This window comes from Bacteroides sp. DH3716P (assembly GCF_025914115.1).
GTDB lineage: Bacteria > Bacteroidota > Bacteroidia > Bacteroidales > Bacteroidaceae > Bacteroides > Bacteroides ovatus.
Genome location: NZ_CP083673.1, coordinates 4250414 through 4308084 on the forward strand (window position 1 = coordinate 4250414; position 57671 = coordinate 4308084).

33 protein-coding genes and 1 pseudogene (1 of these 34 cut by a window edge) are annotated in these 57671 nt (G+C 42.9%); 20 read left to right on the forward strand and 14 right to left on the reverse strand.

The genetic code is table 11. The features are described from left to right. Nucleotides 1-374 precede the first annotated feature (374 nt). The 8 genes from KQP79_RS15975 to KQP79_RS16010 all read left to right on the forward strand — a co-directional run bounded on the left by KQP79_RS15975 (nucleotide 375) and on the right by KQP79_RS16010 (nucleotide 17434). Nucleotides 375-1403 (forward strand): Fic family protein, encoded by a 1029-nt coding sequence (locus tag KQP79_RS15975; RefSeq protein WP_004317407.1) that lies wholly within the window; start codon nucleotides 375-377, stop codon nucleotides 1401-1403. Nucleotides 1404-1589: 186 nt separating this feature from the next. Continuing rightward, entirely contained in the window at nucleotides 1590-3239 is a 1650-nt protein-coding gene (locus KQP79_RS15980; RefSeq protein ID WP_004298604.1) for a DUF6377 domain-containing protein, read from the forward strand. A gap of 212 nt (nucleotides 3240-3451) precedes the next feature. Next, nucleotides 3452-6451 carry a SusC/RagA family TonB-linked outer membrane protein gene (locus KQP79_RS15985; RefSeq protein WP_138343600.1) on the forward strand — a complete coding sequence of 1000 codons (3000 nt, stop codon included), beginning with the start codon at nucleotides 3452-3454 and terminating at the stop codon, nucleotides 6449-6451. Between the two features lie 42 nt (nucleotides 6452-6493). Beyond that, nucleotides 6494-7957, forward strand: a complete 1464-nt coding sequence (locus KQP79_RS15990) for a RagB/SusD family nutrient uptake outer membrane protein (protein ID WP_373167075.1) — start codon at nucleotides 6494-6496, stop codon at nucleotides 7955-7957. A gap of 36 nt (nucleotides 7958-7993) precedes the next feature. Next, nucleotides 7994-9508: a SusF/SusE family outer membrane protein gene (locus KQP79_RS15995; RefSeq protein WP_138343625.1), complete on the forward strand. Its 1515-nt coding sequence runs from the start codon at nucleotides 7994-7996 to the stop codon at nucleotides 9506-9508. Between the two features lie 14 nt (nucleotides 9509-9522). Next, nucleotides 9523-11301, forward strand: a complete 1779-nt coding sequence (locus KQP79_RS16000; RefSeq protein WP_087318734.1) for a glycoside hydrolase family 66 protein — start codon at nucleotides 9523-9525, stop codon at nucleotides 11299-11301. Nucleotides 11302-11337: 36 nt separating this feature from the next. After that, nucleotides 11338-13842, forward strand: coding sequence for a glycoside hydrolase family 31 protein (locus KQP79_RS16005; protein WP_138343627.1), 2505 nt, complete (start codon nucleotides 11338-11340; stop codon nucleotides 13840-13842). Between the two features lie 1021 nt (nucleotides 13843-14863). Continuing rightward, nucleotides 14864-17434, forward strand: a complete 2571-nt coding sequence (locus KQP79_RS16010; RefSeq protein ID WP_171036019.1) for a beta-mannosidase — start codon at nucleotides 14864-14866, stop codon at nucleotides 17432-17434. A gap of 10 nt (nucleotides 17435-17444) precedes the next feature. Here the strand turns inward: KQP79_RS16010 and KQP79_RS16015 are convergent, their stop codons facing one another. Continuing rightward, complete coding sequence (locus KQP79_RS16015; RefSeq protein WP_004317421.1) at nucleotides 17445-18311, reverse strand: AraC family transcriptional regulator; 867 nt, start codon at nucleotides 18309-18311, stop codon at nucleotides 17445-17447. Nucleotides 18312-18469: 158 nt separating this feature from the next. On the opposite strand from KQP79_RS16015, the gene KQP79_RS16020 reads away from it, so the two are divergent. The 11 genes from KQP79_RS16020 to cysK all read left to right on the forward strand — a co-directional run bounded on the left by KQP79_RS16020 (nucleotide 18470) and on the right by cysK (nucleotide 33699). Further along, on the forward strand, nucleotides 18470-20047 hold the full coding sequence (locus KQP79_RS16020; RefSeq protein ID WP_022199450.1) for a sodium:solute symporter: 1578 nt from the start codon (nucleotides 18470-18472) through the stop codon (nucleotides 20045-20047). A 14-nt stretch (nucleotides 20048-20061) separates the two neighbouring features. Next, on the forward strand, nucleotides 20062-21087 hold the full coding sequence (locus KQP79_RS16025; RefSeq protein WP_008018960.1) for a glycosidase: 1026 nt from the start codon (nucleotides 20062-20064) through the stop codon (nucleotides 21085-21087). Nucleotides 21088-21311: 224 nt separating this feature from the next. Continuing rightward, complete coding sequence (locus tag KQP79_RS16030) at nucleotides 21312-24440, forward strand: SusC/RagA family TonB-linked outer membrane protein (RefSeq protein ID WP_138343629.1); 3129 nt, start codon at nucleotides 21312-21314, stop codon at nucleotides 24438-24440. A 10-nt stretch (nucleotides 24441-24450) separates the two neighbouring features. Next, the gene (locus tag KQP79_RS16035) at nucleotides 24451-25989 is read left to right on the forward strand and encodes a RagB/SusD family nutrient uptake outer membrane protein (RefSeq protein ID WP_004317432.1); all 1539 of its coding nucleotides are present in this window, start codon (nucleotides 24451-24453) and stop codon (nucleotides 25987-25989) included. A gap of 16 nt (nucleotides 25990-26005) precedes the next feature. Next, the gene (locus tag KQP79_RS16040; RefSeq protein ID WP_009040322.1) at nucleotides 26006-26983 is read left to right on the forward strand and encodes a hypothetical protein; all 978 of its coding nucleotides are present in this window, start codon (nucleotides 26006-26008) and stop codon (nucleotides 26981-26983) included. A gap of 17 nt (nucleotides 26984-27000) precedes the next feature. After that, nucleotides 27001-28464 carry a hypothetical protein gene (locus KQP79_RS16045; RefSeq protein ID WP_138343606.1) on the forward strand — a complete coding sequence of 488 codons (1464 nt, stop codon included), beginning with the start codon at nucleotides 27001-27003 and terminating at the stop codon, nucleotides 28462-28464. 10 nt (nucleotides 28465-28474) lie between these two features. Further along, on the forward strand, nucleotides 28475-29959 hold the full coding sequence (locus KQP79_RS16050) for a hypothetical protein (protein WP_120079773.1): 1485 nt from the start codon (nucleotides 28475-28477) through the stop codon (nucleotides 29957-29959). Nucleotides 29960-29972: 13 nt separating this feature from the next. Further along, nucleotides 29973-31157, forward strand: coding sequence for a glycoside hydrolase family 26 protein (locus tag KQP79_RS16055; protein ID WP_009040325.1), 1185 nt, complete (start codon nucleotides 29973-29975; stop codon nucleotides 31155-31157). 301 nt (nucleotides 31158-31458) lie between these two features. After that, nucleotides 31459-32259, forward strand: coding sequence for an alpha/beta hydrolase (locus KQP79_RS16060; RefSeq protein ID WP_138343608.1), 801 nt, complete (start codon nucleotides 31459-31461; stop codon nucleotides 32257-32259). Between the two features lie 29 nt (nucleotides 32260-32288). Continuing rightward, nucleotides 32289-32630, forward strand: coding sequence for a cupin domain-containing protein (locus KQP79_RS16065; protein ID WP_138343610.1), 342 nt, complete (start codon nucleotides 32289-32291; stop codon nucleotides 32628-32630). Between the two features lie 121 nt (nucleotides 32631-32751). Beyond that, on the forward strand, nucleotides 32752-33699 hold the full coding sequence (cysK, locus tag KQP79_RS16070; RefSeq protein ID WP_138343612.1) for a cysteine synthase A: 948 nt from the start codon (nucleotides 32752-32754) through the stop codon (nucleotides 33697-33699). Between the two features lie 243 nt (nucleotides 33700-33942). Here cysK and KQP79_RS16075 read toward each other — a convergent pair whose 3' ends face one another. From KQP79_RS16075 to KQP79_RS16110, 8 genes and pseudogenes are all read right to left on the reverse strand, one after another. Beyond that, nucleotides 33943-36237, reverse strand: a complete 2295-nt coding sequence (locus tag KQP79_RS16075; RefSeq protein ID WP_138343613.1) for a glycoside hydrolase family 3 N-terminal domain-containing protein — start codon at nucleotides 36235-36237, stop codon at nucleotides 33943-33945. Nucleotides 36238-36349: 112 nt separating this feature from the next. After that, nucleotides 36350-37612, reverse strand: coding sequence for a hypothetical protein (locus tag KQP79_RS16080; RefSeq protein ID WP_138343615.1), 1263 nt, complete (start codon nucleotides 37610-37612; stop codon nucleotides 36350-36352). A 20-nt stretch (nucleotides 37613-37632) separates the two neighbouring features. After that, nucleotides 37633-39309: a SusD/RagB family nutrient-binding outer membrane lipoprotein gene (locus tag KQP79_RS16085; protein ID WP_004317453.1), complete on the reverse strand. Its 1677-nt coding sequence runs from the start codon at nucleotides 39307-39309 to the stop codon at nucleotides 37633-37635. An 11-nt stretch (nucleotides 39310-39320) separates the two neighbouring features. Next, the gene (locus KQP79_RS16090) at nucleotides 39321-42509 is read right to left on the reverse strand and encodes a SusC/RagA family TonB-linked outer membrane protein (protein WP_138343617.1); all 3189 of its coding nucleotides are present in this window, start codon (nucleotides 42507-42509) and stop codon (nucleotides 39321-39323) included. 20 nt (nucleotides 42510-42529) lie between these two features. Further along, nucleotides 42530-43345: a family 16 glycosylhydrolase gene (locus KQP79_RS16095; RefSeq protein ID WP_044135378.1), complete on the reverse strand. Its 816-nt coding sequence runs from the start codon at nucleotides 43343-43345 to the stop codon at nucleotides 42530-42532. A 736-nt stretch (nucleotides 43346-44081) separates the two neighbouring features. Beyond that, nucleotides 44082-48053 carry a hybrid sensor histidine kinase/response regulator transcription factor gene (locus KQP79_RS16100; protein WP_138343619.1) on the reverse strand — a complete coding sequence of 1324 codons (3972 nt, stop codon included), beginning with the start codon at nucleotides 48051-48053 and terminating at the stop codon, nucleotides 44082-44084. Nucleotides 48054-48149: 96 nt separating this feature from the next. Then, nucleotides 48150-48284: pseudogene (locus tag KQP79_RS16105) on the reverse strand (helix-turn-helix transcriptional regulator); the annotation flags it as partial. Between the two features lie 227 nt (nucleotides 48285-48511). Beyond that, a complete protein-coding gene (locus KQP79_RS16110) occupies nucleotides 48512-50914 on the reverse strand; it encodes a glycoside hydrolase family 3 N-terminal domain-containing protein (RefSeq protein WP_074704303.1) in 2403 nt (800 codons plus the stop codon). A 410-nt stretch (nucleotides 50915-51324) separates the two neighbouring features. Between KQP79_RS16110 and KQP79_RS16115 the strand changes: the two genes are divergently transcribed. Further along, complete coding sequence (locus KQP79_RS16115; RefSeq protein ID WP_256331113.1) at nucleotides 51325-51447, forward strand: hypothetical protein; 123 nt, start codon at nucleotides 51325-51327, stop codon at nucleotides 51445-51447. Nucleotides 51448-51567: 120 nt separating this feature from the next. Here KQP79_RS16115 and KQP79_RS16120 read toward each other — a convergent pair whose 3' ends face one another. The 5 genes from KQP79_RS16120 to KQP79_RS16140 form a co-directional block, all read right to left on the reverse strand. Further along, complete coding sequence (locus KQP79_RS16120) at nucleotides 51568-52047, reverse strand: pyridoxamine 5'-phosphate oxidase family protein (RefSeq protein ID WP_008023449.1); 480 nt, start codon at nucleotides 52045-52047, stop codon at nucleotides 51568-51570. A gap of 190 nt (nucleotides 52048-52237) precedes the next feature. Further along, a complete protein-coding gene (rnr, locus tag KQP79_RS16125; protein WP_008023447.1) occupies nucleotides 52238-54394 on the reverse strand; it encodes a ribonuclease R in 2157 nt (718 codons plus the stop codon). Between the two features lie 350 nt (nucleotides 54395-54744). After that, nucleotides 54745-55893 (reverse strand): FISUMP domain-containing protein, encoded by a 1149-nt coding sequence (locus KQP79_RS16130; RefSeq protein ID WP_004317012.1) that lies wholly within the window; start codon nucleotides 55891-55893, stop codon nucleotides 54745-54747. 36 nt (nucleotides 55894-55929) lie between these two features. Next, complete coding sequence (locus KQP79_RS16135) at nucleotides 55930-57063, reverse strand: fibrobacter succinogenes major paralogous domain-containing protein (protein WP_008023443.1); 1134 nt, start codon at nucleotides 57061-57063, stop codon at nucleotides 55930-55932. Nucleotides 57064-57066: 3 nt separating this feature from the next. Then, on the reverse strand, nucleotides 57067-57671 hold the 3' portion of the coding sequence (locus tag KQP79_RS16140) for a BACON domain-containing protein (protein WP_138343621.1). Its footprint extends 436 nt past the window's final position; only the last 605 of its 1041 coding nucleotides appear in the window; the start codon falls outside the window, past its right edge; it ends in the stop codon at nucleotides 57067-57069.

Sequence of the window (57671 nt, forward strand, 5' to 3'; positions counted from 1 at the left end):
CAATCATCTTTTTCAGATTTACCACAACGTTTCCAGAATACTCCATTATTTTATTCAAAACCGTACAGAGAATGAGCCAAACCCGTACGTAAATGAACTATTTCACCACAGAGGACAGTCAGAAGATCCATACTGAACAGATGAGATTATCTGAAATCCAGAATAAAGAATTACAGGATAAAATTGCTGTGATAAATAAGAATTCTGAAGAATAGATCAAAGCAATGCAGAAACAATATGAGACTACTAACAGGTAGCTGAAGATTTTCATATCGGCTCAAAAGAGTCCTATACACTGTAATTATTGGCTCATTTTGAGCCGATATATTAATAATATTATGTATTTTTGAGCCGATATAATCAATTAAATAGCAATGGAAGAAGAAATTCAACAATATCTTCGTTTTCATCCTCTATCTTCTAGGTCAGAATTAATGGAGGGAGTGAATACTAAAGTAAGTGTCGCCACATTCAAGCGTTTATTAGCTGCCATGATTTCCGCTGGAAGTATTGAAGTCATAGGGCAAGGACCTGCCACCTGTTATAAACTAACACCACAAACGTTTGTTACAAGTTATTTCGACTTAGAATCATACTTTCGGAAAGAAGTTGATGAGCGTGAAATTCAACAAGCTTTCAATTTCAGCCTTATTCCTGATATATTGCCTAATGTTGACCCTTTCACGATGGATGAACGGAAACATTTAACGGCTCTTCAAGAAACGTTTAGAAGAAATGTATTAGAAATGACAGACGGAGAGTACCGGAAAGAAATGGAAAGGTTAGGTGTGGATCTTAGTTGGAAGTCTTCTCAAATTGAAGGGAACACATATAATCTTCTTGAAACGGAAAGACTTTTGCTGGAAAAAGAAGAAGCAAAAGGTAAAACTAAAGAAGAAGCCATTATGCTACTAAATCACAAGGAAGCTCTTGATTTTATTTTAGATAATCCTGATTATCTTCAGTATTTATCAATAAGAAAGATTGAAGACATTCATAGTATCCTTATTAAAGAACTGGGAGTTGAGCGTCATATTCGTTCTCGGCGTGTTGGTATTACGGGTACGAATTATCGTCCACTTGATAATGAATATCAAATAAGAGAAGCTATGGAAGACACTTGTCAATTAATCAATAATAAGGAGAGTATCTTTGATAAAGCTTTCCTAGCTTTAGTTCTGTTATCTTATATTCAGCCATTTGCTGATGGTAATAAACGTACTGCCCGTATAACAAGTAATGCAATACTTATAGCCAACGGTTATTGTCCTTTATCATTTCGTTCAGTTGATTCTATCGACTATAAGAAAGCTATGTTAGTTTTCTATGAACAAAATAATATATATCCATTTAAGAAAATATTTATAGAACAGTTTGAATTTGCTGTGAATACATACTTTTGAATTTATCTGTATATTGATGGTTGTTCCAACGATGACATTATTATAAATATAATAATTATGTTCATAATAAATTTGTAATGCTTCCTGTTTTAATAAACATTGGTTTTCCGTCTGCAATAATTTTCTCCTGAAAGCCGGAAGTTTCTGAAAGACTTTTATCTTTGCAACTATAATACATACGGCACTATGAAAAAAGTGATTCTGATTTTTGTGACAATCGTCCTTTCCGGTCTGCTTTATGCAAAAGATAATAAGAGTACCGATGCGTTACTTCGTGAGATTGATGGTATCATTAAAAATCGTCAGACTTATGGAGCGGAAAAGGAGGCGCGTATCGCTGACCTGAAGAAATTGTTGGCGGAGGCTACTTCCGATGAACAACGATATGGTTTTTGCGGACGTCTTTTCGATGAATACCGGGCTTATAATCTGGATTCGTCTTTTGTCTATGCTCAACGGAAAGAGGAACTGGCGCATCGCATGGATAAACTGGATTACCTGGATGATGCTGCCATGAATATGGCGGAAGTGATGGGAACTACCGGAATGTATAAAGAAGCGTTGGAACTATTGGGGCAGATTGATAAGAAAACGTTGCCCGATTATCTCTATGGTTACTATTATCATCTGTATCGCACTATTTACGGATTGATGGGAGATTATGCCGTTACGGAGAAAGTCAAGAAAGAGTATTATCGAATGACGGATCTGTATCGTGACTCTCTTCTGCAGGTCAACGCTTCCGACTCTTTGGGGCACGTATTGGTGATGGCGGATAAGTGTATCGTACATGCTCAATACGATGAAGCCATCCGTATGCTGATGGAATATTACAACAAACCTTCTTTGGATGACCATTCAAAAGCAATGCTTACTTATACTCTCTCCGAGGGTTACCGGTTGAAAGGCGACAAGCAGGGGCAAAAACATTACCTGGCCCTTTCGGCTATTGCCGACCTAAAATCGGCAGTAAAGGAATATGTATCTTTGCGCAAACTCGCTTCCCTTGTCTACGATGAAGGGGATATTGACCGTGCCTACAATTACCTGAAATGCTCCTTAGAGGATGCCACTCTTTGCAATGCCCGCCTTCGTACGTTAGAAATCTCGCAAGTCTTTCCTATCATTGACCAGGCTTACCAATTGAAAACCAAACGGCAGCAGCAGGAGATGAAAGTATCATTGATTTGTATCAGTTTGCTTTCCGTATTTTTGTTGGTTGCCATTTTCTTCGTTTACAAGCAGATGAAAAAGGTTGCTGCCGCACGTCGCGAAGTGGTCGATACCAATACGTTGTTGCAAGAACTGAACGAAGAACTTCACGACTCCAACTCGCAACTGAAAGAGATGAACCATACGCTTTCGGAAGCCAATTATATCAAGGAGGAATATATCGGCCGATATATGGACCAATGCTCCACTTATCTCGACAAGATGGATTTATACCGTCGTTCCCTAAATAAAATTGCTGCTGCCGGAAGAGTGGAAGAACTATATAAAGCCATTAAATCTTCTCAATTCCTTGACGAAGAACTGAAAGAGTTTTATGCAAACTTCGACATGACTTTCCTGCAACTTTTCCCCAATTTTGTGGAGGAATTTAATGCGCTGCTCACAGAACCCATGCAACCCAAACCGGGAGAACTGTTGAACACCGAACTCCGTATCTTTGCCCTTATCCGGCTGGGGATTACGGACAGTACCAAGATAGCGCAATTCCTCCGTTATTCCGTGACTACCATTTATAATTACCGGACCCGTGTCCGTAACAAAGCTTTGGGAGAAAGAGATGAATTTGAGACTAAAGTAATGCAAATAGGGAAGGTGGAAGAATAAGAAAATCACTACTTTTTTAGTCTGACTTCTATTTTATAACGTTCTTATATTTAGTGGTTTATGCTGTGAGATACTGTATAAATCACTATATTTTTGCTATCTGCTTTAAGAAGCAGTATGAAATGTGGATACTTTTGCTTCACGGTCATTTCAGCAATGACACAGAGAACGAAAACAAAAGTAACCCTAATATTAACTTTAAATTAATGTACATGAAACAGAGTATGAAGTCGAAAGGCTTTGAACGCCGCCTCTTATTAATAATGTGGGGCTTGTTCCTATCTCTTAGTGCATTCGCACAACAGATTTCAATAAAAGGACATGTAGTAGATGCCACAGGTGAACCGGTGATCGGTGCCAGTGTGGTGGAAGGACGTACAACGAATGGTACGATAACCGATGTAGACGGTAATTTCTCATTAAGCGTTCCGGCTAACAGCACGCTGACTATCTCTTTTGTCGGCTATAAAACGCAGACTGTTCCGGTGAACGGGAAAAACTCGTTGAAAGTAACCTTGCAGGAAGATACGGAAGTATTGGACGAAGTTGTTGTAGTAGGTTACGGAACGATGAAAAAGAGCGATTTGACTGGTGCCGTATCTTCTGTCGGAGTGAAGGACATCAAAGACTCTCCGGTAGCTAATATCGGTCAGGCAATGCAGGGAAAAGTATCCGGCGTGCAGATAATCGATGCCGGTAAGCCGGGTGATAATGTCACCATTAAAATCCGTGGTTTGGGTACGATCAATAACAGTAACCCGCTGATTGTCATTGACGGAATTCCTACCGACTTGGGATTGTCTTCCTTGAATATGGCTGATGTGGAACGGGTAGACGTATTGAAAGATGCTTCGGCAACAGCTATCTATGGTTCCCGTGGTGCCAACGGTGTGGTGATGATTACCAGCAAACGTGGTGCCGAAGGTGCCGGAAAAGTAACGGTAAACGCAAACTGGGCTATTCAGAACGCTACTAAAGTGCCCGATATGCTGAATGCTGCGCAATATGCCGCTTTGAGCAATGATATGCTGTCTAATAATGATGATAATACAAACCCTTATTGGGCAGACCCTTCTTTATTGGGAACAGGAACGAACTGGCTGGATGAGATGCTACGTACGGGAGTGAAACAAAGCTATTCGGTTAGCTATTCCGGTGGTACGGAAAAGGCACATTACTATGTATCCGGCGGTTTCCTCGATCAGTCCGGTATCGTGGAAAGCGTTAATTACCGTCGTTTCAACTTTCAGGCAAATAGTGATGCTCAGGTCAATAAATGGTTGAAGTTCACTACTAATCTGACATTCAGTACGGACGTGAAAGAAGGAGGAACTTACAGCATCGGAGATGCGATGAAAGCACTTCCCACCCAACCGGTGAAGAATGAAGACGGTAGCTGGAGCGGTCCCGGACAGGAAGCGCAATGGTATGGAAGTGTCCGCAATCCGATCGGTACGTTGTATATGATGACGAACGAGACGAAAGGATATAACTTTCTGGCAAATATCACCGGAGAGATTGCCTTTACCAAATGGTTGAAGTTGAAAAGCACCTTCGGTTATGACGCCAAATTCTGGTTTGTCGACAACTTTACTCCGGCTTACGACTGGAAACCGAATCCGGTAGAAGAATCTTCCCGCTATAAGAGTGACAACAAATCATTTACCTACCTATGGGATAATTATTTTGTATTCGACCATACTTTCACCCAAAAACATCGTGTAGGTGTGATGGCAGGTTCTTCCGCCCAATGGAACAACTATGATTACCTGAATGCTCAAAAGAATATCTTCATGTTTGATAATATCCATGAAATGGACAACGGCGAGAAGATGTACAGTATTGGTGGCAGCCAGAGCGACTGGGCACTGCTTTCTCTGATGGCACGTCTCAACTATTCTTACGAAGATAAATACCTGCTTACAGCCACTGTGCGCCGTGACGGTTCTTCCCGCTTTGGTAAGAACAACCGTTGGGGAACATTCCCTTCCGTTTCTCTGGCATGGCGTATTTCGCAGGAAGAATGGTTCCCGAAAGACAACTCTCCGGTGAATGACCTCAAACTGCGTATCGGATACGGTGTGACCGGTAATCAGGAAATCGGTAACTACGGCTTTGTTGCTTCCTATAATACAGGAGTCTATCCTTTCGGCAACAACAACTCCACCGCTTTGGTATCTACCACCCTTTCCAATCCGAATATTCATTGGGAAGAGGTACGCCAAACCAACTTCGGTGTGGATATGAGCCTGTTCAATTCACGTGTCAACCTTTCGCTGGATGCCTACATCAAGAAGACGGCAGACATGTTGGTGAAAGCTTCCATCCCTATCACCTCCGGTTTTGAAGATACTACTGAAACCTTTACCAATGCCGGCAAGATGCGCAACAAAGGGGTGGAAATGACCCTGCGCACCATCAACCTGAAAGGTCTTTTCTCTTGGGAATCTGCTTTAACGGCTACCTATAACAAGAATGAAATTCTGGACTTGAACAGCGAAACCCCGATGTTTATCAATCAGATGGGTAACTCATACGTGACTATGCTTAGAGCCGGTTATCCGATCAATGTATTCTACGGATACGTGACCGACGGACTTTTCCAAAACTGGGAGGAAGTAAACCGCCATGCCACCCAACCGGGAGCCGCTCCGGGGGATATCCGTTTCCGGGATTTGAATAACGATGGAGTCATCAACGATGAAGACCGTACCGTTATCGGTAACCCGAATCCGAACTGGTTCTTCTCTTTAAGCAATAATTTCTCTTATAAGGGATGGGAACTCTCCGTTTTCCTGCAAGGCGTATCGGGAAACAAGATTTATAACGCCAACAATGTTGACAACGAAGGAATGGCAGCCGCTTACAACCAAACCACAGCCGTATTGAACCGCTGGACGGGTGAAGGAACCAGCAACTCTATGCCCCGCGCCATTTGGGGAGACCCGAACCAGAACTGCCGTGTATCCGACAGGTTTGTGGAAAACGGTTCCTATCTCCGTCTGAAGAATATCACGCTCTCGTATACACTGCCTAAAAAGTGGATGCAAAAGATTCAACTGGAAAATGCCCGCATCTCTTTCTCTTGCGAGAATGTGGCAACTATCACCGGATATTCCGGCTTCGACCCGGAAGTGGATATTAATGGCATCGACAGCAGCCGTTACCCGATTTCACGTACCTTCAGTATGGGCTTGAACTTTAACTTTTAAATCAGGAGAAAGAATATGAAAAAGATAATAACTTTGGTATTTATGTCTGCCGTGCTGGCATTGACATCGTGCAACGATTTCTTGGATAAATATCCCAAATATGGCGTCGATCCCGAATCGGAAGTGACGAACGAGATTGCTGTGGCATTGACTACTGCCTGCTACAAGACTCTTCAGTCATCTAATATGTATAACCAGCGTATTTGGAGCCTCGACATCATCGCAGGCAACAGTGAAGTAGGAGCCGGAGGAGGTACTGACGGTTTGGAGACTGTTCAGGCTTCCAACTTCATAGCCCAGAGCGACAACGGCTTTGCTTTGTATGTATGGCGTTCTCCGTGGGTTGGGATCGGACGTTGCAACATCGTGCTTTCCAATCTGCCTTCAGCATCTATCTCCGATGAGATAAAGACCCGTTGCATGGGTGAGGCTTATTTCCTGCGTGCACATTATTATTATATTCTGGTTCGTTTGTACGGAGGGGTGCCTTTACGCTTGGAGCCGTTTGAACCGGGAGAATCTGCGGATATTGCCCGTAATACGGTAGATGAGGTATATGCTCAAATCCTTTCCGACTGCAAGAATGCAGTGACTATGCTTCCTCCGAAAAGCAGTTATGGAGATGCCAACAGGGGACGTGCCTGCAAAGAGGCTGCAATGGCTATGCTAGCAGATATTTACCTGACACTGGCTCCTAATCATCGTGACTATTACAATGAAGTAGTGACCTTGTGCAATAACATTGCTGCAATGGGATATGATCTGACTCAATGCAATTATGCCGATAACTTTAATGCGACGATCAATAATGGTGCAGAATCTCTCTTCGAAGTGCAATACTCCGGTAGTACGGAATATGATTTTTGGGGCGGCGATAATCAAGCATCCTGGCTGTCTACTTTCATGGGCCCTCGTAATTCGGGTATGGTAGCCGGTGCTTATGGATGGAACTTGCCTACGGAAGAGTTTGTCAAGCAATACGAGGACGGTGATTTGCGGAAAGACATCACTGTGTTGTATCAGGGTTGTCCTGCTTTTGATGGTATGGAATACAAACGTTCCTGGTCGAATACGGGTTATAACGTACGTAAGTTCCTTGTGTCGAAAACTGTCTCTCCGGAGTATAATACCAACCCCAACAATTTTGTAGTATACCGTTATGCGGATGTCTTACTGAAGAAAGCGGAAGCCTTGAATGAACAGGGACATCCGGATCAGGCTGCCGAACCATTGAATATCGTTCGTAAGCGTGCCGGACTGACAGAGCTGCCGACCACTCTGACGCAGACCGAAATGAGAGAAAAGATTATTCATGAACGTCGGATGGAACTTGCTTTTGAGGGACATCGCTGGTTCGATATGATCCGGGTTAATAATGGAAATTATGCATTGACATTCCTGAAATCTATCGGTAAGAATAATGTGACCAAAGAACGTCTCCTGTTGCCTATTCCGCAGACGGAGATGGACTCCAATCACTTGATGACTCAAAATCCCGGTTATTAATCCGTTTTATAATCATTCATTTAGACAAATAATATGATGAAGAAATATATATATCAGTTGTTATGCTCTCTTTTCATCGGTGCAACGATGGTTGCCTGTGCCGAGGATTATATGGAGACAGATAAAGGACATGATACTCTCACCCTTTCGGTGAATCAGCAGGAGTTGGTGTTGAACGAAAAGAACCATAGCCAGGAGGCGCTGGCGCTTTCATGGACTACCGGAACGAATTATGGAAGCGGTAACCGTATCTCTTATACGCTGGAACTGGCGAAAGCTGGAACGGACTTTGCGAATCCTTATTCGGTAGATTTGGGTACGGGAACGTATCAATGGACTAAGAAAGTGGAAGAACTCAACCAATTCCTGAATACGCAGTTCGGTATCGGTTATGCCGTGAAAGCGGAGTTGGAAGCACGTATCACAGCCGTCGTTGCCGGAATGGAAGATCAGAAGCAGATTGCGACGGCTGCCTTTACGGTGACTACTTACCAGCCGGTTACTACGACGCTTTACCTGATTGGTGATGCTACTCCGAACGGATGGAGCGCCGATAACGCAACGGCAATGGAACGTACGGATAACGGACAATTTACATGGACAGGAAAGCTGAATACCGGATCGTTTAAATTTATAACGACCTTAGGAGAATTCCTGCCGTCGTACAACCGTGATGCTACTGCCGAAGAAGGATTCAAACTGACCTACCGTACATCGGGTGACCAACCGGACGAACAGTTCACAATCAGTAAAGAAGCAACTTATATCGTAAAAGCAAACCTGCTCGACCTGACATTGACACTTACCGAAACGGAAGATATTGGCTGGAGATATGAGGAGTTTTTCATTGTCGGTTCGTTTACGGGTAACAATGGTTGGGGATTTGAAGCACTGTCTAAAGATGCTGTCCAAATGGATCTGTTCCATTATGGAGCCGTGATTCCCTGGAAGGCGGACGGAGAATTTAAATTCGCTTCTGTGACAGATTTCGGTCAGGCGGATGCTTTCTTCCATCCTACCATGGCTAATGCTCCGTACACTTCGACATCCGTAGTGCTTGGAGGTGACGATAATAAATGGCAGATGAAGGAAGCCGAATGTGGCAAGCCTTATAAAGTATGGTTCTATACAGGTAAAGGAAAAGAAAAGATGCTGATGCGTCCGTTCACTCCTTACGAAGGGCTGTATCTGGTGGGTGAGGCAACTCCGAACGGATGGGATTTAGGCAATGCTACTCCGATGACTAAGAGTGCCGACAGTCCTTATATCTTTACCTGGAGCGGCACGCTGAAGGCAGGTGAGATGAAGATATCCTGCGATAAGCAGTCAGACTGGAACGGGGATTGGTTTATGGCGGATAAGAGCAACAAGGCTCCGACGGGGGAAGTAGAGACGGCATTGTTCGTTGCTAAGTCGGATGCGGAGTTGAACAGTATGTATCCGGATACAGATTTGGGTAGTTTGGATTATAAATGGAATATTCAGGAAGCCGGTTCTTATCGGATTACGATTGACCAGTTGAAAGAGACGATTTCGATTGTGAAACAATAAAACAAGAATTCAAGATGAAGAAAATAATATATTTGGTGGCTGCTTTCCTGTGTATGGCTTGCAGTGACGATCATGGGTCGAACCAAGAGAATGGAGGAGCTTCGGGCAGTGTCACCGAAGTGACTCCGGTAACATCGGATTTAAGTGTGGACCTGTCTACGGATAAGGCTTTCTATAAACCGGGGGAGAAAGTGGTATTTACAGCAGAAGATGCGTTGCCTGCCGGAACTAAAGTTCGTTATCGTCTTTTAGGGGAGGTTGTCGGAGAAGAGTCGGTAAATGGTACCAGTTGGACATGGCAACCGCCTACTACTGATTTCAAAGGATATATGGCGGAACTGTACCGTCAGGAGAATGGTACAGATGTGATTCTCGGTACGATTGCGGTAGATGTATCCAGTGATCCGGCACGTTTTCCCCGTTATGGTTTTGTCGCTGATTTCAGTCGGGAGAAGACGGCTGAAAAGACGCAGGAAGAGATGGCGTATCTGAATCGTCATCACATCAATTGGGTACAGTTTCAGGACTGGCATAATAAACATCACTGGCCGTTGGGCGGTACACGTACGCAGTTGGACGAAGTATATATGGACATCGCTAACCGGGAGGTTTATACAAGTTCTGTGAAGAATTACATTGAAGCGCAGCATCGTTTCGGTATGAAGTCTATGTTTTACAATCTTTGTTTTGGGGCGTTGAAGGATGCCGCTGCGGACGGGGTGAAGGAGGAATGGTATTTGTTTAAGGATGCTTCTCACACTACTAAAGATAGTCATGATCTGCCGGGCGGATGGAAAAGTAATATTTATCTGGTAGATCCTTCTAATAAGGAATGGCAGAAATATTTGAACGAGAGGAATGATGATGTATATGCGAACTTTGCCTTCGACGGCTATCAGATAGACCAGTTGGGACGACGCAGCACGCTTTACAATTACAACGGTATTCCGGTCAATCTGCGTGAGGGATATGCTTCTTTTATTGAAGCGACGAAGCAGGCTCATCCGGACAAGAGTTTGGTGATGAATGCGGTCAGCCGTTACGGTGCCCGTCAGATAGGGGAGACAGGTAAAGTTGATTTCTTCTATAATGAGGTGTGGGCAGATGAGGCTGATTTTACCAATCTGAAAGCCATTCTTTATGAAAATGGAGTATATGGCAATTATCAGTTGAATACGGTTTTTGCAGCTTATATGAATTATAATAAAGCGGATAACCGGGGAGAATTTAATACGCCGGGTATCTTATTGACAGATGCTGTCATGTTTGCTTTGGGTGGTTCGCACCTTGAGTTGGGAGGCGATCACATGTTGTGCAAAGAGTACTTTCCGAATGAGAACCTGACAATGAGCGAAGAACTGAAAACAGCGATGGTTCGTTATTATGATTTCCTGACTTCTTATCAGAATCTGCTTCGTGACGGTGGTACGGAAAATAGTGTTTCCATGAATTGTACCAATGGCGAAATGAGATTGAATAGTTGGCCTCCTCAACAGGGATCGGTTACTACTTATGCCAAGCAGGTAGGTGGCAAGCAAGTGATACATCTTCTTAATTTCTCGCAAGCGAACAGTCTTAGTTGGAGAGATGTGGACGGTACGATGCCGGAACCGGCTTTGATTACAAAAGCGGCTTTGCAAATGAATCTGTCGGCAAAGGTGAATAAGCTGTGGGTAGCGTCGCCGGATGTACACGGAGGAGCTTTGCAGGAATTGGCCTTTACACAGGAGAACGGAGTTGTCTCTTTCACATTGCCTTCCCTGAAATATTGGACGATGATTGTGACTGAATAAAGCGGCTGCTACAGAATAACTAAAATGATAGGTATGATGATTAGATATAGATTATGGGTGTGGGTGTTGTGTCTGATGTTTCCAACATGGGTTTGGGCGGAAAATGAGATACGTACATGCACTTCTTTTACACAGCAGGGACGTCAGGTGACTTTTCACTTGGCGGACAGTGCCGCCTTGCAATTGCAACTTTGCAGCTCTTCCGTCGTGAAAATCTGGTTCTCACCCGATGGGCAATTGCAACGAAGAAATGCTTCGTTTGCAGTGATTAATGAAGAACTGGAAGAGGTAGGAACTATTCATGTGGATGAACAGGCGGCCTGTTACGAGATATTTACTCCGAAGTTGCGTATCCGGGTGAATAAATCTCCGATGAGTCTTCAGATATTCGATAAATATCAGAAACTTCTGTTTAGTGATTATGCCGATAAAGGCCATGTCAGTGAAGGAACGAAGAAGGTGGAATATAAAGTGCTTCGTCGTGACGAGCACTTCTTCGGACTTGGTGAGAAAGCGGGAAAGATGGATCGTCGTGGCGAGTCTTATAAGATGTGGAATAGTGACAAACCTTGTTATAGTGTGGTAGAAGATCCTCTTTACAAGAGTATTCCTTTCTTTATGAGCAATTACCGGTATGGTATTTTCCTTGATAACACCTATAAGACGGAATTCAAATTCGGAACGGAAAGCCGTGATTATTACAGTTTCGAAGCGCCGAACGGGGAAATGGTATATTACTTTATCTTCGGTAAAGACTATAAAGAAATCATCAGCCAATACGTCGGACTGACCGGAAAACCTATCATGCCGCCGAAATGGGCGTTGGGTTTTGCTCAATGCCGCGGTCTGTTGACAAGTGAAAAGCTAAGTCGTGAAATAGCCGAAGGCTACCGGAAACGGGGAATCCCTTGTGATATTATCTATCAGGATATCGGTTGGACAGAATATTTGCAGGATTTCGAATGGCGCAAAGGAAACTATGAAAACCCCAAAAAGATGCTTTCGGATTTGAAAGAGATGGGTTTTAAGGTAGTCGTATCTCAAGACCCGGTAATTGCACAAGCCAACAAAAAACAATGGGAAGAAGCAGACCGTCTGGGCTATTTTGTAAAGGACAATACGAACGGTAAAAGCTACGATATGCCCTGGCCGTGGGGTGGAAACTGCGGAGTGGTGGACTTTACCTTGCCTGCCGTAGCCGACTGGTGGGGAACTTATCAGCAGAAACCTATTGACGATGGTGTCTCCGGCTTCTGGACAGACATGGGCGAACCTGCCTGGAGTAACGAAGAGCAGACGGAGCGCCTGGTGATGAAGCACCATCTCGGTATGCACGATGAAATCCATAACGTCTATGGTCTGACCTGGGATAAAGTGGTGAAGGAGCAATTTGAAAAGAGGAATCCGGACCGTCGTGTTTTCCAGATGACTCGTGCTGCTTATGCCGGCTTGCAACGTTATACGTTTGGCTGGACGGGTGATAGCGGAAACGGAGACGACGTACTGCAAGGTTGGGGACAATTAGCCAATCAGATTCCTGTAATGCTTTCCGCCGGATTGGGATTAATCCCATTTTCTTCCTGTGATATCACCGGTTACTGTGGGGATATTGAGGATTATCCGGCTATGGCGGAACTCTATACCCGTTGGATTCAATTCGGAGCATTTAATCCTTTGAGTCGTATCCACCATGAGGGAGATAACCCGGTGGAACCGTGGCTTTTCGGGCCGGAAGCGGAAAAGAACGCGAAAGCGGCTATCGAGCTGAAATATCGTTTGTTGCCGTATATCTACACTTACGCCCGCGAAGCGTATGATACAGGATTGCCTATCATGCGGCCTCTGTTTCTCGAATATCCAATGGATATGGAAACGTTTTCTACGGATGCCCAATTCTTGTTCGGTCGTGAATTGTTGGTAGCCCCCGTGGTGAAGAAAGGTGCCCGCACAAAGAACGTGTATCTTCCCGAAGGTACATGGATAGACTACAACAACAAGCAGACGGTCTACACCGGAGAGCAATGGACTACCGTTGACGCTCCCTTGTCTTCTATTCCCATGTTTGTGAAGCAAGGTTCCATCATCCCTACCATGCCGGTGATGAACTACACCCATGAGAAACCGGTATATCCACTTACTTTTGAAGTCTTCCCCGCACAGGAAGGTGCACAGGCTGCCTTTACTCTCTACGAAGATGAAGGAGAAGACTTAGGATATCAGCGTGATGAATTTGTCAAAACACCGATTATTTGTAGCACTCTGGCAAATGGATATGAACTGACCGTCTCTGCCCGTGAAGGAAAAGGATACACTGTTCCCGGTCCGAGAAATCTGTTGTTCCGTATTTATTCTGCGAAAGCTCCGAAAGAGATAACTGTCAAAGGAAAGAAGATAAAGAAAACTAAACCGGAACGCTTGGAAGAAGATTTAGAGAATGACACTGAAACTGTAGCGTGGAGTTGGGATAAGGAAACAGGTGTCTGTAGTGTGAGAATACCTGATAAAGGTATTGATGAAAAGCTGATGATTACTTTTAAATAAACAGGGAGCTGTTGGCAAGCTAATATTTAGAGTTTTTCTTTCGTTTTATATGGATAATGTGTAGATTCGCACGAAACTCATATCAGAAATGTGTAAGTTATCACATTTCTGATATCAAAAGTGTGATTCATTATGAGAAGCTTTTCCAACCCGCTTACCTGGTTCGCTATTCAATGCTGAATTTGAAACAAGATGGTAATTTGATTAATATCCCCCTGTTTTTGGCGGATAAGACAAAAGAACTATTGAAGGATAAAAGTTGAAAGAGCCTTCTGAAGGAATCAGTAGCCTCTTAAAAAACGATGATTCTTAAAAAAGGAATATTTAATCATTGCAAGAAGGACGTGAATTGCAGTTTGGTAAAGAAAAGCAAGAAAATGTCCTGTATTTGTAATTACACGATTCTCTATTTCTGCTGTTTCGAAAATATGCCAATCAAGCTGCGATAGATTTTTGATTATTTTTTGTTATTTGGAGAGCAAATGCCCGAATAACTAATCATTTTATTATTTTTTCCTTTCCGATATATTATGGTAAACTAGAGAAAAAATGTTTCTTAATAGTTCATTTTTATCTTCTTCACCGGGGAACGATAGCTTCCTCGGTGAGGAACAAGTCGATGCACACCGAGGAACACTTCGTTGGTTTTAAAGCAATGAGCGGTTTCTGAATAGAGAAAGATGCATATCCTGTTTGCTTTTATACAATATTAGGCATTCTTTTGTATGCTCATGCGTTTATTTATGCAGTTTATTTTCCGGTTCGTTATTTTCTAATTGGCCATTTCCTTGTATAATATTAAAAATAGAACATTGAAAGTATATATTATCAAGTCGATAAGCAGTTGTTTATTTAAATAAAATAAATTCCTATTACCCTTTTCAAGAAAGTATAATGATTAAGTAATATAGTATTAAAATATTGATTGACAATTGCCTATGTTTGCAACGTTATTTTAAATGGAAATCTAATACACAATAAAGTTGTTATGAGAAAATCAACAAGGATAATTTATTTAAAGATGGTTGCACTAGCTATGGTCACTACATTTTCCACTCTGAATGGTAACATATCTGCCAATACACTTCAGAAAGAACTCCATTCGGGATGGAGGTTTAAACAAGCTCGTCTTTCTAACTGGTATCCTGCTACAGTCCCGGGAGTAGTACACACTGACTTGATTGATAATAAAATCATTGAAGATCCTTTTTATCGCTTAAATGAAAGAGGTGTACAGTGGGTTGATAAGGAAGACTGGATTTATGAAACAACCTTCGATGTAGCACCCGAATTGATGGATAAAAACAATATACGGCTTTATTTTAAAGGGCTTGATACTTATGCAGATGTCTATTTGAATGGAGAAAAGATATTGGAGGCAGACAATATGTTTCGTGAATGGAAACTTCCCGTAAAAGATAACCTGAAAGCAAAGGATAATAAATTAAGGATATATTTCCATTCTCCTATTAAACGGGATATGCCTAAATGGGATGCGCTGCCTTTTCACTATGAGGCAATCAACGACCAGTCGGAGAATGGAGGAGTATTCAATAGAAAGGTTAGTGTTTTTGCCCGTAAGGCAGGCTATCATTATGGTTGGGACTGGGGACCTCGCCTGGTAACTTCTGGTATCTGGAGACCTGTTTTATTAGAAGCATGGGATGATTTGCGGATAGAAAATGTGTTTATCCGGCAAAAAGAGGTTTCTTATAAACAAGCCGACATTAGTAATATTGTAGAAATACTAGCCGATAAAGATATTGAGAAGGCTGAAGTTACGGTCAGAGACAATAAGACTGGAAAGATTTATGGTGCTACTACTACCTGCCTGACAAAAGGATTGAATAAGATTGCTGTAAACTTCTTTATAAAGAATCCAAATTTGTGGTGGAGCAATGGACTCGGAAAAGCCAATCTATATGAATTCCGGACCGAAGTAAAAACAAACGAGCAAAATAAGGACTGTCTTATAACTTCTACAGGAATACGTTCATTAAAAGTTATATGTAAGGAGGATAAAGAGGGAAGATCATTCTATTTTCAACTTAATGGAATACCTGTATTTTCCAAAGGGGCTAATTATATCCCTTGTGATAATTTTCTGCCTCGTGTGACGAAGGAACTGTATGAGAAAACGATCCTGGATGCTGTCAATGCTAATATGAATACTTTGCGTGTGTGGGGTGGAGGGACTTATGAAGATGATTATTTCTACGAATTATGCGATAAATATGGTATTCTTGTGTGGCAGGATTTTATGTTTGCCTGCAGCGTATATCCCTCCGAAGGTGAATTGCTGGGAAATATTCGTCAGGAAGCGATTGATAATGTTCGCCGTTTGCGCAATCACCCTTCTCTTGCTTTATGGTGTGGTAATAATGAATGTCTGGAAGCTTGGTTTGGTTGGAATTGGAAAGAAAACTATGCGAAGCAGAATCCGGAGTATGCCCGGATTATCTGGCAGCAGTATGAAGATCTGTTTCATAAAATGCTACCGGAAGTGGTGACTGAAAACAGCCCTGAAACATTTTATTGGCCTTCATCGCCCTTCAGTCGTTATGACGGAGTTTCCGAGAATAATAAAGGGGATACGCATTATTGGGCTGTATGGCATGCAAAAAAGCCGATCTCCGAATATAATAAGGTGCGTAGTCGTTTCTTTAGTGAATATGGTTTTCAATCTTTTCCCGAATTTGAGTCGGTCAAAATGTATGCTCCGCACCCTGAAGACTGGGAAATAACTTCCGAGGTAATGATGTCTCATCAACGGGGAGGTGAGTTCGCGAACAAACTGATTGAAGACTATTTGCTGAACGAATATCGCAAACCTAAAGATTTCGAATCATTTCTGTATATGAACCTTGTACTGCAAGGGGATGCTATTAAGACGGCTATTGAAGCACATCGCAGGGATATGCCTTACTGTATGGGGACATTATTTTGGCAACATAATGATTGCTGGCCGGTTGCTTCGTGGTCGAGCCGTGATTACTACGGACGTTGGAAAGCGCAACATTATTTTGCCAAGGCAGCTTTTCGGGACGTGCTTGTATCTCCCATAGTTAATAATGACAAGCTTGATGTATATATTGTATCTGATAGATTAAGGAAAACGAGCGCTATACTGGAACTGGAAGTCTGTGACATGGAAGGAAAGCTTGTTAATTCAATCAGAAGATCGGTAACTATTCCTGCTAATGAAAGTAAAGTCGTTATGTCCCACAAATTGAATTCATTTATAAAATCACAACCGGAAAATCAGCTTGTTATCTCCGCAACCCTTACCGATCAACAAGGAACGATTTACACAAATAATTATTTCTTGACGAAGCAAAAGGAGATGTTATATCCGCAAGTAAATATATCATATCAATTAAAGTCACTGCCTGACGGATATGAATTGACTTTAAAAGCAGACCGTTTTGCAAGAGCTGTATACTTGTCTCTTGATGGAATTGATAATTTCTTTGAAGATAATTATTTCGATTTGATGCCGGGAAAAGATAAGATAGTGAAAGTTCGTACCGATATTTCATATACGGACTTTTCCCGACAGCTAAAAATCAAATCGTTGGTCGATGGATATTAAATAAATGCACTTAATATTTAATCAACATCTGTTGCAGGATTGTACGGTATTCGCTAGGTGTGTTTCCTTTCTTCTTTTTGAATATCCGAATAAAGTTCGATAGATTATTAAATCCGCACGAGTAGCAGATTTCTGCTACCGTGTGTGATGTTTCAGTCAGCATCTGGCAAGCACGGGCCACACGGAGGTTGTTGATATAGTCAATAAAGGTGCAATTTGTTTTCTTTCTGAAGAAATGGCTGAAAGCGGATTCCGACATATTGACCAGAGCTGCTACATCTCCCAGTTTGATAGGTTCTTCAAAATTCTTCTCTATATAGTCGCAGACTTTTGCAATGCGTCTACTTTTTGAGGTACGTATCGTGTCTTTGGTGTCATAGAGATTACTGACTAAAATATGTCTGTCGGCAGTGGAGAGATCATACAAGATAGAGAGAAACTCTAAAACGGTGTGGAAGCCTTGCATCCGGGTAAGCTGGAGAATTTTCTCTTTCATTGCCAGCATGGTGTTTTCAGAAAAGCTAATTCCTTTCTGTGAGTCGAGTAACAGTTGTTTAATCGGGCTGAATAGTCGTTTCTCCAATATTGGAAAATTGAGCAATTTGTCCGAGAACTGAATTGTCACCACATGATTGCCTTCTACAATCTCCCCTTTCCAGGCATGCGGAAGATTGGGACCAGTCATTACCAAATCCAGATTGTCAAACTTTTCGACTGAATCGCCTACAATTCTTTCTCCATACGTATTCATCACAAGATTAATTTCATAGTCGGAGTGATAATGTACCGGATAATCAAATTTTGCATTGGGATGATTTAAAACGATGAATAAATCATCAGAAGAAATGGGAGTAATTTCCTTTTGAATGTCTTTCATAAGAACTGTATTTAACTTGATACAAATGTACGAATAATAATAATACAAAAACAGGCTATTCAAAAAAGTATAATTATTAAGCAATATAATATCAAAAAACTATCATTATATGCCTTACATTTGCAAAGTGAATTATACTTAATAACTAATTGAATGCTATGGAATCATTTTCTATCGGAACTATTGATATTGTAATCGTAGTCGTATATTTGCTATTTATTATATGGTGGGGTGTAAAGAACGGAAAGAGTTCGGATGCCCAATCGTATTTTCTTGCCGGACGTTCCATGCCCTGGTGGGTTGTAGGGTTGTCTCTGTTTGCCGCCAGTATATCCAGTACTACGCTTATCGGGCAATCGGGTGATGCTTATGATACGGGGCTTGCCGTTTTCAATTATAACCTGACCGGTATTGTAGTTATGGTGTTTTTTGCTGTTTTCCTTCTACCTTTATATATAAGGTCGAAGGTTTTTACGATTCCGGAGTTTCTGGAGAAGAGATTTGATAAACGTTCCCGTTACTACTTTTCCGCTATTTGTATTATCGGAAATATTTTTCTGGATGCTGCCGGTGCGCTTTATGCAGCCGCATTAATTATCAAACTGGTATTACCTGAAGCTGATCTTCAGATGATTATTATAGTCTTTGCTATTATTGCAGCTTCATATACAATTCCGGGAGGACTTTCTTCTGCCATTAACGCGGAACTGATACAGGCGGTAGTTTTGATTTTGGGTTCGGTTTTGCTTACCTATTTCTGTTTTCAGCAGGGAGGAAGTTATTTCTATCATTTGTTTGAAAACGATGATATATTGGTGAAGCTGATTCGCCCGTTGTCCGATAATGCCACTCCTTGGTTGGGGCTGATCGTGGGGATGCCCATATTGGGTATTTACTTCTGGGCTAATAATCAGACTTTAGTACAACGTGTTTTGAGTGCCAGAACTATTGATGAAGGTCGGAGAGGTGTTATATTCACCGGTTTTCTCACGATGAGCACATTGTTCATTATTGCTATTCCCGGATTGATTGCCCGTGATTTATTTCCAGGTTTGGATAAACCCGATATGGTATATCCTAATATGGTGATGCAATTAATGCCTGTGGGTTTGCTGGGTATTATGCTGGCTGCTCTGTTGTCTGCATTGACTTCTACGATTAGTGCTATCTTGAATTCTACTTCTACTTTGTTTACGATGGACTTTTATGCGAAGTTTAATAAACATGCTGATACAAAAAAGCTGGTACTGGTTGGTAAAATCGCTTCTTGTGTGATTATTCTGTTAGCTGCATTATGGGCACCTCAAATTGGTAAATTCGGATCTCTTCTAAAATATTATCAGGAAATGCTTTCTTATATTTCTCCTCCTATCGTAGCGGCTTTCCTTCTTGGAATTTTTAATAAGAGAGTGAATGGTGACGGAGCTTTTATGGGATTGATTCTCGGTCTGGTAGTAGCGGTTCTTTTACTTTTCTTTAAAAATACGGTTTTTGGTGATTTGCACTTTTTATTGATGGTTCCTTTCTTGTTGATATTCAGTATAATGGTGATTTATGTAAGCAGTTTCTTTTATGCGGCTCCGGGTAAAGATAAGCTTACTGACACCACCTTTTCTTTTAGCGATCTGAAAGAAGAATATGTAACCTTGAAAACAGTAGTCTGGTATAAGAACTATCAGGTATGGGCAGGGGTGTTACTTGTGTTAAGCGCATTGATTTGGATTATTTTTCAATAAAATAAATAGAATATATGAAATTAAAGAAATTTGAAGGAAACCCGATTCTTTCTCCGTCGGAAAAGAATGATTGGGAATCTTTGGTGACTTGTAATCCTGGCGTGTTCTATGATAACGGCATGTTTTATATGTTATATCGTGCTGCAGGTAATGATAGAGAACATGTTATCCGCTTGGGATTGGCTACGAGCAGGGATGGGTTTTATTTTGAAAGGCACTCGGATCGGCCGGCTTTTTCTCCGAGTGTCGATGGGCCTGATTCCGGATGTGTGGAAGATCCTCGTATTGTGAAGTTTGATGGTGAGTATTATATTACTTATGCCTATCGGCCGGTGCCACCCGGGCAGTATTGGAAGTTTGGGCATGATGAAGTTTTACTTCCTGAATGTGGTAAGTATGCTCCTGCAGCTATTGCTAAGAATTTAGGTAATACTGGGCTGGCTGTTACTACAGATTTTTGCCATTTTCGCCGTTTGGGACGTCTGACTTCACCGGTGCTTGATGATCGCGATGTGATTCTTTTTCCCGAGAAGGTAAACGGACAATTTGTTATGTTACATCGCCCCAAGCAGTATATTGGCGAAAAATTTGGTGTAGAATACCCTTCTATCTGGATAAAGTTTTCGGATGATTTATTAGATTGGGAGGGTAAGGAAAGCCATCTTCTTCTGACAGGACGTGAAAATACTTGGGAGGAAAAGATTGGTGGAAGTACTCCTCCCCTGAAAACGGATAAGGGTTGGTTGATGCTCTATCATGGTGTGGAGCATGGCGGAAAAGGGTATTATAGGGTGGGGGCTTTATTGCTCGACTTGGATAACCCTCTGAAAATACTAGCCAAAACGCATGAATCAATTCTCGAACCGGAAGAGGACTTCGAGATAAACGGGTATTATAACGGTTGTGTATTCCCTACGGGAAATGTGATTGTGGATGATACGCTCTTTGTGTATTATGGTAGTGCGGATAAGTATGTCTGCGTGGCTACCTGCTCTGTAAATGAACTGCTCTCTTACTTGTTGACCGACTGCAAGGTGTAATTAACTGAATCTCCTTTATCTTTTAGTCTTTTAATGTGATGTGTATACACTGTTTATGTGTACATTGGGGAGGTTGCTATGCGAAAAATAGATAATCATAGATTAAATCGTTCAAAAAAGTATAATAATAGAGTAAATAGTGCGAATGAAAATGAAAGGTTATAGTCTATATTTGTATTATCAAATTATCAGTAAAGAATTCAACGCTTAAATTTTATATTATGATGAATAAACAGAAAAAACGGCTTGGTAGCATGTCACTCTGCAAAGTTGTGTTGATATGCCTTTTTTTGTCCGTATTTTCTACCGCATGGGCTGCGGTAGAGCAAACATCTTCCAAGATTACTGTGACTGGAGTGGTTAAAGATGTACAAGGTGAGCCTCTGATAGGAGCTACTATTAAAATTAAAGGTTCGGCTGTAGGAACAGTCAGTGATTTTGATGGGAATTACTCTCTGGCCAATGTGCCGGTGAATGGGGTTTTAGAGTTTTCTTATGTAGGTATGAATAGTATAGAAATATCGGTTTCCGGAAAAAAGGTGGTAAATGCGGTACTTAGTGATGCTACTCAATTACTTGATCAGGTGGTGGTCATTGGGTACGGGTCGGTGAAAAAGAGTGATTTGACGGGATCGGTTGCGACGGTAAAGCCGGAGGCATTAAGTGATATACCGGCTAATTCTGTTGAAGGATTGTTGCAGGGGCGTGCGGCTGGTGTACAAGTAATCAATTCGTCACAGGATCCGGGAGCCGGATCAACGGTTCGTATTCGTGGTAATAGTTCGCTGCGCGGATCCAATTCACCTTTGATTGTGGTAGATGGTTTTCCATTGGGAGATGCCGGTGATTTGAAACAGATTAATACCGATGATATTGTTTCAATGGAAGTATTAAAAGATGCTTCTGCTTCTGCAATTTATGGTTCCAGAGGTGCTAATGGAGTTATAATTGTAACCACTCGAAGGGCGAAAGAAGGAACTACGACGGTATCTGTCAAACAGCAGCTCACTTTCTCTGAATTTTCTTCCAAACTGGATTTGTGGAGAGACCCGGTGATGATGGCAATGTTGAACAATGAGGGACGTGTGAATGGTGGATTACAGCCGCTCTATATCGGTGCAAATAATTCTGCCGGTGTTTATTACCCGTCTATTGAGGAGCTTCAGACTACTTGGACAACCAATACCCGTTGGGATGAATTAGTGTTTAGAGATGCGCCTGTGTCTAATAATACAACAGTTTCTGTCTCCAGTGCTAACGAGAAGACGAGTTTTAACTTGAGTGCTAATTATTATACGGACCAGGGAATGTATATTGATGATGATTATAGTAAAGGGGGGTATAATCTGAATGTCAGTCATAAGATATATAAGAATTTTACGATTCGTGCATCCAATATTCTATATCTTGGCAACCGTAATAACAATGGCGGAATGGCTTATTGGAGAAATCCGATTTATCCTGTGTATAATGAAGACGGAACTTATTATCAGACTACTGCTCAAGATTATAGTCATCCTATCGCTATTCGCGAGCATAAAAAGGATAAAACCAAAATGCTGGATGTTATCTCATCCGGGGCTTTTGAATGGCAAGTGATACCGCAACTTCGTCTCACAAGCCAGTTGAATTATAAATATGGAAAATCTACCAACGACCAGTATCTGCCACAGAAATACACCCAAGTCGGTACGGAGAATCGTGGTAGGGGAGTCATTGGTAACACAGAGAATCAAAATTTTGTTTCCGAAACATTTGCCAATTACTCTCAAATGTTCGACAAACATGAAGTGGGCGCCATGGTAGGTCATTCTTACGAGTGGTATCAATATCGTGATTCGTATCTGACTGCTAATGGTTTTGTGAATGAAGCATTGGGAAATGAGAATATGGGAGCCGGAGAGAAAGCGAACAATATTATTTCCAACGGGTTCTCGAAAAGTAAACTGGTTTCCGGAATGGCCCGTCTGAATTACACTTATGATAATAAGTATTTGCTTACTGCCACTTTTCGTGCCGACGGTTCTTCTAAATTCGGTAAGAATAACAAGTGGGGGTATTTCCCTTCCGGAGCTATCAGCTGGAAAGCTCACGAAGAGAAGTTTATAAAGAAACTAAATACATTTGATGAATTGAAGTTTCGTTTAAGTTACGGTATTTCGGGAAATCAGGGAATCAGTCCTTATCAGACTCTTAGCCGTTATGGAACGACTAAATATTACCATCAGGGACAATGGCTGACTGCTATCGGTCCCGGGTATGAGTCAGGGCAGTCCGGACAAGACGGAATCTGGAAAATTTGGAGTGGAATTCCTAATCCGGACTTGAAATGGGAGACAACTGCGCAATGGGACTTTGGTATTGATATGGCTTTCTTTAACAGAAGACTTCGCGTCACTTTGGATATTTACAATAAAGAGACGTCTGACCTGTTGAGAGAAAGAAACCTGGCCCTTTCTTCCGGTTATGACCGCATGTGGGTGAATGATGGTAAGATTCGCAACCGGGGATTTGAAGTAACGATTGACGGAGTTATGGTAGATAAAAAAGATTGGAGCTTGAATGGAACTTTTATATTCTCTATGAACCGTAACAAGGTGCTTGATTTGGGAAGTAGTGTCGAATCGGGTCTATTGAAAGATGCCCGTACGGGAATGGAATATGAAGTTGTCGGTAACTTGAGTGAACAGTATCGCTCTTATACTAATATACTTGCTATTGGCCAACCGATCAATGTCTTTTATGGATATAAATGTGATGGAATTATTCAGACTTTGCCGGAAGGACTTAACGCAGGATTGTCGGGAGAAGATGCTATGCCGGGAGAATTCAAATATGTCAATACGTATGATGGGGACGGGACACAAGGTGTTGTGAATGAAAACGATAAATGTATTATCGGTGATCCTAATCCTGATTTTACGGCAAGTCTGAATCTTTCTTTCCGTTGGAAGAAACTGGATGCGAGTATTTTCCTGAATGGTGTGTTTGGGAATGATGTGTTGAACACCAAGACTTTTGGTGATCCGCATAATGCCGCACTCCGTTGGACACCTGACAACCCGACTAACAAATATCCCAGTCTGCGTGACGGACGTCAGACTCGCTTTTCTGACTATTGGATAGAAGACGGCTCTTTTGTGAGAATCCAGAATCTGACAGTAGGGTATACTTTTGATTTGCCTAAACAGAAAGTGTTTGCCTCGAAAATACGGCTATATATGAATGCTTCCAATTTATATACATTTACCAAGTTCGACGGGTATGATCCGGAAGTCGGGCAAAACGGAATTTATTCCGGTGGGTATCCTCGCTTGAGGAAATGGACAGTAGGTCTTGATATAACATTCTAAATTAAATGATATGAAAAAGAATATATACACTTTCATTTTAATAAGCTGTATCCTGGGCTTTTCCGGTTGCAGTCTTGATGAAGAGCCTTACGGATTCTATTCCGAAGATAACTTCTATAAAACAGAGGGGGATGCAATGGCAGCTATTCATTACGCTTATGCTACTCTTACCTATATCGAGTATTCACGTGCTCTTTATTTCATCGGTGATATGCCTACTGAAATTATGACTACTAAAGGAGATGCCTCTGTTGATAATCGTGCCTTGAATCTGTGGAGAATTGATAACTTTGATACCAATGCTACTTTGGTCAATTTCTTTAAATACTCATTCATTGCTATTAATCGGGCGAATGCTGTCATTAAGAAGATGCCGGGTACGGATATTGATTCCAAGCTAAAGGATCAGTATTTGGGTGAAGCTTATTTTTTACGTGCATACAATTACTTCTGTCTTTCACGTAACTTCGGTTTGGTACCGATGCATTATGGAGTAGTGGAGACACTGTCGCAAACGGGTACTCCTTTGGCAAATAATATGGATGAGATTTATGATTTGATGATTGACGATTGTAAAAAAGCGGAAGAATTGTTGCCTGTATACGCTGCCCCCATAATGGGACGTATCGATAGAGTCGGTGCACAGGCTTTGTTAGCTAAAATCTATTTATATGCAGCTTCTGCCAAAGCAAATAATGTGCCTTTATACAAGGAAATGGCGAAAGATGTCAATTCTCTCTATCAAGATGCTATGACTTATGCCGGAAGAGCATTAGGATTGGATCCGGATTATCCGCAGAATACGTATGGTTTTGAAAGTGATTTGCTCAAGATTTATGATGTAGAGAACTTTGCCGGTAAAGAAAATATTTTCTTGATGTCTATGGATAGAACGGGAGAGGCAGAAGGACAATATTCTAAGATATCCAAAATGTTCCTTCCTTATATTGAGGGTGCTACTATCTGGATCAAGCAAGGAGACAAAGATGAATATATAAAATCTCATGACGGTTGGGGAGAATATCGTACGGAAATGAATTTCTATAATGAGTTTGATGGAAACGATTTGCGTAAGAAAGATCTCATTGTGGACAAGGTGTATAATGAAGATGGAACGGTAAAAGCGGAATGGAAACCGGATGGCGGTGATTTTGAGTACCCCTTCTGCCGAAAATACATCGATCCCAAATTTGATGGGGATAAGACTAGTACACGCCCCTTTCTCATTCGTTTTACTGACATTGCTATGGTGTATGCCGAAGCTGCCGGCCCGACTACCAAAGCTTATGAACTGATAAACTTTATCAGACATAGGGCAGGATTGGGGGATTTGACTCCAGGATTGCCGATAGATGAATTCCGGGAGAAAGTATATGAAGAACGTAAGTTTGAAATGGCTTTTGAAGGAGATCGTATGTACGATATTCGTCGTTGGGGCAGGATTGGAGAAATCAAAGAAGTGAAGGATGCCGGACTAAATGAAAGTCAATATTCTTTCTATCCGTTGCCGCAAACCGAGATTAATCTTAATCCAAGTTTAAGAGAATAATAAAAAATCGTGAGCTATGAATAAACTATTAAAATACACACTGTTTATCCTTTGTATGGGGGTAATGCAATCTTGTGTGAAAGACATGCAGGATGATTTGAATGATGGAGGATGGAATAACGAGAGGTCTGTAACGAATCTTAAATTCAAGAACCAGGTGGGACAGGCTGAAATTGAACGCATTGATGATACAACCGGGGAAGTTACCGTAACCCTTAATGTGGGGGCTATTCCTGATTTGTCAAAAGTTGAAATAGAATCTATTGAATTGTCGTATCAAGCCACAGCTTCTGCAGGTAAAGGCAGTACATTGGATTTTAGTAATCCGGAGCGAAAGTCGGTTCTTACTGTAACTTCCGCAACTGGAAAAACACGTGAATATATGATCTATGTGAATGAATTCCGTGAAAGTCTGGAAGGTACATGGTCGATTAATAATTTGATTATTTATGGTGGTACAGGTCCGGAATGGGGTGGCGGAAGAGTTTATCCGTTTATGGACAAATCATGGTGCTGGTATGATGAATATTCCCCGGAAAAAGAGTATGACAATACACTGACCTTTATTATGGAGAATATCACAGATGATGGAAACACATCCGGGAAATGTATAAATGCTGCCGGGCCTGACGGGAAATATGCAGATTTTATATTTAAAGGTTCTTCTAATCCGGCAGATAAGACGGATATTGATCTGAAGAAGTATTATCGGAAAATCCCAGTAGGAGAGAGCCGTTGGATTCGTAATTACAGTTTAGGTACCATTACTTTTATTGATTCGGACGGAAATGAATCGACTGCCGTACTCGAAAATCCGGGAACTTATACATTATTCCAGGGGGGAGGTTATACCAATACGGTAACTTTGCCGAATAATGCTTTCTCTTTCCAAATCAATGGTGTGGATGAGTGGACCTATATTTATACTGATTATGATGTGTTTGCTAAACAGGCACGTAAGTTCTTTGTACTCGTGACAAAAAATGAGGATTAACTAATGGATGATAAAATATGAAGAAATACTTCTTTATTTTTATAGTTGCCTTTTTTGCATCCTGTTCTCCGGTAGAACAGGATGTAATAATCACCATAGATACGGAAACGGTGCTAAATGATTGCTATATAGGTAATGGGGCGCAGTGGGATCCTTATCAACTGGATTATGGCAAAGGTAAACTAACTATTTCGGAAGCCGATTGGGAGAAACTGTATGACAGACTTGATTTTATGCGTCCGCAGTTTATTCGTATCATGATTAATACTTCTTCGTTTGTTGACCAGGGGAGATTGGTGCCGGAACGGGGGATGGAAGTATTATCCAAAATGTTAGACTACTGCCAGAGTCGTAATGTGACTGTCATGTTCGGAGATTGGGGATGGAGTGTCATTCGTGCCCGCGAAGCAGAGATTGACAGTCAAAGTCTTCGTCACGCAGCTGCCTTGGTTGATTATCTGGTTCATAATAAAGGATATTCTTGTATCCGCTATTACAATCTAGTGAATGAGCCGAATGGTTATTGGGCTGCCACTAATAAGAGTTTTCCTCTTTGGGCATCATCTGTCCGGCAGTTTTATCAATATATGAAAGAATTTGACTTGATCGGAGAAGTTGGTATCGTCGGTCCGGATATTGCCATCTGGGATAAAGCGGAGACAGGATGGATAGATAGCTGTGCAGTGCAGTTGAACGAACAAATAGAACTTTACGATATCCATACTTATCCGTCTAAAGTCACCGTTAATTCTGGAGAATATGCAGATATTATTGCTGCCTATAAAGAGAAGATTCCTGAAGGAAAGAAAATCGTGATGGGAGAAATTGGTTTTAAATTTGTGGAAAAGGCTGATTCTTTGTATCAGAAGGAGAATATTCGTAGAGCCAGGAGTAAAGTTAACGCCTCGTTGGAAGATTCGCAGATGTTTGTTTATGATTATATGTATGGAACAGATATGGCAGATGCTCTTATTCAAACTGTCAATACTGGTTTTTCAGGTTCCATTGCCTGGATGCTGGATGATGCCATGCACTCTAATGAAGCACCTGACAAACTGAAGATTTGGGGATTCTGGAATATATTCGGTGAAGAATGTTTCGGGGCAGAAGAGGAAAACGTCCGTCCGTGGTATTATGCCTGGTCGTTACTGACCAGGTATATGCCTGCCGGAACTGCGGTTTATAGAACAGACACCACCGGAGAGCCTTTCGTAAAGGCTGCCGTATCAGGAAAAGATGGGAAATATATGATTGCTTTGGTGAATGTTTCTGATAGTCCCAAAACGGTAAAACTAAAAAGTGATGTTCTTTCTTCTCTGTCAGGTTGTAAAAAGTTCATCTATTCGGACGGTACGTTGAAACAGAAAGGAGATTGTCTCCTTTTGCCGAATGATGAGAACTTGATTCTTCACCTTGAGAAAGGAGAGACAGTGACTATGCCGGCAGAATCACTGATAGTGTATACTAATTACGATTATTAAAAACAGAATGATGAATTTAAAAACAATAATAGGAACTTTTGTGGTGGGGATGTTGCTTGTTTCATGTGCGCACTCTGACAACCGGCTGACAGTGAATGTATCTCAAGAGGTTGTTACTTCCGGTTACATAGGAAATGGTGTGGAGTGGGACCCTTACGATGAAGCCGAGTCATGGGGAGCCTCCGTTTCTGACGAAGACTGGCAGAAACTGTTTAAACGCCTTGACTTTATGCGTATGGGGTATGTGCGTTGTATGATTAACAGTCCTTTTCGTTATTATGATCCGCAGACGGGAAAGTATGATAAAACACGTAATATAGCGTCACTTTCCCGCTTGTTGCAGTATTGTACGGATCATAATATTGTGGTGATGTATGGTGAATATAATCCCCCTACTTGGGCTATGAAGGATGAACAATGTTGGGTGGATATGTCTGTCGATTACCTGAATTATCTGGTCAATGATCTTGGCTTTTCCTGTATCAAATATTTTGTGATCTTTAATGAACCTGATGGGAATTGGGCTTCAACTGACGGTGACTACGACCTGTGGAAATCCATGTTACTCCGTTTTGCGGATAAGATGAAAGAATATCCCGGACTAGACGGCAAAGTGAAGTTTGCCGGCCCTGATGCAGTCGTTGATTACAAGAATCCGTCTTCTCCATTTGACGCGGCAGGCTGGGTGAAACAGGCGACCACCGACTTGGATTCGCATATCGGTATTTACGATATTCATGCCTATCCCGGACAACATGAAGTACGTTCTGGGCAATATGCGGAGATTCTGGCTCGCCATAAGGAATTTATTCCTGCTGGTAAAAAGATTGTGTTGGGAGAGGCCGGTTACAAATATTGGCGTGAAGCAGATTCGTTGTTAATGAAAGAGTATAACCGGCGTGTCGAAGGTCATCCGTTTACTAAAGGTACAGATTCTAATATGTTGGTATACGACTATTTTTATGGTCTTGATATGCCATTGCTCTGTATGGAGGTAATGAATGGAGGATATTCGGGAATAGCTGCCTGGATGTTGGATGACGCAATGCACAGTAGCGGTGATTCTGGTAAGACGGAAGATATTAAGTTGTGGGGAATGTGGAATATCTTAGGAGAAGAAGTCTTCGATGACCCTTCGCAGGAAGAAATCCGTCCGTGGTATTACACTTGGTCATTGATGTGCCGTTATTTTCCGACTGGTTCTAATATCCTTAAAACAACGCTTGATCGCACGAAAGGTGTTTATGCGGCTGCTGGAGAATATCAAGGAAAATATGTTTTTGCTGCCGTTAATATAGGAGACGAGGATCGATCTTTGGATATTTCTTTGCCTGCTGCTCTCGAGAATGTTTCTTTATATGTATATGAAGAAGGGAATAGGCAAACTAACAATGAAGGACACCCCGTCCCTGTCCAGACAGGATTAACTGTTGATGGAACTTATCAGACTATCCTCAAGGCTCAAAGTTTTATTTTATTAACGAATATAGATTAAAAGACAGATAATTATGAAAAAGCAAATCAATATACTTTTGGTCGGATTAGCATCCGTCTTTATGAGTTGTAGCGATGTGGAAGAGGTATCGGCGCTTTATCCGGAATATGAAGAAGTGAAAGAACTCTCCATTGTAGATAAAAATGCGACTTCCGAGACTAAAGCCTTGTATTCGAATCTTTGGGCTATTCAGTCAAAAGGTTTCATGTTCGGACATCATGATGATCTTTGGTATGGTCGTAAATGGTATAATGAGGAAGGACGCTCCGACACTCATGATGTTTGTGGTGACTATCCGGCGGTTTTCAGTTTTGATGTTGCTGAAATAATGGATGATCGTTATCAGAACCCGGAAAATGAAATCCGTAAAAGAGTCGCTTTAGAGGCTTATGAGCGTGGCGAGGTACTTATTGCATGTGCACATCTGAATAATCCGTTGACCGGAGGTGATTCATGGGATAATTCCAGTAATGAGGTTGTGAAGGAGATTCTTAAAGAGGGAAGTCTTACACATCTTAAATTTAAAACTTGGCTGGATCGTTTGGCGAATTTTGCACTGAATTTGAAAGGTAAGAATGGTGAATTAGTTCCGGTCATTTTCCGCCCTTATCATGAGCATACCCAAACATGGTCGTGGTGGGGGAGTTCATGTACGACTAGTGATGAATTTACTTCCTTTTGGAAGTTTACCGTCAATTATTTGCGGGACACAAAAAATGTGCATAACCTTATTTATGCGATTTCCCCGCAAATAGATTCTGTGCAGGGACGTGAGAACTTCCTATTTAGATGGCCCGGCAATGATTATGTAGATTTTTTAGGAATGGATTCTTATCATGGTTTGAGTCCGGTTGTGCTGACTACCAATATGAATACCTTGTCTCGTCTGTCAAAAGAACTGAAAAAACCGTGTGGGGTTACAGAAACCGGAGTAGAGGGTATTCAACGTGATGGTGTTCCGGAGAAAAACTACTGGACACAGCAAATCCTTACCCCTGCTACGGGACAGTTTGTCAGCATGATTGTGATGTGGAGAAACAAATATGATCCTAGTGAAAGTGAGTCGCATTTCTACTCTGTTTTTAAAGGGCATGCCTCTGAAAAGAGTTTTATAAAGATGTATGAAAGTCCGGTTTCGCTTTTCTCTGCCGATTTGCCGGATATGTATACAATGGCTGAAGGAATGAATGTGAAATGATAAACGCTGATGTTATCGCTTTTTATATAAGAATTAGTCTTATGTATACAGAAGACTAGTTTTCTAGCTGAATAACTTTATTCGTCTGACAACTGTATACTTTTTGTCTGACAGTTGTTAGACGAAAGTTCAACAGTCGTCAGACGAATAATTTTTTGCATGAACAGAATTAGCTGTATGTAGAAGGACTATTTCTTATTAGAATTTCGTAATATTGCATTTTATAAGAAACGTGGATGCCATTTGGTTGTATGCTGCTTATTGGGAAAGAATACTAAAAAATACTGAAATAAATAAGATCATGAAAAAGATTTGCCTTCTTCTCTTTTTGTTTTGTACTTGCATTGCTCAAGCACAAAATGCTTATCGCACAGACAAAGATATATCTTATGTCTCTGGTTCCGAAACGGATACCTATCGTTTGGAACGTTGTAAACTGGATATTTATTATCCTGAAAACAAGAAGGATTTCTCAACTATCGTCTGGTTTCACGGTGGTGGTATGGAAGGTGGAAATAAATTTATTCCCAAAGAATTGAGAGAACAAGGGTTTGCAGTAGTGGCGGTGAATTACCGTTTGAGTCCGAAAGCAAAGAATCCGGCTTACATCGAAGATGCGGCTGAAGCTGTGGCATGGGTTTTCAAGAATATTGAGAAGTATGGTGGTCGTAAGGATCACATTTTTGTTTCCGGTCATTCTGCGGGAGGCTATCTTTCGTTGATTCTGGCAATGGATAAAAAGTACATGGCAGCATACGGAGCAGATGCCGATAGTGTAGCTGCTTATCTTCCGGTGAGTGGTCAGACGGTGACACATTTCACTATTCGTAAGGAACGCGGTTTGCCTGACGGTATTCCGGTGGTTGATGAGTATGCTCCGGTAAATAAGGCTCGTAAGGAAACAGCTCCTCTCGTGTTGATTACGGGGGACAAGCATCTGGAGATGGCGGCAAGATATGAAGAAAATGCGCTGCTGGAAGCTGTCTTGAAAAGTATAGGTAACAAGAAGGTGACTTTGTACGAAATGCAAGGATTCGATCATGGTCAGGTACTCGGTCCGGCATGTTATCTGATTGCAGATTATGTGAAGAGATTCAAATAATATAGTTATAAATAAGAATAGATTGGAAGATGAAAACACGCAGTGATGCTTTTCAGTTTGAGAAAGAATTGGATTTGGAGAAACCGGCTCCGGGAATCCGTCGCCAGATAATGGGGTATGACGGGCAACTGATGATGGTGAAAGTGGAATTTGAGAAAGGTGCCGTCGGTTCTATGCATCAACATTATCATAGCCAGGCTACTTATGTTGCAAGCGGCAAGTTTGAATTGACTATTGGCGATCGGAAAGAAATTCTTTCTACAGGTGACGGTTATTATGTGGAACCTGACCAGCCTCATGGATGTGTTTGTCTGGAAGCAGGTGTATTGATTGATACATTCAGCCCTATGAGAGCTGATTTCTTAATATAATATCTGGCAGGAAGTCAGATATATGTGGTATGAATTTACCACATATATGGTATTTACCCTGAACAGAATCCGCACTATCTTTGTCATATATTAAAACAAGAGAAATTTAAAACAGATATATATGGAAAAGATAGCAAGAAAATTGACGGATTTGGTAGGTAACACTCCGTTATTGGAACTTAGTAACTATAATACAAGTAACGACCTGAAAGCTCGTCTGATTGTAAAGATTGAGTCTTTCAATCCGGCAGGAAGCGTGAAGGACCGCATAGCATTGGCTATGATTGAGGATGCAGAAACGAAAGGAATTTTGCATCCCGGAGCAACTATCATTGAACCGACCAGCGGGAATACAGGCGTGGGGTTGGCTTTTGTTTCAGCTGCTAAAGGCTATAAACTGATTCTGACGATGCCCGATACCATGAGTATCGAACGGCGTAATCTTCTGAAAGCTTTAGGGGCGGAATTAGTATTGACTCCTGGTGCGGATGGTATGAAAGGAGCCATTGCCAAAGCTGAAGAACTGAAGGCGGTCACTCCGGGAGCTGTCATTTTACAACAATTTGAGAATCCTGCTAACCCTGCCATGCATTTACGGACTACCGGTCTGGAAATATGGAGAGATACCGAGGGGAAAGTCGATGTCTTTGTGGCCGGAGTAGGTACTGGCGGGACAGTTAGCGGTGTAGGTGAAGCGCTGAAGATGCGTGATCCGAGTATAAAGATCGTGGCAGTAGAACCTTCTGATTCTCCGGTACTCTCGGGAGGAAAACCAGGTCCGCATAAGATTCAGGGAATCGGTGCAGGGTTTGTTCCTAAAACGTACAAGGCTTCTGTCGTAGATGAAATTATTCAGGTGCAGAATGACGATGCCATTCGTACGAGTCGTGAATTGGCTAAACAGGAAGGTTTGTTGGTAGGCATATCTTCAGGAGCAGCCGTATATGCTGCTACGGAACTGGCGAAGCGACCGGAAAATGCCGGGAAAATGATTGTTGCATTATTACCTGATACAGGTGAACGTTATTTATCTACCATTTTGTATGCTTTTGAGGAATACCCTTTGTAATAATGCCGCTTTCCTTCAGATAAAAACAACCGCTCCTTTGGACTCAAACGATTGTAGACATACGGTCGTTTGGATCAAGAGGAGCGGTTGTTTAAATTTGGTTGAACAGCCGTTTGAGGCTGTTCAACTGGTTAGATGATAATTTGAGTTCACCACAAAGTAACGCAGTGTCTCATAGAGTTATTGTCGGGAGTGTATACATTAATAATGTGCATTTACTTATAAATACCTACTTATAAATGCCTACTTATAAGTAATAGTCAATACTTGATTTCCGCATTGCATACGGAAATCCCCTTGTTCCAGTACCCATTGCCCATCGGAATTGACAAAAGCCAAGTCGCTGCTTTTGATGGATAGAGTGACAGTTTGGGTTTCGCCCGGTTGCAGTTCCACCTTTTTGAAGGCTCGTAACCGGCGGTTTTCGGGAGTAAGCGAAGCCACAAGATCACTGCTGAATAGCATGACAACTTCTTTTCCGGCATATTTACCGGTATTAGTTACATCTATGGAAAAGTGCAAATCATCTCCTGTGGTAAACGAAGATTTGTCCGTTTGGAAGTTGCTGTATTCGAAAGTGGTGTAGCTCAATCCGTATCCGAAAGGCCATTGAACGGAGACTACCGCATTGTAGTCGTAAGCTCCTTCCATTTTGTCCATCTCTTCACTCACCCGATAGTCGTAGGTAGTCAGTGCTGCTTCGTGTCGCGGATATGTGTAAGGCATCTTGGCACTGGGGTTCACGTCTCCTGCCAGAATGTTCGCTAATGCATCGCCACCATAGTTTCCGGGTAATAGAATGTCAATAACAGCATCAGCCAATGGCTCTAGGTCGTTGATAATGCGGGGACGACCCTCATTGAGTATCAGGATGATCGGTTTACCTGTCGTGGCAAGTGCCTTTACCAGTTTGCTTTGGTTGGCAGAGATGGCAAGTTCGGAAAGATTACCGGGTGTTTCGCAATATGAATTCTCACCGATGCAGGCGATAATAATATCCACGTTGCGGGCAGCGGCCACAGCTTTCTCAATTTCCGGTTCATTTTCTTCCATGTAAGCACCTTCGGGTTTGTAGGTTACGCCCTGTTCCAGACGGACATGATCGGCTCCGAATTTGTTGCAGATTGCTTCGTAAATGGTGTTATATTTGTCAGCAAATCTATCGGTCAGATGTCCTTGCCATGAATAGCTCCAACCACCGTTCAAGCAACGCATAGAGTTGGCGTTCGGACCGGTTACCAGTAGCTTTTTCCCTTGAGGAAGCGGAAGAATATTATCTTTATTTTTTAGCAATACTTCCGATTCTTCAGCTGCATGAAGTGCGATAAGTGCATGCTCCTTGCTGCCGAAGAGAGGATAATCTTTCAATAAAGTGTTCGGATGATCGAACAGACCCAAACGGAATTTAAGTCTAAGCACCCGGCGGACGGCATCGTCAATACGGCTCATGGGTATTTTCTTCTCTTGCACTAACTCTTTTAGTAGTGTACAATAATTGAGATCATACGGTTCCATAGCCATGTCTATACCTGCATTGATTGCCATTTCGATGGCTTCTTTTTTGTTTGCCGCCACATGTTCGCGGGTATAAAGATTGTTGATGTCCGCCCAGTCGGTGATTAACATTCCGTCCCATCCTAAGTCTTCTTTCAGCCATTGTGTAAGGAGTTCGCGGTCGGCGTGCACAGGCTTTCCGTTGATGGAACCACTGTTGACCATTATAGTCAGTGCACCAGCTTCCACACAAGCCTTGAACGGTGCAAAACATTTCTCACGCAGTTCGGAAACCGATATATAAGCCGGTGTGCGGTCTTTACCGGTACGTGGCATGCTGTATCCCATGTAATGTTTCACGGAGGTGGCGATTCGGTCGGCGGGAATATGGTTAGGATCATCTCCTTGGAAGCCTCGAACAGCAGTGCTGCCCATAATGGCATTGACTAAACAGTCTTCTCCATAATTTTCCCATACACGTGGCCAACGGGGATCACGTGCCATATCGACGGTGGGGGAGTATGTCCAGGGACAATTGCTAGCCCTTGTTTCATAAGCCGTTACACGTGCCGCTTCGTAGGTCAAATCCGGATTGAAGGCAGCCCCCATATTGATATTTTGAGGAAAGAGCGTGCCGCCCAATGTATAGGTAGTACCATGATTCTGATCCAGACCGTAGATACATGGAATACCAATCTCCGCCATCGACAGTTCTTGTATTCGACCGATAATCTCGTTCCACTTTTCAGGGCTTTGTGCTACCGGGCCGGGAGCATTTAGAAACGAACCTACCTTGTATTCAGCAATCGCTTTGTGGAGTTTTGCCTCGTCCAATTGAAATTCACCATTTATCGTCTCTCCTAATACATCAATGGCAAGCTCGGTCATCTGCCCAATCTTGGCATCGAGGTCCATCTTTGATAGAAGCTCTTCCACTTGTTGTTCTATTTTTGCGTCTTCAGGAATGGCAGTGGGAACTGCCTGTTTGGAACAAGCAGTCATTGCGATAGATGCGGTCATTAATATAATATTTCTTAGTTTCATTATGATTTGTTTTTAAGTAGCATCGTTTATGTAATCTGTCATTCAGAGGGATTTAACCTGAAGAATGACAGATACTTATGGTATGAATGATTTTTAAACTTACTTAGGAACATTATTTCACGGTTACCAGGTCTACATAATAGCCATGACCCGTACATAAGAATCCGTCTTCAGTTTGAATCTTATTCAGTATCTCTTGTGTCAGTACCAGTGTGTATTCACCGTTTTCCGTAAATTCTATCTTATCTGCCAGGCCAGTCCACCAACCTGTGGCAAGTTGCATCTGATGATATTCGGCAGTTGGTTCTATGGAGTAGACTACTTTCAGTGTTGATCCGGCTGTGATACCGGCAAACACATCTTTTGGAATCAGACCGAAACTCTTGTTGGGATCACCGTCCGGCTTATCCCACGAAACGTAATGGTGTCCTGACCAAAGCGTTATTTCGGTAGATACGGTCACAGTCTGTTCGGTAGTTGTAACATTGTCGTTTAAGAACTGCACAGCCTCTCCGCTACGAGTTTTGCCTGTCATCGTATAGCTTCCATCAGACAACTCCGGACAAGTCAGCGTAACTTCCGTAGAAGATTGATTGCTGAATTGAGACACCGTCTGTCCGCCGATAGTTAGAGAAGCGATATTTTCAAGATTGATACCGGAAATGGTCCAGTCCACGTTGGCAGTAGCCCGGTTAGCCCCCGAAATGACAAGGGAAGCATTGGTCACTTTCACCATGTCGGCTCCATATTCATTGCCGGCGGCATCTTGCAGAACGATACGGTAATCGCCTTCGCTTACGCCTGTCGGAACGATGTATTCCAGATAGTTCTCGTCTTCCGATTCAACATAAGTAGGATCGGTGATCGTGTTTCCTCCCAAGAGGATAGCTGTTACGTTTTGTAGATTACTGCCATATAAACGGGCAGTCTTACCGGGAGATACAATTCTCTCAAAGGCTACTTCTTTAGATTGAGGGTCATCAGCCAATGGGTTGACCACCACTAATCCTTCACGGGAAGTCTTCTTCCCTTTCACAGTTTCCACTTCTATTTTCAAATTATACGTACCGGCTTTCAGACTACGGTTGATTTCTTTGTCGGAGTCGGTACCCGATTCTACTTCCTGTCCATCAATGAACCAGGTTACTGTGGTGTAATCTTTCGGAGTCACGGTCAGCGCGATGGATAAGTTCGCATCCCGGCTGATGTTGGCGAATGTAGCCAATTGGCCGTTCGTCCTGTCAGGGAATACCGGGGCAAGGATATGCGGATCATCATTTTCCGTCACCGTAGCGAACGGCTCTTCCTCGGTGCATGCAGTAAATGTGGAGCCTACAGCGAGTAGGGCAAATAGTGCAATATATATCTTTTTCATAATGGATGATTGTTTAATAGTTAGTTTTCAGTATCCCACCACAGAAGGCTGTGCCAATTATCTGTTCCTCCCATGCGCTCGATGGCTTCATTGTAGCTTTTCTTATTATAGGAAGATTCCAATACAGGATAGCAGAGACGTACCGGAATTTCCGTTCCACCGGTGAGATATTGTCCGAACCCATATTCTGCCGGTGATTTCAACTTCGGATAACCGGAACGACGCACGTTTGCCCAACATTCGGCAGGATTGGTGAAGTGAAGAATCCAGGCCTGTGTATTGATAGCTTCAAGTTTCTGATTGTCCGTATGTCCGAACGTCCCTCTACCTTGAATGAATGCATCAAACTCTGCATCAGTAGTAGCCGTGCAACCGTAGTTGTCTGTCAGGAAATCCATAGCTGCACGCACTCCTTGCTTGTAAAGATCTTCTGCCGACACACTGCCGACATTCCATTTTTTCACAGTAGCTTCTGCCATCAGGAACTTCACTTCTGCAGAGGTCATCACTACGCCCGGATTGTCGCTTTTTAGGAAATTATTGGCAAGTTTGGGTTCCACTTCACGAGCCATGGTTGCTGTAACAGAAGGGTTGTTAACGGCTAATTCCTTACAAATATCGCTGTCGTATCCTGTAGGCCATGGCTCCCACGAGTAGGCACCCGGGTTGCGCGGACTGAAATCAATCCCTTTTTCAATCATCTCCTGGGTGATGTCGACACGATTGTCGGGACTGGTGGCACTCATCAGCCCGTCATAATAACAACGGGAAATTTTGAATGTACGAGGGTCACCGGATTGGCGTAGCTGATTAAAGAAAGTGGAGCAGAGGTAACTTGGATTATTAGCGGGGTCGTTGCCGAACAATAACTGTGACAATGAATTTCCGCGATAATCAGAGTAAGCTTCTTGTCCGAAACTAAATGCGATTGTCATGTATTTGATGAGCGCATCGCTTGAGGCGTCCGTTATCACACCCCCATTGGCAGCTAAAGCATTTTCAAATTCCGTTTGTGCCTTTGTAGGATTGACATTGGAGATTCGCATGGCAAAACGTAGGCGAAGCGAGTTTGCCAGTTGTTGCCATTTAGTTACATCACCGGCATAGATGAGGTCACCTGTCACTTTATCTTTGGTCGGATCGATTTTATTGACGGCATCTTCCAGCTCCAGAAAGAAAGCGTTGTAAATATCTTCCTGTTTGTCATACTTCGGATTGAACTTTCCTTCGAGGAATCCCAGGCCGGCTTCACTGAAAGGAGCGTCTCCGTAAGTGTCGGTGATGATAGACATAAGATAAACCCGATAAATGCGGAGCACAGAGTTGATGTTCACTTTCTCTGCATCTTCGGCTGTGCGATATTGAGCATCAATGATATTCTTCAGGGATTGAGTGTAGAACGATGTCCAGATACGGCTCATTTCATTATTATCTAGCGTATGGCGTCCGCCGTAGTTGGTGGTGTTCCAACATCCCATCAGTTGTTGGGTGAATGCATAATGGTAGTTACGGTAGATTTCCATCATACTAAGGTCTCCGTACGTTTGCAGTTGGGCAGTGGTGAGCTGCGCATTCGGGTCGATGGTAGCGGCCTTGGAAGGGTCGGTATTCATGTTTTCCATGTATTCATCGCTGCAAGAAGCGAAAAACAGGGCACATGCCATCGTGATGATTGTGATGTATTTAGATTGTCTCATGATATATCTTTTTAGAATTTCACATTTACATTAAAACCATAGCTTCTGCGTGAAGGCAACGAACCGTATTCAAGTCCCATACCGGTGGTATTGTTGTAGTTGGAATCCGGGTCGATATTCGGGATATTCTTCCATACGATGAACGGATTGCGGGCAACGAACGAAACGGTCAGTCCGCTTACTACATTCTTCAGCCAGGATTTGGGTACATTGTAACTCAACGTCAGTTCACGGCATTTCACGTATGAGTTGTCGTAAATAAACATAGAAGGTGCATTACGGCAAACGCTCATCCAGTAGTCTTCCGGATTGATGTAGATGTCGTTGGGACGATATGTTCCATCACCGTTGTCGATGACACCCGGAGCAACGAATCCGCCTGTCGGCTTCCAGTTATCGGCTCCTTTCGCAATGCCGGCTGCCAATCTTTCTTCTTCCGAGCGATACCAGGCGTCGCGTCCTGCCAGTGTCTCCGGACTTTTACCCGATTCGTAAGCAGCACGGGCAGACATAGAATAGAGGTCGGCACCTACTTTCACATCGAATACCGCTACCAGCGAAAGATTCTTGTAGGTAAAGTTGGTGAGCAATCCACCTGTCCAGTCCCAAGAGGCATTACCCAATACGTGGTTGCTCTTGTCATATTGCGGCAGACCGGTTTGCGGGTCAATCAGAATATCTCCCTTTTCGTTCCGTTGGAAGTCCGGGCCTACAATAGAACCAAAGTTCTCGCCTACCTTAGCGGCTACCTGAACGTCGAGCCAAGATGCTTTTTCCAGTTCAAACATATCCGATTCGCCATCCAGTTCTTTTACTTTGTTGCTGTTTTTGGAGAAGTTCAGATTAATGTCCCAGGAAAAATCGCGTGTTTGAATCGGTCGTGTGCTAAGGGCAATCTCAATACCTTTGTTTTCTATCTTGCCGGCATTAATCAAGCGATAGTTGTAACCGGTTGTCCAGGAACTTGCCATTCCCATAATCTGGTTTTTACTGATTTGAGAATAGTAGGTGAAATCCAGCCCGATACGGTTCTTCAGGAATTTCAATTCCAATCCCATTTCCACGGAGTTTGTTTTGGTTGGTTTCAAGTTTTTGTTGGGGATGGTTCCGTTATCGATATATCCGATGGTATATCCGGGATAAGCATATTTGGATTTCGTATAGACGAGTCCCAATTGATAAGGATCGGTATCGCTACCTACTTGCGCCCATGACATACGCACCTTTCCGTAAGGCAGGAGGTCGCCCAGTTTTGTCAGCTCGGAGAATACAAAGCTGCCGGAGAAAGAAGGATACATATACATGTTGTTGCCAGTGGGAAGGGTAGACGATTGGTCGCCACGCAACGTAGCATCGAGGTAAAGCATGTGTTTCCATCCCACGTTCACTGCTCCGTAAACCGAATTAATCTGCTTGCGGTAACTGCCGGGCACTACACTGATCTCGTTGAAGCTCGTCAATGAAGGGACATCGCGTATCTTCATGTCTTGAGCGGTGGTAACGGTGGTCTGGTTGTTCACCTTATATACATTGCCGCCTAACGTAGCGTTGAAATCGAAATCACCCCAATGGTTGTTGTAGAGAGCCAACACTTCAAAGTTGTACATGCGGTTGCGGAAAGCGCTGTTTTGAAGTCTTCCGGCTTCGAATCCGGGAGTGGTAGGCGCTTTGTAATCATCGAACGTGAACCAGTTGAGTTCGGCGCCCAATGTTGCTTGAAGTTTCAGATGTGGGTCGATGTTCCATACAGCCTTGCCGTTCATGCGGAACAAGTCTTTCTTGGATTTATTGAAGTTCTTATAGATATCCCAATACGGATTCACGTTGTAGGGATCCATACCGTTCCAGTTGGAATATTCGCCGTCGGCAGTCTGATAGGTTTGCAACCATTCCTGGTCGTAGGTGGTGGCAAGGGTCATCAGGTTTTTACCGATATTGGACTTGCTGTCACCCAGTGCCGGACGGTTCTTCACGTCTTCCCGTGTATAGTTGACGCTGAAATCCAGGTCTACCTTTCCTGCAGACGTATTGGCGCGCAGGTTGAAAATGTCACGGCTCATGTGTGTCTGGGGAACAATGTCTTTATTGCGCATATCCGTATAGGTAAAGCGAATTCCGGTTTTTCCGCTGTTCACACCTATGATGGCGGAGTTGGTGGCGGTGATACCCGTGCGGAAGAAGTTGGACGTATTGTCGGGGACAATGAGGAAAGGGCGTTCCACGCCGTCGAAATACTTCAACATGTTTGAACCGTCCGCTTTGGGGCCCCAACTTTTGTTTGTGTTGGATATGGCATCATAGCTATAAGTACCGTTGCTTCCCATACCGTATATCTGTTGCACTTCGTCCCATTTGGCAAGTTGGGTATCGAAAGTCAGTGTTCCGTTATATTCCACGCTGATTTTATCCTTGTTGGCTCGCTTGGTTGTAATCAAGATAACACCGTGGCTGGCACGGCTACCATAAAGTGCAGACGCCGCAGGGCCTTTCAATACCGACATGTTTTCTACGTCATCGGCATTGATGCTCGAAATACCGTCGCCCAAGTCGAAGCCTCCGTTTGTGCCGGCACTGCCGAAATTGGTGTTGTCCAAAGGTACACCGTCCACTACATAAAGAGGCTGGTTATTGCCGGTCATTTCGGTACTGCCTCGCAGAATAACGCGCGTAGAACCGGAAGGACCACCGGCGGTCTGGCTGACTACCAAGCCCGGCACACGTCCTGCCATGGAGTTGATAAGATTCGTCTCTTTCGCTTTGGTCAAGGCTTCACCTTTTACTTCATCAATGCCGTAGCCCAACGCTTTGCGCTCTCTCTTGATGCCAAGGGCGGTAACTACCACTTCATCCAATGCTTTGGCATCCTCTTTCAAGGTGATGTTCAAAGGACCTCTTCCCGCTTTTACTTCTTCGGATTTATAACCCACGTAGCTGACAACGAGCGTAGCTCCCGCTTTTACATTCAAACTGAAATTTCCATCCAGATCGGTAATCGTTCCGTTGGCAGTTCCTTTCTCCACTACGGAAGCCCCAATGATAGGACCTGTGGCATCGCTCACTTTTCCGGTTACCTTGTTGCTTTGTTGTTGAATAGCCTGGGAACTTGGTTCCGTTGCTGCATACACTTGCTGGAAACCTCCCGCCATCCAAAGGGCGAGTGTTCCGCAAAACAGTAGATACTTACATTTTTCCATATTCATAGCATATATATTTAAGATTCCTATAATATTTTCACCCAGTCGATGTACATCTTCACTTTCTGACCGTCTTTCAGGCCCGTCAGTTTATTAATGTCGGTAATCCCTGTAAACGCACCTCCCACGGCGAGGTTGAACAGAATGTAGAAGTTATCGTGGAAGTATGTGTTCGAGCTAATGTCGAACGTATGAAACTTGACGTTGTCGATGGATATTGTCAGGTTGTTTTCATCCCAATCCAGAGAGTAGGTGTGATAATTGCCGTCTTGCAGGCTGTTGGCAACATTGGCTTTGTAGTATTGCTGTTCGTGAGCCGCTGCGCTAGGGCCATAGTGAATGGCGGTGTTCACTTGTTTTTCCGAATCGCCCGCAGCCATTCCGCTCTGTTCTCCCATTTCCATAATGTCGATCTCCCCGCATGCCGGCCATTCTTTGTCGTTATCTCCCATCATCCAAAACGCAGGCCACAGTCCGCCGTTAGTCTTGGGAAGCTTGATACTTGCTTCTATCTTGCGATACTTGAAACTCTTTTTCCCTTTTGAATTGATCCTGCCGGAGTAGATTTTATTCCCTTTGCGTTCGGCGGTAAGAATCAGAACCGATTTATCCCCGTCTTTTCCAACCGACACATGAGCGGCATCGTATGCCTGTAGCTCTTGATTGGTCCAGCCGGGTTCATGAGTTTCTTTCGTCCATACTTTTTCGTCGAAAAAGTTGAAATCGTCTTTAAAAAGAATGTCTTGTGGATTTTCCTCCGGTTCCGTTCCAACAGAATCCGACGAACAGGATTGTTGCGCGAAGCAAACGGATAAAAATAGGAATAGTGCTACTTTTTTCATCGTTTTAGCATTTTAAAGGTTAAACGTAATATGTGCTTTATACTTGTAAAGCTTGGTGCAAAGATGCTAATATCCGGCTAAAACGATGGTCAGATTGCTGACATATTAGGTTTGATTGCTGACAAATCTGCTGATTTTTATCGAACGGACGTTATCTTACCCATTCTTTTTCGAAGATTGTTGCTATACAAGAATGAGGTAAATGATAATTTTGCGGAGTGCTCTGAAAGGGCTTAATTATATAGCGTAGGGCAACGCCCTACGTAAAAGCGACAATCTGAATTTGCGCCCAGAAAGGGCATAATTGTATACGGTTCCGCCCTTTCAGGGCTTGTGGCTGGTGTGTTTTTTTCGTAGGGCGTTGCCCTACGCTATATAATTAAGCCCTTTCAGGGCACCCCAATAAATATATAATTGTAAGGCTTTCAGCCTAACTGCAAAATTCCCATTTAACCGATAATTTCTCATTTAACTGCAAAATTCCCATTTAATTAAGAACGGTACGGAAATGAGGTAAACTCATACAATTATAATTCAAAAAAACTTTCGTAAACATTCTCAAGTGTACTTATCACTATGAGAAAAAATACTCATAGGTATGAGAAGAAATACTCATTATAATGAGAACTTTTTCTCATTGCAGTGAGAATATACCCTTGTCAGAATAGGCTGAAACAGTTCATTACTGTACCGGAAACGAGCTAATTCTAATTCAAAACCGAACATGAATGGTTGTCTACTTCCCACTATATTTACTTGGCTGCATCCCGAATTGTTTCTTGAACAATGAACTGAAATACTTCGTGTTGACAAATCCGGTTTCGGCGGCGACATCGGTTACGCTTTTACCTTCTTTCAGCAGTTCGGCAGCTTTTTGTAGCCGTATGATACGGATAAACTCTTGCGGCCCTTTTCCCGTCAGTGATTTAAGGCGACTGTAGAATAGTGTCCGGCTCATTGCCATTTCATGGCACAAGAGATTGATGTTGAAATCGGGTTCATCCAAATGTTCAAGAACAAACCGGGTAGCTTGCATGATAAACCGGCGGTCGCCCTCGGCCATTGTTTCGCTTGCTGTCGTTACATTTTTGTTGTCGATACTTTCATTGTTTTCATTGCTTTCATTGTCGTCACGTTTGCCGCCCGCCTCTACTTGAGCGATGGCTTGCCGCATGAAAAACTGCCGCTGCCTGTTTCGATTGTCAATCAATCCTTGTACTTTCAATTTCAGAATCTCTGTACTGAATGGTTTGGGGATATAATCATCCGCGCCTTTCTTCAATCCTTCCACTATTGCTTCGTGGTTAGCCTTTGCCGTCAGCAGAACGACGGGAATACCCGATGTGTCAGGATTTTCCTTGACCATTCTGCAAAGCTCGTCACCCCGTATGCCGGGCATCATAACGTCGGAGAGGATGATATCCGGATATTCATTGGCGAGACAGGCGATAGCTTCGTGTCCGTCGGCAACATCAATCACCCGATAGAGGTGTTCAAAGGTCTGGCGGAGGTAGTGACGGAGAGTTTCGTGGTCTTCTACAATGAGCAATGTATTCCGGTCGTCCGGATCTTTTATTTTATCCGTTTCGTGGCTGTTATTATCCGATGTGCCGGCAAGGTGTTCGAAGGATGATTCGTGCGACACGGGTTCGGCTACGGTGGTGGTTCGCGGCAATGTTACGATGAAAGTAGTTCCCTTGCCCTCCTCGGAACAGAAAGTGATTTTTCCATGCAGCATCTTTACAATGCGCTGCACCTGCAACAGTCCGAATCCGGTTCCTTCTTCCTGTGACTGCCGGGCATTTTCGGCTCTGTAAATATCGGAGAAGATGTGCTTCTTCGCTTTCTTCGGTATGCCTATTCCGTTATCTTTCAACGAAAGGATGGCTTTGCGTTTCGTGGCTTTCAAATCCAGACTGATTTCTCCCTGGGGCATGGTGTATTTGCAGGCATTGGAAAGAAGATTGTCGAGTAACATCTCTATCAGGTGTTTGTCTGCCGAAACGAAAACGGATTCGTTGGGTTGGGTCAGATTCAGTGTCAACTGCTTCTTCTCGCAAAAAGACCGGAAGACGGAGACTTCTTTCAGCAAAACTTCATTCAGACAAAGCGGAACCGATGAAGAGGATGGCTTGTGGGCGTCTACCTTTTCAAATTCGAGCAACTGTGTGATGAGCGAATGAAGTTTCTGGGTACTTTCATGGGCCAGATTCAGGTAATAACGGGCTTTGTCCGAGAGATCCTGTTCCCGGTTCAAATCCTCCAGAGGTGCCATGATAAGCGTCACCGGCGTGCGAATGTCGTGTGCCGTGTCGATGAAGAAACGTATTTTGTCTTCGTCGTATTTCTTTTGGAGCTGGTTGCTCTTATAGCGCAGGATGAAATAGAAAACGAAGCCTATTATAAATAGGTAAATAGCCCAAGCCCACCACGAGTTCCACCATGGTTGGCTCACTTTCACTTCTAAGGTGCTTTCGGAGATAGTCTTTCCGTCGCTGCGCCGCAGGCTGCGCACTTTAAAAAGATAAGTGCCCGGCGATACCTTGGTGTAGGATGCCTTTCCCTCGGCAGACGGTTTGCTCCAGTCATTGTCATACCCCTCTAAAATATGCTGATAGACAATATCGCGCTGGAAACGATAGTTGATAGATTCAAAAGAAACGGTAAACGAGTTGTATTTATAGCCGAGCCGTACCGCACGGTCGGCAAGCATATCATGGATGGCGGGTCTCAACGATTCTTCTTCCTGGACGTTTTGATAATCAACCGTCAGCCCCGTGAAACGCAGGAGCGTCCAGTAGTCTACGGTTGAGATGTCGAGTGGCATGATAAAGACAGCGCCATCCGTGCTGCCATACACAAACTCGCCGTTCATCAACCGGGCAAATGAGGATTTGTTATATTCCTTGTCTATATTGCCTGCATAGTTGAGGTTCGACACGCGCAGGCTGTCTATCAAGGCAATTCCTTTTCCGGTGCTGACCCACAAGCGTTTCTTGTCGTCTTGCTGCAAACTATATATATCATTGGACGGCAATCCCTCTTGAACAGTGAAAGTCTTTACCGTCCGGTTTTTCATGTCATATAGATTCAATCCTCCCCCTTCGGTTCCCAGCCACACGGTTTCGTCGTCATTGAATAGCATAGAGATGATATAAGCACTGACATTCTGATTGTGAAATTCCTGGGAATTGGCATAGTGCTGTATATTCCCTGTATGTTTGTCCACCAGGAAGAAACCGTTGACGGTAGCCACCGCTACCCGGTTTCGGTCGATAGGTTCAATGGACTGTACCCAATTCACGTCGAAAGACCGTTTGCTGCCTTTTTCTTTTTCAAACATGATCAGGCATCCGTCCAGACCTCCTATCCATAAGTCTCCCTCCATGTCTTGTCTGACGGAGAAAATATAATTGGTGGTCAATTGCCCTTGTTGCTTGGTGAGATGGCGTAACACGCGTCCGTTGTTATCCAGTAGATACACTCCGTCTCCGTATGTTCCTACCCATACGTTCCCATTTCCGGATGTGCAAAGAGAAATGGTTACGATTTCTTTCAGCACGTGTTTCCAAGTGCCTGACAGGGTGTTTCGGATGCTGATTCCATCATCGGTAGCGAACCATTGGTTGCCATCCGGGTTTTCTTCGATATCATTTACGTTGTTGCTGATGAGAGAATGGGTATTTCCCTTTTCGTGTATTAATATCGAAATGGGATGTTTCAGCAGGATAGCCACGGATACACCTCCCGTATAACTACCTATCCAGATGTTGCCCTGGTCGTCTCTGGTTACGGCATATACGCCGTTTCCGCGCAGGTAAGTATCTGTGTCATCTTTGGTGTTCATCAGTAAACGGGCTTTCTTGGTGTCCTTGTCTATCGCATACACACCGCCACCGTCCACGCCTATGAGTATGGTATGTACATCATAGTCTGTAATTGCTCGTATCGGATGAAGGAACGTGCTCCCTTGTCCCTCCAGCGCAAGCACTTTGGAAGTGTCGAGGTTCATCACAGACAAACCGCTGCCAAATGTGCCTATCCAGAGTTCTTTTTTCGGTTTGTCGCAGAACAATGTTTGTACATTCCACCCTTCCAGCAGCTGGCGTTTCTTATCCGGCAGGGCGTGTGACAGTTGCCAGACTCCGTTAGAAGTACCCACAAAAAGCGACTCGCCGGCAAATGCGATGTCGTTGACATATTGTCCTTTCAGCACGGCAACTATACGATGGTCCGCTTCTTGCTTGTATAGTCCTTTATCCGCCCCCATCCACCAGGTTCCGTCACTATCCAAACAGAGTTTGTTCAAGATGACTTCTTCCTGAATCAATTGTCCCAGGTGGAGGACTTGTTCAAAATGATCCAGGATGGTGGAATATCGGTAGATTCGTCCGGTGTGGTCGTAGGCAAACAGTCCTTGTTGTGCATCGTACAATAAGTAAAGCCTGCGTCCGGCAAGATCGCCATAATAGAAACTGCCCGGTAAATCATAGTTCTTTACCGTATGACCGTTGTATCTGTCTATTCCGGTTTTTGTAGCAATCCACATCGCACCGTCTCCATCCTCGACAATCGAAAAAACACGTTGACTACTAAGGCCTTCTGCATAGCCTACATGCCTGACATCGAACATCCGGTTGGTCAGTTCGGCTTTGACAGCCATATTTATCATTAGTAGTAAGGTGATAACAAGATTAAAACGAACCATATTCTTTTAATTGTTGACATTACAAAGATAAAGTTTCTTTAGAAAATCCCAACAGAATAGGGGTGTGAAATTAGAAGGAATATTCAGTAAATGTTCCTATGTAAAGTCAATTAGAAAATCAACAAGATTAATATTTCCGGGAATGGCAAGTTTCTTTCTTATTCGGTAACGGGCTGTTTCTACCCCACGAATAGTGAGATTGGTGAACTGCGCAATGTCTTTAGCTGACATCCTTCCCTTTTTACAGTGAACCGCCGAATACGCTCTGTATAAATAGGGCTATTGATAAGTTTCATCTTTTTATAGTTATAGTTGATATACAAAACAGATATGTCAGTTTTATTAAGCATAACTTATAACTCTATCCTAGTTGACGAAAGAGAAATAAAAAGAATGTGAGGTGGCCTAAATAGTAAGAGGCTGCCTCACATTGCTTTTAGTGACTGTCTTGGATTTATTTATTGCACTTCAAAACTCCCTTTCAACCGTATATCCTGTGAAGAAGCTCCCACCATAACCGAGAAACTTCCCGGCTCTACCGTAAACTGATTATTCTTGTCCCATAATCCCAAGTCTTGAGGAGTAAGGGTAAAGCTGACGGTTTGTTCTTCACCCGGTTGCAAATGAATACGTTCAAAACCACGCAATACTTTATCGTAGGTGGTAACGCTGCTGAAATCATCCCGGATATAAAGCTGGACTACTTCATCCCCTGCTTTCTTTCCTGTATTCTTCACAGTACATGAAAGAGTGATATTTTCCTGCGGACCGATCACCGGTTTAGATATTTTCAAGTCTGAATATCCGAAGGTCGTATAGCTTAAACCATATCCGAAAGGATAAAGTACACCGTCTACACGAACTTTCCCTTTAGAGTCAGAACCCGGCTTGAATGGGAATGCAAAAGGAATCTGTCCCACAGATTTCGGGAAAGTGACAGCCAGACGTCCTCCCGGATTATAGTCTCCGAAAAGTACTTTAGCGATGGCATCCCCCATAAATTCTCCGGGGAACCAGGCATGAATAATGGCAGGAATGTATTTGTTTGCCCAGTTGATGGTTGCTGCCCTTCCGTCCACCATCACTAGAACGACAGGTTTACCTGTTGCATAAACTGCTTCCAATAATTGTTGCTGCCGTCCGCAGAGGTCAAGATTGGTACGTGAAAACTCTTCCCGAACCGTTTTCTCATTTCCACCCAGTACAAGGATAGCGACATCCGAAGCCTTTGCTAATTCTACCGCTTCCTGAATCATCGCCTGCTCTTGTGTATCTAATGGAACATTGTACAGTTCGCTCTCCGGGAAATATTTATCAATAATATCACAGCCTTTAGCATAGCGAACTTCCGAGTTAGGCAGATATTCTTTGATTCCCTGATATACAGTCTTAATAGACGCATTGGCAGGACCATATCTGCAAGTCAGCTCCTTCACTTCTTCCGCATTCGGACCAATCACAGCTATTTTTTTGAAGTTCTTGGATAACGGAAGCATCTGATTCTCATTCTTCAAAAGAACGACGGACTCCAAAGCGGCTTCCATAGATACTGCTTTATGAGCGTCATTGTGTACGACTGTCTCCGGACGACGCTCATCACCGGGATACGGATTATCAAAAAGCCCCATCATAAACTTGACACGCAGAATCTCACTGACGCGTTGATCGAGCGTATGCAAAGAGACTTTACCTTCGTCGATAGCACGACGCAACGGGAGGATGAAATCTTGTGGCGGAGTAAAGTTGGTACGGATATTCAATCCTGCATTGACCACTTGTGCCGCCATCTCTTCTTCAGTCGGGGTGATACGATGTTTGGTGTGCAGAAACTCTACCGCCTCACTATCCGATACTACATATCCTTTGAATCCCCATTGCTGACGCAGAATCTCCGTGAGGAAATGATAACTTCCGGAAACTGGCTCCCCGTCATAATCATTATACGAACTCATCACTCCTAGAGCACCCGCTTCCTGAATACCTTTGCGGAAAGGTTCCAAATAAAGAGTCTTCATCTCACGCGGGGCCACGTGCGGATCAGTACGCGTACCTCCGTCGCGTCCACCGACCGGGATGCTATACACGGCGAAATGCTTGGGAGTAGCAACAATACCTTCGCTTTGCAGACCGAGGATCATCTGTTTTCCCAATTCGCCCGCCAGATACGGATCTTCTCCGTAACTTTCTACCACACGTCCCCAGCGAGGATCTTGTGCAATATCCAGAATAGGAGAATAAATATTGGTATATCCCAATGCTTTTGCCTCATTTGCAGTGACTTTCGCAATTTCCCGGATCAGTTTCTTGTTCCACGTGGCACCTTGCCCGCATTGAGCGGGAAACATGGTAGCCCGGTCGTGACATAATCCGCGTATTCCTTCATTGGTGAAGTCCACCGGAATGCCCAGTCGTGTCTGTTCTACAAACCAGCGTTGAATGGTGTGTCGGTTCTTTACACTGTTGGCATACGGATAGGAGATTTCAGAACCGAATTTACCCAGTCCGTTCGCCTGCTCATCAATGTTTCCGATACCGTCCTTCCAGATTTCTTCTGACCATGCGGCAGTAGGCCATGTATCTTTCAATACCCGTCCCGAACCGTAGAGAGTAGCCATCTGACAGGTTTTCTCTTCCAGCGTCATTTGCGAAAGCAAATCTGCGATACGGGCCTCGATAGGAGCGGAGGGATCTTCGTATACGTCCTTTACACCGTTCTTATTGAAGTCGATCCAGGTCTTTTTGTATATGTCTTTTGAGTTGTTGCCGGATTTGTTACCGGTAGGTTTGTTGCTTGCCGAGATATTGCCGGTGTAGATACTTCCGGCAGATATTAACAGGGCGAGACATAGTAATTTCTTCATAATTTATTTATTTGTAAGAGTACTTATCTATTTATGCTGCAAGTATACAAAAAGAATTTGAAATGAGAGGATAGAATAGTCTTTATAATCATGTTATAAACGGCTGCCTTGGTACTGGTGTATAGGGAGAATGGATATTATGAAGCAGGGAAGAATACCTTATCTCCCCTTTATTATTGTATTAAGTTACCGCTCTTCTTGCATCAGACTACCGATATGGTTAGTTTACCACGGCCGTGACGAATTCTCTCCACGGCTGTGACGAGAAGTTACCACGGCTGTGGGAAGATCTCCCCGCGGCCGTGGGGAATTAACTATATCGGTGGTTTAACGGATGGATAATGAAGGGATAACAGATGTATACCGGTTGCATTTCTTATGTAATGCGGGGAAGCAGGACGACGCTTACAATGAGACAGGGTGAGGGTAACAGCCTACCCTCACTTACCATCACCTTTACCCTCACACCTGTGATGCCGATGGATAAAGAGATACAGGCAGAGGGTGAGGGTGTGAGGGTAAAAGTGCCCTGAACTTTTGTTTGGAGAAATTTGCTTGGAGATGCTCCGTCATGTTTCTTGAATGCTGAATTCGTTTCTTAAACGGGTGTGGAGCATGAAGTTAAATTCATTAGCCGAAAGCCGGAAACTGTTTTATGGCTTTTCGTTGGCTCGCAGACCGAAGACTTTTCCTGTCATCTGCCGGACGGCTACTTTCCACACTTTTACGTTACGTACGGCAGGATCGGAATAGCTGAATGCGTTGTCTGTATAATGTCGCATGATGATATCCAGTGCACGGCGTTTATCGTCTATCTCTTCGATGAATTCCACTTGCCCCCGACACATCGCGCTTTCGGAACGCATACTGTAACTGCAGGCTACCTTTTCGTGTTGGTAGACAAGTTTATGTCCGAGGCTGAAAGTGATACATACATTATTATTATGTTCCAACATCTCTAACTTGCTGCCTTCGGGACCTGAATGCAGATATATGGTGCCATTTTCATAACCGAAGTTCATGGGAACTACATAGGGATTACCTTCTAAATCTGTAATGCCCACAAAACAGGCATCGCAATGCAGGATAATGGACTCGATTCGTTGTTTGTCTTCGATAATGACAGTCTTCATGGATATATGAATGTTATAATAGTAAGAATAATCAAAATGATACGCTAAAGTACAGACTTACGACTGATTACACAAATCTATGCAAACTTTTTTCTCGTTGTTTTCACAGATTTATCTAATCAATCGTATTCCCGTACTAATGTTATCAGGGGTTGAATGAGCTTTTCAGTTTGCTTGAATATTCAAACTTTTACTTTTCTATTAATTCGAAGTCCAATTGTTTCTTCTCCAAATTGGCACGGGCTACCCGAACAGTAATAGCGTCTCCCAAACTGTATATTTTGTTTTTGCGGCGTCCGCGAAGACAATAGTTCTTCTCGTCGAATTCGTAATAGTCATCATCCAAGTCACGAACAGGAACCAGACCTTCACATTTGTTTTCGTTCAGTTCTACATAAAGTCCCCACTCGGTTACGCCGGAGATTACACCGTCGTAAATCTGTCCCAGACGTTCGCTCATAAATTCCACCTGTTTATATTTGATGGAAGCACGCTCGGCATTGGCTGCGATTTGTTCCATGTTGGAGCTGTGGTCGCAGAGGTCCTCGTACTTGGCTTCGGATACGCTGCGCCCTCCGTCCATATATTTTGTCACCAAACGATGTACCATCATGTCCGGGAAACGGCGGATGGGAGAAGTAAAGTGAGTGTAATATTCGAAGGCCAGTCCGTAGTGGCCGATGTTATGAGTTGAATAACGTGCTTTTTGCATGGCGCGGATAGATACCGTTTCAATCAGGTTCTCTTCTTTCTTTCCATGAATGTCATCCAATAAGTGGTTGATGGATTTGGAGATATCCGTCTTCGTTCCGCTTGTGCGCACTTTGTAGCCGAAGCGGGCAATGAACTGTGACAAGTTCTCCAACTTCTCCGGATCGGGCAGGTCGTGAATACGGTAGGGAAGCACTTTGGGCTTTTTATTTTTGGGCACTTTACCTACAAACTCTGCCACTGTTCTGTTAGCGAGCAACATGAATTCTTCCACCAGTTTATTGGCATCTTTTGACTCCTTGAAGTAAACGCTGATTGGTTTTCCTTTTTCGTCAATCTCGAACTTCACTTCGTAGCGGTCGAAGTTGATGGCTCCTGCAGAGAAACGTTTTTCGCGCAGTGCTTTGGCAATGGTATCTAATGTGAGCACTTCTTCTTTGAAGTCTCCTTCTTTTGTTTCTATGATTTGTTGTGCCTCTTCATAGGTGAAGCGACGGTCGGAGTTGATAACCGTATGTACGATGCGTGAGTCTTTAATTTCTCCTTTTTCCGTAATATCGAAGATAACGGAGAAAGCTAGTTTTTCTTCGTTCGGGCGGAGTGAACAAATGAAGTTACACAGCCGTTCGGGAAGCATCGGAATGGTACGGTCTACCAGGTAAACGGAGGTTGCTCGTTTTTCTGCTTCCTTGTCGATGATTCCTCCTTCTTTTACGTAATGTGTCACGTCGGCAATGTGTACACCCACTTCCCATAATCCGTCTTTCAGTTTGCGGATGGAAAGTGCGTCGTCAAAGTCTTTGGCATCTTTCGGGTCGATGGTGAAAGTTGTTACCTTACGGAAATCTTCGCGTTTGGCAATCTCTTCTGCTGAAATCTCGGCAGGAATCTTGTCTGCTGCTGTTTCTACTGCTTTCGGATATACATACGGCAGACCGAATTCCGCAAGAATAGCGTGCATCTCTGTGGTATTGTCACCAGCCTGACCTAATATATCTATTATTTGTCCGATAGGATTCTTAGCCTTGTCCGGCCATTCGGTTACTTTCACAATGGCTTTATCTCCGGTTTTACCGCCTTTCAGCTTATCTTTCGGAATGAAAATATCATTGGCAAGTGTACGGTTCTCTGTCACCAGGAATGCGTATGACTTGGCTACTTCCAGTGTGCCGACGAAAGTATCGTTTGCACGTTCCAGTATTTCTATTACTTCTCCTTCTGCTTCTCTGTTCTTCCGTTTGGCATAAAAAGCAATTTTTACTTTGTCATTGTTCATGGCATGTGCCGAATTGCGTTCGGCCACAAATATCGGTTCGCCTCCTCCTTCAGGAATAAATGAATTCTTACCATTGCTTTTCCGTTGGAAAGTGCCTGTCATCTCCGTTCCATGATTGTTGAGACGGAATTTTCCTTTTTCTATTTCGGAAATATAATCGTCAGCTAAAAGGTCATGTAATATATCGACGCATAGCATTTTCTGCGGATGGGTGGTGAGACGCAGTTCTGAAAATATATATTTCATACTCAAGGTCTCGCTGGATTTGGCATGGAAAAAGTCTATTAATAATGCTGCCAGCTCTTTCTTACTCATTCTTTTGCCGGCCTTTTTCTCTTTCTTTTCTTTCTTTTTTGCCATATTATATGGAATTTATTAGTAGTTCAATCTACAAAGTAAACAAATTTTTGGACTTGATAGTTCTGAATGAGGACAAAACTTTTTGTGTTACTTGATATTTCATAGATTTTGAAACAGAAAGCCTCCTTTTCTGAATCAATTCGGAAAAGGAGGCTGGTCGGGTTTATAAAGAGAGAGAGAATAAAATTAGAATACCTTCGTTATGGTCATAATTACATATTGCATTTTCACTATTTCCTGTGTAGAGAGGCACATAAAAAGGGAAGTATATCTCTTGACACGCTTCCCTTATCTTTAAGAGAGAATTTATTAATTCTGTAATGAACTAATTGATGAATACTTGTTTATAACTAATTTTTTACGCAACGTACCGAAAGACCGCGTTTTTCTTGTATTCCTCCTTTATCAGAAGAATAACCTAATCCATAACTCATATTACTGAAATATACAGTTCCTGCTCCATAAGTAGCTTGGTCTGTACTCCAAAAATCTGTTCTACTCTTTGACTTAGGTGTTTCAAAACCTCCACTATGATAGCATTGTCCAGCAGGTATAACATTAAAGCCATAGGTATCACGCGGGCCATTAGCAAGGTCAGGATTTTCATCTATCATGCCAGATTCTCCCCAACCGTCAGTATCAAGTTTTCCTGTTAATGCTGACCAGACGTTTTTACAATCTTTATCAGAGTACTTATTTCCATCCTCATCTGTCCATACGTTACCTTCAACTGGTGCTAATTCACTAACAACAAAACTTTCTAGCTTTTTCCATTCTGCTTTACTTGGCAGGTGCCATCCGCTAGGACAGATTCCTTGGATACCACTTGGTATGGCTTCTGCATCTCCACCTGTTGCATTCTTTTGGTTCATAGCGGCATACCAATTATACAAGACTCCGTATGTTTTATATTCTTTCGTGGCTTTAGCTGCATTTACATCTTCGCCATCATAGTTGAAAACAAAATAGAGTGGATCTCCATCACTAGTAGCGGCAGCTTCCGGTTTGCTAACTGATGGTAAATAGGCCAAGTTCTCTGCCATCCATATTTGTTCACCAATCGTAACAATTTTGTATTCATGATTGTCTCGTGGGTCAATCATTTTTCCTTCTTCCGGTTCAGGAGTTGGTTTTGTTTTTTGTAATGTGACATTAACTTCACTTGTTGCCGTAGTGCCTTGATCACCTTTGACGGTTAATTCAATTTTTAATGCTCCTTCGGCTTGGTTAGCTTCAAATGTATAATCATAGCTAAAAGGCACAGCAGTAACTTCTGATATAGCTTTGTCTCCTACTTTTAATGTGACGTTTGAGATTTCACCAAAGTCAATCGTTGCTTCTCCTTTGATTGTCATTTTTTCTGCAATGTTTACCGTAGCTCCTTCAGCAGGTGCAGATATGGAGCATGTTACATGTTGCTCGGGAGTAGGGTCGTTGTTGTCGTCACCACAAGCAATTAGTCCTAAGACTGCGAATAAAAAGAATCCAAATTTTTTCATAAATGTATTTATATTTAGTGAGTAATAATATAATCGTTAGTCTTTGATACAACGGACAGGAAGACCTACTCCCGGATTGAATTCTGCATTGGTTACAAATGTGTGGAGGTCTGACCATAAACGTACGGTGATACCGAATTCAGGTCCCATTTGTACTCCGGCTGTCGAACTCCACCAGCCGGCACTGTAGCAGGTATGCATCCAATCTTCGTCACCTGCACATGCACGGAATCCGATGGGTAAACCGTTGAACAAGGTTGCATTATTCTTTTCCATTTCTACGCCAACCCAAGTTGGTTGAGGTTCTATTTCTGTATATTCTGGCAGCATCCACATTGTTGTTGAAGCTAAAGCTTTTGCTATGGCTGTTTCGTCTACTTGACCATCACTCATGATAGCGGCCATGCCGGAGTCTAAAACATATTTAGATAATGTCTGCCATTCTTTTTGCGACGGAATATGCCATCCGTCAGGACAAACACCTTTTATATTTCGTGTTTCATCTTCTCCTAATGCTGTTTCACCTTGAAGTGCTGCAGGTAAGTTATAGTAGGCTCCATAAGCTTTTAAATAAGCTTTTCCCAAGTCTGTTTTGATATCACTGTCGAACATGACATAATATTTGGGCGCTGTTGAAGATATATCAAAATTCTGTTCCGGTAAATAGCGTAAATTTTCTGCCATCCATAACTGGTCTGCAAGTTGTACCGTCTTGTATACATTTCCATCACGTGTATCTGTGAGGTCTTCTCCATATTGAGGTGGTGCAGGTCTGTCACCGAGTTCTGTTGTGACAGTAATAGTTGCCAAAGCACTGCCTTCATGATCTCCTTTGACTGCTAATTCAATTTTCAACTCTCCTGGTTCAGCTTCCTTGGGGAAAGTGTATTCATAGTAGAATGGAACCGAACTTATGTCGGTAATAACTTCTCCTCCTACTTTAAGTTCAGCGGAGATAATTTTACCATAGTTAGTCGTTCCTTCTCCTCTGATAATCAGTTTGTCTGATATTATAACGGTTTCTCCGTTAGTCGGCATAAATATCTCACAGCTTACCTGTTGGTCCGGAAGTATTTCTCCTCCTCCGCCTGCGGTGCTGTTGTCATCTTTACAGCTTGCACCAAGTAATCCTAATGCCACGATAAAGCTAGTTAATAGTATCTTTTTCATATGTTATTGGATTATGTCTTCTTTAAATAGAATACAATTAATAAAAATGGACAGATTGTCTATAACTTTCTGTAGTTTTGCATCTTCATATACCCGGAAAACAAAACCGAAAGGATCACTTTCTTTTATTCCGGAAAAAGCGAAAACGAATGTTCCGTCTGTTAACATTACGGGGCCTAATGAGATTGTTACAGAAGGATCTTTTACATAATATAGGTCAGAGCTAAGAATTTCGAATGAGAGATATAAATTGTCCTCGAAGACTCCTAGGTTTTGACCGGCCCCAAAAGCCAGGCAATTGTCTATGGCTTTTGCTTTCAGTTTGTAAGGCAATCCGGTTAGAATGTTTGAAAGCAGGTATGTTCCGTCTTCCTGTTTCTCAATGGTGACATCTTTCAAACCGTAATTCATTTGCCCGTCTGAAAACATGCCTTGCCATGTTCCGGTAAGTTCGTCAACATCATATTGTATTACCTGATAAGAAGCCGATCTGTCTTTTGCTGCCACATTGACAATAGCTCCTCTCATTTTTCCGGAGGTATTTTCTTTTACCTTGAAATTTATTCCCTTCGCATTCTGTTCAAATGACAACCATTCTTGAGCTTCTG

What these genes read in the sequence shown, in the direction of transcription:
- KQP79_RS16080 (WP_138343615.1), bottom strand. Translation starts at nt 37,612, where the DNA reads ATGAAAAAGATATATATTGCACTATTTGCCCTACTCGCTGTAGGCTCC.
- KQP79_RS16050 (WP_120079773.1), top strand. Translation starts at nt 28,475, where the DNA reads ATGAATTTAAAAACAATAATAGGAACTTTTGTGGTGGGGATGTTGCTT.
- KQP79_RS16010 (WP_171036019.1), top strand. Translation starts at nt 14,864, where the DNA reads ATGGTTGCACTAGCTATGGTCACTACATTTTCCACTCTGAATGGTAAC.
- KQP79_RS16060 (WP_138343608.1), top strand. Translation starts at nt 31,459, where the DNA reads ATGAAAAAGATTTGCCTTCTTCTCTTTTTGTTTTGTACTTGCATTGCT.
- KQP79_RS15995 (WP_138343625.1), top strand. Translation starts at nt 7,994, where the DNA reads ATGAAGAAATATATATATCAGTTGTTATGCTCTCTTTTCATCGGTGCA.
- KQP79_RS16095 (WP_044135378.1), bottom strand. Translation starts at nt 43,345, where the DNA reads ATGAAAAAAGTAGCACTATTCCTATTTTTATCCGTTTGCTTCGCGCAA.
- KQP79_RS16120 (WP_008023449.1), bottom strand. Translation starts at nt 52,047, where the DNA reads ATGAAGACTGTCATTATCGAAGACAAACAACGAATCGAGTCCATTATC.
- KQP79_RS16100 (WP_138343619.1), bottom strand. Translation starts at nt 48,053, where the DNA reads ATGGTTCGTTTTAATCTTGTTATCACCTTACTACTAATGATAAATATG.
- KQP79_RS16040 (WP_009040322.1), top strand. Translation starts at nt 26,006, where the DNA reads ATGAATAAACTATTAAAATACACACTGTTTATCCTTTGTATGGGGGTA.
- KQP79_RS16085 (WP_004317453.1), bottom strand. Translation starts at nt 39,309, where the DNA reads ATGAGACAATCTAAATACATCACAATCATCACGATGGCATGTGCCCTG.
- rnr (WP_008023447.1), bottom strand. Translation starts at nt 54,394, where the DNA reads ATGGCAAAAAAGAAAGAAAAGAAAGAGAAAAAGGCCGGCAAAAGAATG.
- KQP79_RS16110 (WP_074704303.1), bottom strand. Translation starts at nt 50,914, where the DNA reads ATGAAGAAATTACTATGTCTCGCCCTGTTAATATCTGCCGGAAGTATC.
- KQP79_RS15985 (WP_138343600.1), top strand. Translation starts at nt 3,452, where the DNA reads ATGAAACAGAGTATGAAGTCGAAAGGCTTTGAACGCCGCCTCTTATTA.
- KQP79_RS16130 (WP_004317012.1), bottom strand. Translation starts at nt 55,893, where the DNA reads ATGAAAAAATTTGGATTCTTTTTATTCGCAGTCTTAGGACTAATTGCT.
- KQP79_RS16025 (WP_008018960.1), top strand. Translation starts at nt 20,062, where the DNA reads ATGAAATTAAAGAAATTTGAAGGAAACCCGATTCTTTCTCCGTCGGAA.
- KQP79_RS16030 (WP_138343629.1), top strand. Translation starts at nt 21,312, where the DNA reads ATGAATAAACAGAAAAAACGGCTTGGTAGCATGTCACTCTGCAAAGTT.
- KQP79_RS15980 (WP_004298604.1), top strand. Translation starts at nt 1,590, where the DNA reads ATGAAAAAAGTGATTCTGATTTTTGTGACAATCGTCCTTTCCGGTCTG.
- KQP79_RS16035 (WP_004317432.1), top strand. Translation starts at nt 24,451, where the DNA reads ATGAAAAAGAATATATACACTTTCATTTTAATAAGCTGTATCCTGGGC.
- KQP79_RS16045 (WP_138343606.1), top strand. Translation starts at nt 27,001, where the DNA reads ATGAAGAAATACTTCTTTATTTTTATAGTTGCCTTTTTTGCATCCTGT.
- KQP79_RS16115 (WP_256331113.1), top strand. Translation starts at nt 51,325, where the DNA reads ATGAGACAGGGTGAGGGTAACAGCCTACCCTCACTTACCATCACCTTT.
- cysK (WP_138343612.1), top strand. Translation starts at nt 32,752, where the DNA reads ATGGAAAAGATAGCAAGAAAATTGACGGATTTGGTAGGTAACACTCCG.
- KQP79_RS16000 (WP_087318734.1), top strand. Translation starts at nt 9,523, where the DNA reads ATGAAGAAAATAATATATTTGGTGGCTGCTTTCCTGTGTATGGCTTGC.
- KQP79_RS15990 (WP_373167075.1), top strand. Translation starts at nt 6,494, where the DNA reads ATGTCTGCCGTGCTGGCATTGACATCGTGCAACGATTTCTTGGATAAA.
- KQP79_RS16005 (WP_138343627.1), top strand. Translation starts at nt 11,338, where the DNA reads ATGATTAGATATAGATTATGGGTGTGGGTGTTGTGTCTGATGTTTCCA.
- KQP79_RS15975 (WP_004317407.1), top strand. Translation starts at nt 375, where the DNA reads ATGGAAGAAGAAATTCAACAATATCTTCGTTTTCATCCTCTATCTTCT.
- KQP79_RS16055 (WP_009040325.1), top strand. Translation starts at nt 29,973, where the DNA reads ATGAAAAAGCAAATCAATATACTTTTGGTCGGATTAGCATCCGTCTTT.
- KQP79_RS16075 (WP_138343613.1), bottom strand. Translation starts at nt 36,237, where the DNA reads ATGAAACTAAGAAATATTATATTAATGACCGCATCTATCGCAATGACT.
- KQP79_RS16020 (WP_022199450.1), top strand. Translation starts at nt 18,470, where the DNA reads ATGGAATCATTTTCTATCGGAACTATTGATATTGTAATCGTAGTCGTA.
- KQP79_RS16065 (WP_138343610.1), top strand. Translation starts at nt 32,289, where the DNA reads ATGAAAACACGCAGTGATGCTTTTCAGTTTGAGAAAGAATTGGATTTG.
- KQP79_RS16090 (WP_138343617.1), bottom strand. Translation starts at nt 42,509, where the DNA reads ATGAATATGGAAAAATGTAAGTATCTACTGTTTTGCGGAACACTCGCC.
- KQP79_RS16135 (WP_008023443.1), bottom strand. Translation starts at nt 57,063, where the DNA reads ATGAAAAAGATACTATTAACTAGCTTTATCGTGGCATTAGGATTACTT.
- KQP79_RS16015 (WP_004317421.1), bottom strand. Translation starts at nt 18,311, where the DNA reads ATGAAAGACATTCAAAAGGAAATTACTCCCATTTCTTCTGATGATTTA.